Genomic DNA, 57,398 nt, shown 5'->3' with positions numbered 1-57,398 from the left:
GTTCTCCAGCGACAGGTCGCGCATCACGGTGCCCGACTCGATCATGCGCAGCACCAGGTCGGTGGCGCCGACCTTGAGCAGCATGGTGGTCTCGCTCATGTTGGAGTCGCCCACGATGACGTGCAGGCGGCGAAACCGCTCGGCGTCGGCGTGCGGCTCGTCACGGGTGTTGATGATGGGCCGGGACCGGGTGGTGGCGCTGGAGACGCCCTCCCAGATGTGCTCGGCCCGCTGCGACACGCAATAGACGGCGCCGCGGGGCGTCTGCAGCACCTTGCCCGCCCCGCACACGATCTGCCGCGTCACCAGGAACGGAATCAGCACGTCCGCCAGCCGCCCGAACTCCCCGTGCCTGCCGACCAGGTAGTTCTCGTGGCAGCCGTAGGAGTTGCCGGCCGAGTCCGTGTTGTTCTTGAACAGGTAGATGTCTCCCGCGATGCCCTCCTCGCGCAGCCGCTTCTCGGCGTCGACGAGGAGGCCCTCGAGGATGCGCTCGCCCGCCTTGTCGTGGGTGACGAGCTCGATGACGTTGTCACACTCGGGTGTTGCGTATTCAGGATGGCTGCCCACGTCCAGGTAGAGACGCGCGCCGTTGCGGAGGAAGACGTTGCTCGATCGGCCCCAGGACACGACCCGCCGGAACAAGTAGCGCGCCACCTCGTCCGGGGACAGCCTGCGCTGGCCCCTGAACGTGCAGGTCACGCCGTACTCGTTCTCCAGCCCGAAGATGCGACGATCCATCACCTCACACTATGCCCATGGATCGGCCAGCGGGAGAGATCTTCCCAGGTGTTTTCCCGTCGCGCCGTCGAAAATGCCTTCGTTCCCGCGCCCGCCCCCACGGGGCGCGGGTGTGCTCCTCCTGGTCAGGGGGTGTAAATTTCCTGAACCTTGACGATGTGTCCCTTGTAGACGGTGATGAGCGAGGGGTGCCCCTGCCGGCCGTGGCGCTTGATCAGCGTGGCCCTGGAGCACTTCTTGTTGCCCAGCCCCGTCTTGCCCGTCGTCACGTCCGACATCGACGCCTTGCACCCGTACGCCGACAGGAAGACCACGTCCTTGGCGATGGGCGACTTGTACGCCATGACGTCGCCCTTGGGCGGGCCGACGAAGTAGCCCTCGGTGTGGGTGTCCTTCTTCCACTTGATCGGCTCGTACTCGGCCGCGCCACCGCTGATGTGGGTGATCTGGCCGCGCAGGATGCCGTCGCGGCGGGAGTGGATGCCCTTGGTGAAGTCGTGCTTCGGGTCAGGCTGGAACGAGGTGCCGAAGATCTTCGGCGTCTTGTACTTCGGGTACGCGGCGGTGGCCGCATGGGCGGCCACACCGGAGGTCAGCATCACCGCGGCGGCCGCGCCGCCGGCCAGAAGGCTCCGCATGGAAGTGTTCACGGATTCTGAGATCCTCGATCTTGCCCCGCGGTTCGGGACCGGGCCGGTGATACAGATCACATCCCATGACCGGCTCGACGCGCCGACTCCATCGACCGGACACCGCACATGCCGCGCGTGGGGCGGCCTAGAGCGCCCCTACGGCACCGGACCAGGGCGCCTGCCGCCCTGATCCCGCACGGCGCTCAAAGCTCCTCCAGGGGGACCCTCGCAGCCCGCTGCTCACGACACAGGACTGGGCGGCCGAACCTCGCAGGCGCGCAATGTCGGATAACGCCACTGAGGCGTCAGTGACGCAAGTGAGGACCCCGTCGGCACCGGCCACCGCCCGACGCCGAGCGCCACCGGCCACCGCTCGACGCTGCGCGGCACTGGGGCGCTGGACGCCGAGCGGCACCGGACGGGGTCTGGCGACGCTAACGGTGAGCCGACCCGTGGGCGGCGGCGCGTGGCCGGGCGCAACGTGCGGCTCGCGGAGTGGGCGCCGCTCAGACGCTCCTTTGGCGTCCTCAGAGGCCCTTGGGACGTCCCCAGAACGCTCGTGAGACGTCCCAGGCGCTCCTGACGACGTCCCCAGACGCTCGTGAGACGTCCTCAAAGCCTCTTGGACGTCCTCGCCGCCCTTTGGACGCCGCGCCGCAGGCCGCACGCAGAAACGGACACCCGGCCGCGACCCCCGGCGCCCGGGCAGCGGCCCCGCCGCCGGAGCCGGGAAGGAGCCTTACAGCGGCGAGGAGCCGTCGTCCACCGGCCCCTCCGGGCCCGTGGGCGGCGGAGTGTCGCCGGAGCCGGACGACGCGGGAGGGCTGGCGGGCTGCGGGGTGGTGGTCTGGGCGAGCAGGCGCTCCAGGCGCGCTCCCGTCAGCCGCAGGAACTTGCGGTGCTCCCGGTTGCGGTCGAGCACCGCCACCTCCAGCTGCCCCACCGGCGGCCGCTCCCCGCCCGGCTCCGTGAGCGCCGTCAGCGCCACCTCCAACGCGTCGGCCAGCGACATCGACTCGCGGTAGCGCTCCTTGAGCCGGCCGGCCACGGCCTCCGCCTGGCCGCCCATCGCGGCGAAGCCGTGCTCGTCGAACACCGACCCGTCGAACGTCAGCCGGTAGATCGCGTCGCCGTCCTTGGTCTCGCCCACCTCGGCGACCACGACCTCCACCTCGAGCGACTTGATCGACTCGGTGAAGATGCGGCCCAGGTTGGAGGCGTAGAGGTTGGCCAGGCCCCGGCCGGTCACGTCGGAGCGGTCGTAGGTGTAGCCGTTGATGTCGGCGTAGCGGATGCCGCCGAGCCGCAGCTCCTCGAACTCGTTGTAGCGGCCCACGGCCGCGAACCCGATGCGGTCGTAGATCTCGCTGATCTTGTGCAGCGCCCGCGACGGGTTGGGCGCGACGAACAGGATGCCGTCGACGTACTGCAGCACGACGACGGACCGGCCCCGCGCGATGCCCTTGCGCGCGTAGTCGGCCTTGTCCCGCATGATCTGCTCAGGGGACGCATATCCGAAAGGCATGGACACAGGCGATGGTCCTTTCTAGCGCAGCGGGGCGATGGGGCCGTCAGGCGAGATCAGGCGGGCTTCCAGCATCTGGTTGACGTAGCCGGAGACCTGCTCGTCGGTCAGGCGGCGGAAGCCGTCGGCGTCGATGATCCCCACGATCGGCCAGATCTTCCTCGTCACGTCGGGACCGCCGGTCGCCGAGTCGTCGTCGGCCGCGTCGTAGAGCGCCTGGATCAGCGTCATCGCCATGTCGTCCGCCGACGCGCCGTCGCGGTAGAGCTTCTTCAGCGCCCCGCGGGCGAAGATCGAGCCAGAGCCGATCGCGTCGAACCTCTCCCGCTCGTACGGCCCGCCCGCCACGTCATAGCTGAAGATGCGCCCCTCGTCCTTGTCGGGGTCGTAGGCCGCGAACAGCGGCACCACCACCAGCCCCTGCATCGCCATGGCCAGATTGCCCCTGATCATGGTGGCCAGCCGGTTGGCCTTGCCCGCCACCGACATGGCCCGGCCTTCGAGCTTCTCGTAGTGCTCCAGCTCCACGCGGAACAGCCGGGCGAACTCGATGCCCGTGCTGGCCGTGCCCGCGATGCCCATGCACGAGTAGTCGTCGGCCCGGAACACCTTCTCCACGTCGCGCTGCGAGATGATGTTGCCGGAGGTCGCCCGCCGGTCGCCCGCCATGACCACGCCACCGTCGAAGGTGGCGGCCACGATCGTGGTCGCGTGCGGCACCTGGTCGCCGATGGGGGTGGCCAGAACCTCATCCCGCCGGGGGAGCAGCTCCGGCGCATACGAGCTCACAAACTCCGTGAACGAGGAGCTCCCGGTGTTACGGAAAAGCTGGTTCACCAAGCCGACGGGCAGATCCCTGTGCGATGCCACGCGACTCCCTCCCAATCGTCACTGTTCCTAGGGCGACCCTACTCATGTTGCGTTGCTGTCTGCACTTCCCTCGATCAGCTCACGGCGAACCCTCCCCCGCCTCACCCGCCGCCGTCCCCGTGTTCAGATCGTTTCTTTACGCCCGCCACCGGCCATGCGATTGTCGGTATGTCTGCACGTCCTGAACAGGAGGCCGACATGCGATTCCCCAGCCGACCTGCGGTGATCGCCGCCCCGACACTCTTACTCGCCGCCCTCGCCCTCACCTCCTGCGGATCCGGCTCCGGCACGGACTCCGGCGGGGGCAGCGTCACCCTGACCATCGCCGCCAACTCCATCCAGGGCGGCAAGAACTCCGAGTCGGCCACCTGGATCAAGCAGTGGGTGATCCCCGAGTTCGAGAAGACCCACCCGAACGTCAAGGTGCTGTTCCAGGGCAACGGCGTCGACGACGAGCAGTACAAGACGAAGATCGCGCTCGACCTCAAGTCGAGGACCGGCGCCGACGTCATCGACGTCGACGGCATCTGGGTCGGCGAGTTCGCCCAGGCCGGCTACATCCAGCCGCTGGCCGAGGTCGGCGGCGCCGCCGCCGACCAGTGGGAGGGCTGGTCGCAGATCCCGCAGGCCGTGCAGGGGCTCGGCATCTTCGACGGCAAGAAGTACGGCCTGCCGCAGGGCACCGACGGCCGCGTCCTGTTCTACAACAAGACCCTGTTCAAGAAGGCCGGGCTGCCGGAGCAGTGGCAGCCCAAGAGCTGGCAGGAGATCATCGACGCGGGCACCAAGCTGAAGGCCGCCGGCGTGCCCGTCCCCATCCAGATCAACGCCGGCACCGCCATGGGCGAGGCCACCACCATGCAGGGCGTGCTCCCGCTGCTCGCCGGCGCCGGCGCGGAGATCTACGCCGCCGGCAAGTGGACCGGCGCCTCCCAGCCCATGAAGGACGTGCTCGGCTTCTACCAGCAGATCTACGGCGGCAGCGGCCTCGGCGACCCCAAACTCCAGCAGGAGGCCAAGGGCCGCGACAAGTCCTTCGCCCAGTTCGCCGCCGGCAAGATCGGCATCCTGGCCGAGGGCGACTACTTCTGGCGCTCCGTCATCGAGCCCACCGCCGGCGTCGCCCCCATGAAAGACCGCGACCAGGCCGTCGGCTACGCCAGGATCCCCGCCAAGCAGCCCGGCGGCGGCATCCGCGGCCAGGACTTCGTCAGCATGTCCGGCGGCGCCGTACGCGTGCTGAACCCGTTCTCCAAGAACCCCAAGCTCGCCTGGGAGCTGCTGGCCTTCATGCACTCACCGGAGGCCATCAAGGCCGAGCAGGCCGGGCAGGTGCGCATCAGCGCCCGCACCGACGTCAACGACGAGGTGCTCACCGCCGACCCCATGCTGAAGTACATCGCCGACGAGGTGCTGCCCATCACCGCCTACCGCCCCGGCCTGGCCGTCTATCCGCAGGTGTCGGCCGCGCTCCAGGAGGCCACCGCAGCCGTCGTCGGCGGCAAGAGCGCCGACGAGGCGGCCGCCGCCTACCAGGCCAAACTGGAGGGACTGGTCGGTGGCGCGGCCAACGTCGGCGGCTGACGCCGCGGGACTGGGAAGGGGCAGGGCGGTCGCGTTCGTCCTGCCCGCCCTCGTCCTCATCGCCGTCTTCCTCGTCTTCCCCGCACTGTGGACCATCTACCTCGGGCTGACCGACTACCGGCTCACCGGCCTCGCCGCCGCCAACCCGCAGGTCGTCGGCCTCGACAACTACACCGGCGCGCTCGAGGACCCCCGCTTCCTCACCTCGCTGTGGCTGACGATCCTCTACGTCGGCGGCTCGGCCATCATCGGCCAGGCCGGGCTCGGCTTCGCCCTCGCCTGGATCCTGCGCAGCCGCACCGGCCCCCTGCGCCGCGTCGTCGAGGGCGTCGTGCTCCTGTCGTGGATCCTGCCCAGCACCGTCGTCGGATTCCTGTGGTTCGCCCTGCTCGACCGCGACGACGGCACACTCAACGCCCTCCTGCACACCCCCGGCTTCGCCTGGCTGCTCGACTACCCGCTGCTGTCGATCATCATCTTCAACGTGTGGCGCGGCACCGCGTTCTCGATGATGCTCTACTCCGCCGCGCTGGAGAACGTGCCGCCCTCCCACCTGGAGACCGCCCGCCTCGCCGGCGCCGGCGTCCCCCAGCAGCTGCGCGACGTGGTCTTCCCTCACCTCAGACGCCACATCCTGACGAACCTGCTACTCATCAGCCTGTGGACGTTCAACGACTTCACCCCGTTCGTCCTCACCGGCGGCGGCCCCGAGGGCCGCTCGGAGATCCTGCCCGTGTACGTCTACCGCGTCGCGCTCCGCGACGGCCAACTCGGCGTCGGCGCCGCCATCTCCTTCCTCATCCTGCTGATCAACCTCGTGTTCGCGCTCGCGTACCTGCGGCTGCTGCGCGGCCGGCGCCGCCAGCAGGAGGTCGCGGCCGCCGGAGGCCCGCCCGCATGATCCGCCACGTCCTCGGCAGGCTCGCCGCCACCGTGTTCATCGCCGTCGTCCTCGCCTTCTTCACACTGCCCATGCTCTGGCTGGCCAGCGCCCCCTTCGACGACACCCCGACGATCACCACCTCCATCCCCGACTTCACGCTGCGCAACTTCGCCGCCATCCTCGACAACCCGTACGCGCTCGGCTCCATCCGCAACTCCCTCATCCAGGGCGGCGGCGCGGCCGCGCTCGTCGTCGTCCTGGCCGCCCTCGCCGCCTACGCCCTGTCCAGAGTCCGCGTGCCGGGCCGCGACATCCTCCTCTACGTGCTCCTGCTGCTGTCGTCCGTCGTCACCGGCACCGCCGCCATGGTGCCGATCTTCGAGCTGGCCACCCGGCTCGACCTCATCGACACCCACCTCGGCGTCGTCCTCGTCGTCTCCGGCGGCCTCCTCCCGGCCGCGATCTTCATACTGAAGGACTTCATGGACGAGACGCCCACCTCGTACGAGGAGTCCGCCCGCGTCTTCGGCGCCTCACCCCTGCAGATCCTGCGCCACATCGTCATCCCGCTCGTCCGCCCCGGCCTCGCCACCATCGCCGTGTGGGCGCTGGCGAGCGTCTGGGGCGGCTTCCTGTTCCAGTTCATCCTGCTGCGCGACCCCGAGAAGGCCCCCGGCTCCGTCATCCTCTACACCCTCTACACCGAGGGCGGCGCGCCCAGGCTCGACCTCATCTCCACCTTCTCGCTGCTGTACTCGCTGCCCGTCGTGGCGATGTACCTGTTCGTCTCCCACCGGTACGGTTTCCGCTTCCACGGAGGAATCAAGCGGTGATCTCCCTGAACGGCCTGACCAAGGTGTTCCCCGGCGGCGTCCGCGCCCTCGACGGCATCGACCTCACCATGGCCGACGGCGAGTTCTTCGCCCTCCTCGGCCCCTCCGGCTGCGGCAAGACCACGCTCCTGCGCTCCATCGCCGGCCTGGAGACCCCCACCTCCGGCACCATCCGCATCGACGACAGAGACGTCACCAGGCTCCCGCCCGGCGACCGCGACCTCGCCATGGTCTTCCAGGACTACGCGGTCTTCCCCCACATGGACGTCACCGACAACATCGCCTACCCGCTGCGCATCAAGAAGGTCCCCCGCGCCCAGCGGAACACCACAGCCGCCGAGGTCGCCGCCCGGCTCAGCCTCACCGAACTCCTCCACCGCCGCCCCGGCGCCCTGTCCGGCGGCCAGCAGCAGCGCGTCGCCCTCGCCCGCGCCATCGCCTGCCACCCCGCCGCCTTCCTCTTCGACGAACCCCTCTCCAACCTCGACGCCCGGCTCCGCCTCGAAGCCCGCACCTTCCTCAAACGCCTGCAGCGCGAACTCGCCGTCACCACCGTCTTCGTCACCCACGACCAGGCCGAAGCCCTCGCACTCGCCGACCGCATCGCCGTCATGTCCCAAGGCCGCATGATCCAGATCGGCACCCCCGCCGAGATCTTCCACCGGCCCGCCACCACCTTCGTCGCCTCGTTCATCGGCTCCACCCCCATGAACCTCCTCCCCGCCCAGGTCACCCCCACCGCCCTGCACGTGGCCGGCGCCACCTTCCCCACCCCGCCCGGCCTCGCCCCCGGCGACCACGTCACCTACGGCGTACGCCCCGAGTACATGGACCTGTCCCCCACCGAACGGCCCGACGCCTTCCCCGGCCGGATCTCCGTCCTGGAGAACCTCGGCACCCACACCCTCGTCACCCTCGAATCCCCCGACACCCTCATCCAGCTCGTCGTCCCCGAAGGCGACGAACCCCCCATCGGCACACCCGCCTGGGCCGTGCCCCGCCGCTCCCTCCTCTACCGCAACGGCGACCTCCTCCCCACCCCCTGACCCGCCCGGGCGGGCCCGCCACGGGGCCCGTGGGCCGATGGACACCCAGCCCCCCAGAGAAGCGCCCTCGAGCGGCGACAAGCCCTTCAGCGGCCGCCTGGCGACCGAGAGCGGCACACAGCAGCCCAGCAGACCCCTCCGCCGCACCGCAGTCCACAGACCCCTCTCAGGCACCGCCGCGACCGACAGACCCACTTCACCGGCACCGCGCAGGCAGAGGATTCCACCGGCGACGCGCCCCGGCCGCAGCCGACACGAGCCCACCCGTACCGCCCGCACCGTCCCGGGCCGCTCACCGACACGTCACCGACCGGACCCATCGCCCACTCCGCCGACGCGAGACGGCCATACTGGTCACCATGTCCACCAGGGACTGGATCCTGCACGTCGACCTCGACCAGTTCATCGCCGCCGTCGAGCTCCTCCGCCACCCCGAACTCCGCGGCAAACCCGTCGTCGTCGGCGGCTCAGGAGACCCCACCCAGCCCCGAACCGTCGCCGCCACCGCCACCTACGAAGCCCGCGAACGCGGCATCCACTCCGGCATGCCGCTGCGCACCGCGCTCAGACGCTGCCCCGACGCCGTCTTCCTGCCCAGCGACCCGCCCGCCTACGAAGCCGCCTCCGAACGCGTCATGGCCGTACTCCGCGAATTCCCCGTCCAGGTCGAGGTCTGGGGCTGGGACGAAGCCTTCGTCGGCGCCACCACCGACGACCCCGAAGCCCTCGCCGCCGACCTCCGGCACGCCGTACGCACCCGTACCGACCTGTCCTGCTCCGTCGGCATCGGCGACAACAAACACCAGGCCAAACTCGCCTCCGGCTTCGCCAAACCAGGCGGAATCTACCGCCTCACCAGCGACAACTGGGCCGAGGTCATGTACGACCGCCCCACCGACGCCCTCTGGGGCATCGGCGCCAAGATCTCCAAAAAGCTCGCCGCCCTCGGCCTCCACACCGTCGCCGACCTCGCCGCCGCCGACCCCGCCCACCTGGCCGGCATCTTCGGCCCCACCAACGGCCCCTGGTACCGCTACCTCGCCCTCGGCAAAGGCGAAGCCGAAGTCGTCACCACACCCTGGATCGCCCGCGGCCACAGCCGCGAGACCACCTTCCCCACCGACCTCACCGACCCGGCCGAAATCGCCCGCCACGTCGCCGACCTCGCCCGACACGTCGCCCACGACGCCGCCGAAGCAGGCCGAGAAGCCATCCGCGTCTCCGTCAAGGTCCGCTTCACCCCGTTCCTGACCCGCACCCGCCAGACGAAACTCCCCGCCCCCACCAGCGACCCCGACACCCTCGCCCGCACAGCGGTCGCCATCCTCGACCGCTTCGACCTCAACCGCCCCGTCCGCCTCCTCGGCGTAGCGGTCGACTACACGATGCCCGGCAAATGAACCGGACACCGCAAAGACGAACCGGCCGGCTCAGCCCACCCTGACCGCCCGGGTGTAAAAGTCGGTGCGCAAACGCTCCTCGGCCTCGATGAGCGACCGCAACTCCTCGTCCGAAACCTCCGCCTCCGCATATTCCTCGAGGCCGGACCCCTCGACATACGAAAGCGCCCGCCACGCCACCCCCGGATCATCCCTGAACTGCCCGATCCCCGTATTGCACGGCAAGCACAACGCATACCGCACATCACCGGTCCGATGACAATGGTCCACGTGCTCCGGCGGCCGATCCCAGCACACCACGCACAACCCGTGCTGAGCCGACACCATCCGCTCGACATCCTCATGCCGCAGCCGATACCGCTGCGCCAGATGGTAATTCCGCGTGGGCGCAAGCGAATCGGCCCCACGCCGCCGCTCCGGGAGGATCACGAACTCCGGCCAGAGAATCTCCCCGTCCAGATAGAGGGCGGCCAACTCCAGCAGCACCAGATTGTCGCCGAAGTGGCCGAGCCCGTTGTTGCAGTTGAAGCAGAGCACGCCCCGGACCTGCCCGGTCCGGTGGCAGTGGTCGACGAAGGTGCCGGGGACGGCCCGGCAGATGGCGCAGAGCCCGCCCTGCTGGGCGAGCATGCGCTCGAAGTCGTCCTCGGTAATGCCGTAACGGCGTTTCAGGTGGTAATTGCGCGTGCTGCCATGATTCTTGATGCGGTTCTCCTGCATCACCCGGTTGTGACACGGCTTGCAGTAGTCGGTGAGCCCGTCCTTGTGCGACCTGTTCCTACCGAATTCGGCGACCGGCTTGATTTCCGCACAACGAGGACAATGTTTCTCCCCGTCAGGCACTTCGACGCGCTCACGCACGGATTTGCCTTGCTTTTCAACGCGCTTGCGGTAACTCTGCGTGTGACGCCGCCGGAAGCATGCCTTGCAATATCGCGCCAGCCCATCGGCCATGCGCCTATTGCGCCCGAACTCGGAGACGTCCTTGTCCTCCCCACAGTCCGGGCACCGCTTACTTCCCGCAGGCGTTTCCACCACTCCCCCTTTCTCTAGATGTCCGATTTATCCCCTACTGTCCGCCTTTCTGTACATACGACCTGACAAATTCCTCTGCGTTCTCTTCGAGAACTTCGTCGATTTCGTCCAGAATTGCATCGACATCGTCCGTGAGCTTCTCCTGCCGCTCCTGGACGTCCGGCGCCGCTGACGCCTCGGTCTCCTCGACCTCCGTCTCGCGCCGCCCGGTCTGCTTCTGACCGCCGGTGTCCTTGGTAGCCATGTCCTACCTCCACTTGGGGGACTGCCTCTACGGCATATCTTCCCCGAACCGGCCGACATTTCGCGCCGATCGACCGTCGATCTTGTGTCGGGTTGACTAGATAGCTGTCCTATCCAACAATGAAGCCCTACACACCAGGAGGTCCGAGATGTCCCCTTCGTCCCTGAGCACCGCAGGTGTGCTCCTCATCACAGTCCCGCTGGTCGCCTTCGGCGGCGTGACGCTGCTGTCGTTCCTCATGCGGAACGTCCCCGGCTACCTGGACAACCCGGTCCGCAGGAGCCTGTGGCGGGCCGGGCACGCGCATGCGGGTGTGCTGGTCCTGTTCAGCCTGGTGGCGATGCTGTACGTGGACCAGGCGAGCCTGCCGGAGGGCGTGAAGGCGTTGACGCGCACGCTGATCGTGGCGGCGCCGATCCTGATGCCGCTGGGTTTCTTCCTGTCGGTGGTGCGTCCGGGCGACACGAAGCCGAGCAGGCTGATCTGGCTGACGGTGGCGGGCGGGGTGTGCCTGGCGGTGGGCACGCTGACGCTGGGGGTGGGCCTGCTCTGAGGAAGGAGCGGGTCAGTCTCCGCCGGTGAGGGCGGCGACGAGGTCGGCGGCGGTGCGGCAGCGGTCGAAGAGTTCGCCGACGTGGGCCTTGGTGCCGCGCAGTGGTTCGAGGGTGGGCACGCGCTGGAGGGATTCGCGTCCGGGGATGTCGAAGATGACGGAGTCCCAGGAGGCGGCGGCGACGGATTCGCTGTATTGGCGCAGGCATCGGCCGCGGAAGTAGGCGCGGGTGTCGGTGGGCGGGTTTTCGACGGCGCGCTGGACTTCTTCCTCGGTGACGAGGCGTTGCATGCGGCCGCGGGCGACGAGCCGGTTGTAGAGGCCGCGGTCGGGCCGGATGTCGGAGTATTGGAGGTCGACGAGCTGGAGCCTGGGGTGGGACCAGGCGAGGCCGTCGCGGCTGCGGTAGCCCTCGAGGAGTTCGAGTTTGGCGACCCAGTCGAGCTCGCGGGAGAGCTGCATGGGGTCTTCGGCGAGGCGGGTGAGGACGGATTCCCAGCGGTCGAGGATGTCTTTGTTCATCTCGTCGTGGGCGGTGCCGCGCTCTTCGACGTACTTTCTCGCTTGTTCGAGGTATTCCATCTGGAGCTGGATGGCGGTGAGCTTGCGCCCGTCGCGCATGGGGATCTCGTAGCGGCAGCTGGGGTCGTGTGAGACGGCCCTGAGCGCCTGGACGGGGCTTTCGACGGCGAGGTCGCGGGTGAGGAAGCCGTCTTCGATCATCGCCAGCACGAGCGCGGTGGAGCCGAGCTTGAGGTAGGTGGAGATCTCGGACATGTTGGCGTCGCCGATGATCACGTGGAGGCGCCGGTATTTCTCGGGGTCGGCGTGGGGCTCGTCGCGGGTGTTGATGATGGGCCGCTTGAGCGTGGTCTCGAGGCCGACTTCGACTTCGAAGAAGTCGGCGCGCTGGCTGATCTGGAAGCCTTCGCCGCGGGAGTCCTGGCCGATGCCGACCTTGCCGGCGCCGACGACGACCTGGCGGGAGACGAAGAAGGGGGTGAGGTGGCGGACGATGTCGGCGAAGGGGGTGGCGCGCCGCATGAGGTAGTTCTCGTGGCAGCCGTAGGAGGCGCCTTTGGCGTCGGTGTTGTTCTTGTAGAGCTGGATGGGCGCGTTGGAGGGGATGGCGGAGGCGCGGGTGGCGGCGTCGTACATGACGCGTTCGCCGGCCTTGTCCCAGATGACCGCGGCCCGGGGGTTGGTGCATTCGGGCGAGGAGTATTCGGGGTGGGCGTGGTCGACGTAGAGCCGGGCGCCGTTGGTGAGGATGACGTTGGCCAGCCCGAGGTCTTCGTCGGTGAGCTGGGTGGGGTCGGCGACCTCGCGGGCGAGGTCGAAGCCGCGCGCGTCGCGTAGCGGGTTTTCCTCTTCGAAGTCCCAGCGTGCCCTGCGCGCGCGGGCCGCCGAGGCGGCCAGGTAGGCGTTCACGACCTGTGAGGAGGTCACCATCGCGTTGGCGCCTGGCTGGCCGGGTACGGAGATGCCGTACTCGGTCTCGATGCCCATCACCCGACGCACCGTCATGCAACACCCTCTGTTCGTCCGGATCTGTCTATCCGCCGTTTATATGCCCGAGCCTATGCCCTTCACAGTGCCCCAAGGCCACAAGGTTATGGCACCGACGCCTTTTCCACCTGTACGGCGGGAGCTGTTGGGGTTTGTGCCGGTCTGCGCGGCTTGAGTATCCGCTGGATGGGGCGTTCGGCAAAGGCGTACACCAGATACGACAGGAGGATCGCCGCGAGAGTGGTGGTGACGGCGGTGGCCCAGGGCGGCAGGTGGCCGGTGAGTGCGGGGATGAGGAGGGCCGCGACGAGGCCATGGAACAGGTAAAGCGGGTAGGTGATGCCGCCGAGCGCGGTGAGCGTCCTGGAGGGTTTGAGGCGGAGGATCCCGATCGCGGCGAGCGCCATGAGGGCGAAGATCACGGTGATGGTGATGACGACGCTGAGGTCGGTGACGGGCATGTTCTTGAACCCGGCGGCGTCGATGCGCCGGTGGACGCGGGCGAGCGCGGAGTCGATGGACATGCCGTAGCCGGCGGCGACGTAGAGCCAGGGCAGCCAGGCGTTGCCGTGTTTGTGGATGAGGTAGAGACCCATGCCGGCGACGAAGTACGGGGCGTAGTCGGGCATGACGATCTCGGTGACGACGGGGTTGTCGAACAGCTCGGCGTTCCGGAGCAACTTGACGGCCAGGGCGGCGGCCAGCCAGACGCCGGCGAAGGCGAGCACGCGGCCGTACGTGACGCCGACGATCACGAGGATGGCCATGAGCAGGTAGAAGCGGAGCTCTGCCCACAGCGACCAGTAGACGCCGCTGGCGTCGGTGACCTTGAACAGCCGCTGGAACATGGTGGCGTTCAGCAGGTATTCGCCTGGTGAAAGTTTTGGGTCGAGCACTTTGACGCCGGTGAGTCCGTAGAGTGCGGCGACGGCGCCGAGGCTGAGCCAGTAGGCGGGGTAGAGGCGGACGAAGCGGGACCTGGCGAACGCGCCGAGCCCGCGGCCCCAGACGGTCATGAGGATGACGAACCCGCTGATGATGAAGAACAGCTCCACACCCAGGATGCCGAGCCCGGCGAGGGGCGCCAGTGCCGGGAACAGCTCGGCGGGGCGGTCGCCCCACACGGACGCGTACGCGACCAGATAGTGGAAGGCGACGACGGCGAGCGCGGCGAGGAATCGCAGGAGGTCGAGTTCGGCCAACCGGCCGTCCTCCCGAGCATGTTTCGGCCGGTTGGGACGATGCACGCCCCTTTGACGTCACGTGCATCACTTCGGTTCCACTGGTCCCTCCGTTCCCAGCAGCAACACGCGCGAGGTGTCGTCGAGGCCGATCGCGGCGCGGGTGCCGTCGGTGAGGGCGAGCAGGCCGGCGGCTCCGGCGGCGCCGCAGTCGGACAGGGCGACGCCGTGGCCGGCGAGCAGGCGGGCGGCGTCGGCCGCCTGGTCGTCGGTGATGGTCGTGTACAGGTCGGCGAGGTGGCTCAGGAGGCGGTGGGCGATCAGCGAGGGCTCGCGGCAGTCGAGCCTGCCGAGAGTGGTGCGGGAGCCCTGGACGCGGACGGGGCGGCCGGCGCGGGCGCTTTCGATCAGGCAGGGGGCGCCTTCCGGCTCGACGACGACGATCTTCGGCTGCTCGCCCCAGCGGTCGCGTACGTATCCTGCGGCCGCGGCGGCCAGCCCGCCGACGCCGGCCTGCACGAACACGTGCGTGGGCGCCTCCAGGGCGCTCTCGGCGACTTCGTCGAACAGGAGGGTGTAGCCGCGCATCACCTCCAGCGGGACGTCCGTGTAGCCCTCCCAGGAGCTGTCGGCGACCAGGCGCCGGCCGGGCTCCCGCGCGGCCTGCTCCGCGGCGGCCATCGCGGCCTCGTAGTCGCCGCCGTCGCGCCGCACTTCGGCGCCCAGCCCGCGCAGCCGCCGGGCGAACGCCTCGGGCACGTCGTGGCTGAGGTAGACGACGCAGGCGGCGCCGGCTTCGCGTGCACCGGCGGCGACGGAGATGCCGTGGTTGCCGGCGCTGGCGCACACGAACGTGACGCCGGGGCCGTCACGCCGGGCGAGCAGGTGCACGGCGTACGCGCCGCCGAGGGCTTTGAAGCTGCCCAGGCCCATGCGGCCGCTCTCGTCCTTGACGTGCACGGCGCGCGTCCCCGCCAGGCCGGGCAGGGTGTGGACGGGCGTCGGCCGGTAGGCGGGGTGCGCGCGGAAGTGGGCGCGGGCCTGGCGGGCGTGTTCGGTTCCGATGAGCGCGCGGTCCTGGGCCGTGTAGGGGGCGCGGCCGGGGTTGAGGTATTCCATGATCGCCATGCTAGGAGCCGTCCGGACCTCGCGCCGCTGCGCCATGCGCCGGCGGCCGGGCGCGCGCGGCGGTGAGGCGCACTGCGGGCGGGCCGTGAGGGAGGGCCGTCAGGGGCGGGCGCGGGCGACGGCGACGGCAACGGCGGCCTGGCCGAGGCTGAGGCCGCCGTCGTGGGGCGGCACGCGGACGTGCCGGAGCACTCGGAACCCGGCCTCCCGCAGCCGCTCCACGGTGCGTTCCAGGAGCAGCGCGTTCTGGAAGACGCCGCCGGACAGGGCGACCGAGGACAGGCCAGTGGCGTCCCTGAGGGCCGCGCAGGCGCGGGCGACGGCGTCGGCGGCGCCGTTGTGGAAGCGGCCCGCGATGACGGGTGTGGGCACGCCTGCGGCCAGGTCCTCGGCGGCGGCGTGGACGAGGTCGGCGCCTTCGACGGCGAGCAGGTCGCCGGGCGTGACGCGGGCGTGGTAGGCGCCGGGTTCGGCGGGGTCGGCGTGCTGTTCGAGCTCGACGGCGGCCTGCCCGTCGCACGTGGCGGCCTCGCGGACGCCGAGCAGGGCGGAGACGGCGTCGAAGAGGCGGGCGGCGCTGGAGGTGAGGGGCGCGCCGGAGAGGGCGAGCACGTCGGCCCAGCGGCCCGCGTGGCGGCGGGCCACGTCGAGGCCGGGGTGGTCGTGGCGGAGGTAGGCGGCGGCCATGCGCCACGGCTGCCGGACGGCGGCGGCGCCGCCGGGCATGGGGACGGGGGCGAGGCGGCCGAGGCGTTCGTAGCCGGTGAGATCGGCGCGGAGGAACTCGCCGCCCCAGAGGGTGCCGTCGGTGCCGTGACCGAGACCGTCGAAGGCGACGCCGATGACGGGTCCGGGGTCGCCGTTGTCGGCGAGGCAGGAGGCGATGTGGGCGTGGTGGTGCTGGACGGCGACGTGTTCGACGCCGGGGATCTCCAGGGCGTGCCCGGTGGACAGGTATCCGGGGTGCGGGTCGTGGGCGACGATCTCGGGCCGGAGACCGAGCAGGCGGCAGTAGTGGTCGATGCCGTCGGCGAACGCGCGGAGGGTGTCGTGGTCGTCGAGGTCGCCGAAGGGGTGGGAGACGAAGGCGCGCTGCCCCCGGGCGAGGCAGAAGGTGCTCTTGAGCTGGGCGCCGCAGGCGAGCACGGGGCGGGGCGCGGGCCGGCGCAGCGGCAGGGGCTCGGGGGCGTAGCCGCGGGCCCGGCGCAGCACGGTGACCTCGTCGGCCATGGGCCGGACGACGGAGTCGTCGGTGCGGACGTGGATGGCGCGGTCGTGGGTGAGGAAGGCGTCGGCGATGCCGCTCAGGCGGGTGAGGGCGTCGGCGTCCTCGTACGCGATGGGCTCGCCGGAGACGGCGCCGCGGGCCAGCGCCAGGGGTTCGCCGAGTTCGGCGAGCAGGAGGTGGTGCAGCGGCGTGTACGGCAGCATCAGGCCGAGGCGGCGTTGAACGGTCACGCAAGCTACCGCTCTCGGGCCTGAGCGTTCGCCGCTCCGGCGGTGGCCGGGCGCGACGGCGGCGGCGACCGGGGCGCCGGGCAGTAGGGGCAGCAGCACGATGGGCCGGGCGCGGCTGGTGAGCAGGCCCTCCGCGGCGGCGTCGACGTCGCAGAGCCGCCGGGCCTGGGCGAGGTCGGCGGCCATGACGGCGAAGGGTTCGTCCTCGCGGTGCTTGCGGCCCCGCAGCGTGGCGGCGGCGTGCTCGCACGCGGCCGGCACGGCGAGGTGGAAGCCGCCGAGTCCTTTGACGGCGACGACGCGGCCGGCCCGCAGGAGGGCGGCCGCGCCGGCGACGGGGTCGTCGCTCAGTTCGGCGCCGCGGGCGTCGAGCAGCCGCAGCCGGGGCCCGCAGGCGGGGCAGCAGATGGCAGGGGCGCGGAAGCGGCGGTCGCCGGGGTCGTGGTATTCGGCGTCGCAGGCGGGGCACATGGCGAAGCCGGCCATGGTGGTCAGGAGGCGGTCGCGGGGTGCGTCGCGGACGATGGTGAAGCGGGGGCCGCAGGCGGCGCAGCTGATGAACGGGTAGCGGTGGCGGCGGTCGGCCGGGTCGGCCAGCTCGCGCAGGCAGTCGTCGCAGGTGGCGGTGTCGGCGGGGACGGGGGCGCGGCGCGGCCCGCAGGGGTCGCTGGCGGCGATGGTGAACTCGCGGTGGCCGGCGGGCTCGCCGCGGACGACCGTGACCCTTTCGATCGCGGACAGGGCGGGCGCGTCGCGTTCGAGGGCGGTCAGGAACTCCTCGACTCCGGCGCAGGCGCCTTCGATCTCGATGAAAACACCGTTGACGTCGTTGCGCACCCGTCCGGCGAGGCCGAGCCGGTTGGCGAGGGAGTGGACGAAGGGCCGGAAGCCGACGCCTTGGACGATGCCTTCGACGTGCACGTCCACTCGTTTGAGCGTGGTCACAGGGCCAGTGTGCGCCGGATCGGCGGGGCGCGCATGCGTATCGGCCGTGTCGCGGCCGCGTGTCCGGGTGCGTCCTTTCCGCCTGATCGTCTCCTCGGCTCCGAAGTCCGGCGCGTCATGCCCCTTGGCCGCCGCCGGTTTCGCAGCCAGAAGTGATCCTCAGCTCGGAAGAGCGTCTGCGTGATCGCGTGGCCGGGCCGGCGCAGGGCGTATTCGGTGTCGGAGGAGATGGACGGCGAGCGCCGGATGCCGGGTATGGCCGGCGGTTGCACCCGAAGATCGCTCTCGATGAGTGAGGGGCGGGAGACGGCGAAAGCGGGAGGGCCGCCCGGCCCTCCCGCTTTCGGGTGGTTGTTACAGGTATTGGCCGGTGTTGGCGACGGTGTCGATCGAACGGCCGGCCTCGGTGCCCTGCTTGCCGGAGACGAGCGTGCGGATGTAGACGATCCGCTCGCCCTTCTTGCCGGAGATGCGGGCCCAGTCGTCGGGGTTGGTGGTGTTGGGCAGGTCCTCGTTCTCGGAGAACTCGTCCACGCAGGCCGTGAGCAGGTGTTGCACCCGCAGGCCCTTCTGCCCGGTCTCGAGGAACTGCTTGATGGCCATCTTCTTGCCCCGGTCGACGATGTTCTGGATCATCGCACCGGAGTTGAAGTCCTTGAAGTAGAGGACTTCCTTGTCGCCGTTGGCGTAGGTCACCTCGAGGAAGCGGTTTTCCTCGCTCTCGGTGTACATCCGCTCGACCGTGCTCTGGATCATGCCCTGGATGGTGGCCTCACGGGAGCCGCCGTGCTCCGCCAGGTCGTCGGGGTGGAGCGGCAGGTCGGGGAGCAGGTACTTGGAGAAGATGTCCTTCGCCGCCTCGGCGTCCGGCCGCTCGATCTTGATCTTGACGTCCAGGCGGCCGGGCCGCAGGATCGCGGGGTCGATCATGTCTTCGCGGTTGGAGGCGCCGATGACGATGACGTTCTCCAGCCCCTCGACGCCGTCGATCTCCGACAGCAGCTGGGGGACGATGGTGTTCTCGACGTCGGAGGACACGCCGGAGCCGCGGGTGCGGAAGATCGAGTCCATCTCGTCGAAGAACACGATCACCGGGGTGCCTTCGGAGGCCTTCTCACGGGCCCGCTGGAAGACCAGGCGGATGTGCCGCTCGGTCTCGCCGACGTACTTGTTGAGGAGCTCGGGGCCCTTGATGTTGAGGAAGAAGCTCTTGCCGGACTGGCCGGTCTTCTCCGCGACCTGCTTGGCCAGGGAGTTGGCGACGGCCTTGGCGATGAGCGTCTTCCCGCAGCCGGGCGGGCCGTACAGCAGCACGCCCTTGGGGGGCCGCAGCTTGTGTTCCTTGAACAGGTCGGCGTGCAGGTAGGGCAGCTCGATGGCATCCCTGATCTGCTCGATCTGCCGCATGAGGCCGCCGATCTCCTCGTAGGAGATGTCGGGGACCTCTTCGAGGACGAGCTCTTCGACTTCGGACTTGGGTATGCGCTCGTAGACGTAGCCGGAGCGAGGTTCGAGCAGGAGCGAGTCGCCGGCCCTGATGGGCTGGCCGATCAGCGACTCGGCCAACCGCACGACGCGTTCTTCGTCGGCGTGCGAGATGACCAGGGCCCGCTTGCCCTCGTCGAGCAGTTCTTTGAGCATCACGATCTCGCCGACCTCTTCGTAGCCGAGTGCTTCGACCACGTTGAGCGCCTCGTTGAGCATGACCTCCTGGCCACGCCGCAGCGAGTCGATGTCGACGGCAGGGCTGACGTTCACCCGGAGCTTGCGGCCGCCGGTGAACACCTCGATCGTGCCGTCTTCTCTGGCCTCGAGGAAGGTGCCGAAGCCGGATGGCGGCTGCGCCAGCCGGTCGACCTCCTCCTTGAGAGCGACGATCTGGTCCCTGGCCTCCTTGAGTGTTGCCACCAGGCGCTCGTTCTGGCCGGTCACGGCCGCGAGGTTCGCCTGTGCCTCATGGAGACGCTCTTCGAGGACCCTGGCCTGACGGGGTGACTCGGCCAGCTTCCGCCTCAGCGCGGTGATCTCCTCCTGGAGGAAGGAGACCTGTGTTGAAAGATCAGCGACCTCCCGTTCGCGCTGCGCGGCTCGAGCCTCAGCATCATCGCGAGCTGCCACGCCCCGTCACCTCCTTCCCAGTCGAGGGCGACTACTAAGGACCTTACCTATCTCGGGCCCCTCCGTAACCTGGCCGGGCAGTGTTCGTAGAGTGACATTCAGTATTCGGTGAATAATCCCCAATAGTGCGTTTAATACTCCCAGCATATGAACACGGCGATCTGTTCCCGTGTCACGCACGAACGCACCCTTGTGGCCAAATTGTCATAGTTCTTCGGTGGTCCCCTTCGGTCGACGGCGTCTAGGCGGGGGCGTCACTCCGTCCGCCATGCGGCGGGCGGTGACGAGGAACCCCGTGTGGCCGATCATCCGATGATCCGGTCTCACCGCGAGTCCTTCGACATGCCAGTCGCGAACCAGGGTCTCCCACGCATGCGGCTCGGTGAAACACCCGTGATCGCGGATGACCTCGACGGTCTTGGACATCTGCGTGGTCGTGGCCACGTAGCAGCAGATCACGCCGCCGGGGGTGAGCGCCTTGGCGGCGGCGTCGACGCACTCCCACGGGGCGAGCATGTCGAGGATGACCCGGTCGACGTCGACCTCGTCGATGGAGTGGACCAGGTCGCCGACGACCAGGCGCCAGTTGTCGCCCATGGGGCCGCCGTAGAACTTCTCGACGTTCTTGCGCGCCACGTCGGCGAACTCCTCGCGCCGCTCGTAGGAGGTCACGTGCCCCTCGGGGCCGACGGCGCGCAGCAGGAAGCAGGTCAGCGCGCCGGAGCCGACCCCGGCCTCGATCACCCGGGCGCCCGGGAAGATGTCGGCCATGCCGACGATCATCGAGGCGTCCTTGGGGTAGATGACGGCCGCGCCGCGCGGCATGGCCAGGGTGTAGTCCTGCAGCAGGTGGCGGAAGGCGAGGTATTGGGTGCCGCCGGAGGAGCGCACCACGGAGCCCTCGGGCTGCCCGATCAGGTCGCTGTGGGGGATGGCGCCCTTATGGGTGTGGAAGACGCCGTCCTCTTTGAGCGTGATCGTGTGGCGTTTGTTCTTGGGGTCGGTGAGCTGCACCTGATCCCCCGCCTGGAAAGGCCCATGCCTGCGGAAACCCATGGCCGCAAGGTTATAGGGCTTTCGAGCCCGTCCGGACGCACGGTATCTATGGGGCATGCTCCCGCGCGATGTGATCTCCACCGGCTCCCTCATCCTGCGGCCCCCCGCGGACGGGGACGCCGAGGCGATCGTCAGGACCTGCAACGATCCGGTGACGGCCTGGTTCCTGGCGGCGCTGCCGTCGCCGTACCGGATGGCGGACGCGCGCGCCTTCCTCGCCAAGGCCGAGGACAAGTGGGAGGCCGGCGGCGCGGAGTTCGTGATCACCGAGAACGGCCAGTACGTCGGCTCCATCGGGCTCCGGCAGCCGGACCGCTGGGGCGCGGCCGAGATCGGCTACATGGTGGCCCCGTGGGCGCGGGGCAAGAACGTCGCGGCGACGGCCGCCCGGGCGGTCGCGGACTGGGCGTTCGACCACGGGCTGCGCCGGATCGAACTGCAGGCCGCGGTGGACAACGTGGCGAGCCTGCGGGTGGCGGGCAAGGCGGGCTTCCGCGAGGAGGGGCGCAGGCGGGACGCCAAGCGGCTGCGCGACGGCCGGCCCGTCGACATGGTGCTCTTCGGCCGGCTCCCCGGCGACACGGTGACCGGCAACGAGCCGTACCTGCCGTTCTTCGAGGCCGGGCACCTGTCCGACGGGGTGGTGCGGCTGACGCCGCTGGCCGTGGGGGACGCCCCCGATTACCACCGGATGATGGCCGACCCGATCGTCGCGGCCTATTCGGTGAGCCCGCCCGGCACGCTGGAGGACGACGAGCGGCGCTGCCGCTACACCGGCTACTGGTGGGTGTCGGGGCAGCGGATCGAGCTGGCCGTCAGGGACGCGGCGTCCGGGGCGTTCGCCGGGCATCTGCAGCTGACGCAGGTGGTGCCGGCGCTGGGGCAGGCGATGGTCGGCTATTCGCTGGTGCGCGAGTTCCGGGGCAGGGGCTTCATGACCCGGGCGGTCAACCTGCTGGTGGACTGGGCGTTCGCGAACACGGCGCTGCACCGGATCGTGGCCGGGACCGAGGCGGGCAACGCCGCCTCGCAGCGGGTGCTGGAGCGGGCCGGGTTCACCAGGGAGGGCGTGCACCGGCAACTGTTCCCCAAGGCCGACGGGGAGTGGGTCGACGACGTGGCGTGGGCGCGGCTGCGCGGGGAGCGGCCGCCGCGGTGACCCCGCGGCCCCTCGCCGCAGGCCATACGGCGGGGCCCGGCCGGTGGAGCGGAATGGGCAAAAATCCCGATTTCCTGTTGAGGGCTAGTCAAGCGCGGCGTCGAGAGTGATAGTCGGGACACCCGCACTCGAGAGTCGCGCGATCGGGCCGCGCGATCTCGCCGCCTCGGCCGAGGGATCATCACGATGCCACACAACCGGGTCGATGTCGCCATGCGTGAGCTCATCGCCGCGTTCTCCTGCCTGGAGGCGGCGGACGTGACCGATCGGCTGGCCCGCGCCGCCGCCGCGACCGCGGGCACCGCCTACGCGGGCTTCGTCCGCGTGGACGCGCTGCGGCGGGAGGCGATGTCGCTGCACGTGCACGCCCCGCCCGGGGACCCGCTGCGCGTGCGGCGCTGGCTGGCCGAATCGGGGGTGCTGAAGGAACTGGCGGCCTCCGCCGAGCCGGTGCTGCTGGCCCACGACACGACCGTGGGCGAGCCTGGTTTCCTGGCCACCCCCGTGCCGCTGGTGGCGCGGGAGCACACGTTCGTGTGGGTCGCGGGCCGCCGGTTCGGGGAGGGCGACGAGCATCTGCTCAGCCGCTTCGCGACGGCGGCCGGGCGGGCGCTGGAGGCCGCCAGCGGGCTGGAGGCGGCGGTGCGTCTGTTGCGGGGCGTACGGGCTTTCCGACCGGCCTAGGGCTCCGGGCCCTCGTTGGGGGCGTCCGGATCACCGGGAAAGGGGCAGCCGGTTGCCGGGCCGGGTTTCGCGGCGCGACGCCGTCGGCGGGCTTTCCATCGCCGTTCTTTTATCGGTTTCTTTGACATATTTAGCCGCTATTTCGACCGCTCATGACATTTACGCGGGCGGTGGGAATAAACCCAATGCCCGGCCCTTTTCCGGGGCGCTCCGGAGCCGCCCGGCCGGCCGCTCCCGGCGGCCCGGAGCCCCTGGATCCAGGGCCCTCCGGGGCGCGGCACCTCACGCCCACGCCCTTTTCGGTCATTCCCCGGAGACCCTGGTCGGGTATGTCGTTTGTGGGTCCTGATGGGCTGTGGAAACGGGACGTTCTGCCGGGGCGGCATTGACGTGGCCGGCGATTCGAGAAGATTTCGCCGCGCGCCGCAGAGGCTTTCCCGGACGCCGCAGAGGTTTTCCCGGACCGCGAACTCCCTGCGGTTTCACCCGCCGAAACGCGCGTCCCCGGGCACGAGGACGGCTCCTCGTGCCCGGGGACGCGATCACGCCAGACCCGGGAGGCCCTACCCCCGGTGCGCCTCGAAGCGGAGCGTGCGGGAGACGCCCACGCGGACCGTGGTGCCCGGGGCGATGGTGACGGGCTCGTTGGGCGGGATGTCGTAGAAGTTGGGGTCGCCCGGCGGCTGGATCTGGGTGCCGTTGACGGACCCCAGGTCCACCAGGTTGACGTCCCATCCGTCCAGCGCCACCCGCAGGTGCCGCCGCGAGACCGACCCGTCCGGGCTGGTCACCTTGGCGGGCCTGGCACTGCCGCCGGCCACTTCGGGCGCCCGCTCCGGGTCGCGCCCGAGCAGGTAGTCGGTCTCCAGCGGCAGCGCGGTGCCGTCGTCCAGGATGAGGACGCCGAGCGAGGGGCGCGGGCCCTTGTAGGGGACGAGGGTGCGCTGGACCAGGGCGATGCCGCAGACCGCGCAGTAGGGCACGCGCGGGTCGTTGAAGTGGTCGTTCTTGCAGTCGACGCCGTAGACCAGCGGGCGGTCGCCGTGGTCGGGCTGCTGCTGCTCCTGCGGCGGGGCCTGGTGGTCGAAGGGCTCGGGCTGGCCGATGACCGGGGGCGGGCCCTGGTCGAAGTGGTCCGGCGGGCCCATGTGCGGCTGGACCTGCTGCTCGCCGTTGCCGTTGCCAGAGGCGGGCTGCTCGTCGTACGGCGGGAACTGCGGCTGCTCCGGCAGGGGCGGCGGCTGCTCCTGATGCGGCTGGAAGGGCGGCGGCTCCTGCGGCGGGTGGAAGGGGGACGGCTGCTCCTGGTGCGGCCCGTACGGCGGCTGGTCCTGCGGCCCGTACGGCGGCTGATCCGGCGGCGTGTGGTAGGGCTGCTGGTCCGGCGGCGTGTGGTAGGACGGCTGCTCCACGACCGGAGGCGCCGGCTGAGGGCCCGAGGGCGGGCCCGACAGGACCGGCGGCTGGTCGGCCAGCGGGTACGGCGGCCGCTTCTCCTGCTGCTGCTGCGCGGGCGGCTGCGCCTGGACGAGGTCGGCCTCCATGTGGAAGGCCGTGGCGGGCATCTCGCTGGTCAGCGGCCTCGACGGGGCGTGGGAGGGCTCGTCGGTGAGGTCGCCGACGAGGCCGCCGCCGTGGACCACGCCGCCGTCGAAGCGTACGGCCGGGTGGGCGCTGCCGGCGCCGGGCAGGGTCAGCTCGACCCGCTCCACGGTGCCGGTGACGAGCCGGTCGGCCCAGGTCAGCGAGTCGCTGCCGGCCAGCCGCGTCTCGCCGGACGAGGTGCCGATGGTGGCCGAGGCCGAGCCGCTGACCAGCACGGCCACGCCGCCGTCGACGGGCCCCGCGACGGCGCAGGTGGCCGGGTCGCCGGCCATGTTGGCGGCCAGGACCTGCGCAGCGCGGCGGGCCAGCGCCCTGCCGTCGCCGCCGGAGGCGGCCGTCTCGCGCAGCGCGTCGAGCAGGCCGTCCGCGGTGGCCTCGCCCGGGTCGCACACCAGCAGCAGCCCGCCCACGTAGGCGACGAGTCCATCTCCAGGAAGCGGACGCACCACTCCGAAGCCTTGGTCGGTCATGCGTCCTCCCTCATGACCACCGTGCTGCGCTCATAGGTGCCCTCGCTGCGCTCGGTCACTCAACTCTCCTCCCCGGAAGCCGGCGATGTCACGGCACCCGCACTGCTGTGCTGGCCGATGCTGGCCACCAGCCATACGCATACCCAGACGACGAGGGCGTGTCGCGGCCCCGTCGTCTCGATTCGGTGAACCGGTGGACCGCAACAAACCCCTTAACTGTGCAAGTTTGGCCAAACAGAACACTATCGGCCAGTCGTCGCATCGCAGAAATCGCCGGAGTCCGATCCGGGCCACCCGAAACTGCTGGACATGACCCTAGCCGGGGGCCGCCGCTTAAACGAGTGGGACAAATCAGACGCCCGTGAAAACCCGGTTCACATCCGCCGTGGCGAGCACCCCGTACACCCCGCCACCGCGCTCGACCAGCAGGTATTCGCTGCCCGGGGCCTCGCGCATGGCCTCGATGAGCGGCTCGCCGGTCAGATCGGCGTCCAGGACCATGGTCGGCTCGAGGGACTTGGCGAGGGAGGCGACGTTGACCCAGGGGCGGCGGTGCTCGGGCGTGGCCTGCACGGCGGCCTCGTTGACGATCGCGAGGGGCCTGCCGTCGTGGTCGACCACCACGATGGCGCCCGCCCTCTTCTCGACGGCCTGCCGCAACGCCTCGGACAGCGGCGTCTCGGCGGTCACCGGGACCGCCCTGCGGGCCAGGGCGCGGGCGTTGAGCTGCGGGATCCTGGCCCGGATCTTGGCCACCCGCAGCGACTGGGAGGCGCCGGCCCAGATGAACCAGGCCAGCACCAGCGGCCACACCAGATCGGTGAAGTCGAGCTCCTGGCCGCCCGACAGGGACGTCGCCAGCGGCACGGCGACCAGCAGCACGGCCAGCACCCGGCCGCCCCAGGCGGCGACGATGGTGCCGGTGCCGGAGTTGCCGGCGACCTTCCACACCCCGGCGCGCAGCATCCGCCCGCCGTCGAGCGGCAGCCCGGGCAGCAGGTTGAACACGCCGACGATGAAGTTGGCCACCCACAGCTGCCAGATGAGCACCTCGGGGATGCCGCCGCTGTTGATCACGTAGACGTCGCCCAGCAGGCCGAGCCCGGCCAGCCCGAGCGAGAGCGCCGGCCCGGCCGCGGCCACCATGAACTCCTTGCCCGGCGTGGGCGGCTCCTTCTCGATCTCCGACACGCCGCCGAGGAGGTAGAGGGTGATCCTGCGCACCGGCAGGCCGTACCACTTGGCCAGGACGCTGTGCGCCAGCTCGTGCAGCAGCACCGAGACGTACAGAAGCACCGCGAACGCGAACGCCACCACGTAGGAGGCCACGCTGTCGAGCTCGGGCAGCATCTGCTGGAAGCGCGGCCCGAACATCAGGGTGATGAAGACCGCGACGACGAACCACGTCCACGAGACGTAGACGGGAATGCCGAACGGCTTTCCCATCCGAAGACCGGAGAACTCCTGCCGCGGGCTCTGCTCGCTCACCGCACTCCTTGCCGTCCTGCCGACGGGGACCTGCCGGCCCGTGGCCGTCCGTCTTCCCATTCGTCCGTGGTGTTGCTGCCTCGATGCTACGCGCCGCAGCACGTGATCCTCGATCTGCGGGGCGTTATTCTGTCGGGGTCTTGACCTAGAGTGCGGTGCATGACATTGACCGAGCCGGTGATCATCGGAGCTCTCTCCCCGTCCCGGGCGGGCGATTTCATGACCTGCCCGCTGCTCTATCGCTTCCGGGTGATCGACCAGCTGCCGGAGAGACCCTCGCAGGCGGCGGTCCGCGGCACGGTGGTCCATGCGGTCCTGGAGCGCCTCTACGACCTGCCGGCGCCGCGCCGGTCGGTGGAGTCGGCGCTGGCCTTACTGGAGCCGCAGTGGGAGCGGCTGCTGGCCGAAGATCCGCAATACGCCGGGATGTTCGCCGACGCCGCCGAGCAGTCCGAGTGGCTGGCGCAGGCGCGGGGCATGCTGGAGCGCTACTTCACGCTGGAGGACCCGACGCGGCTGGAGCCCGCCGAGCGCGAGCTCTACGTGGAGGCGGTCCTCGACGGAGGGCTGATGCTGCGGGGCTACGTCGACCGGCTCGACGTGGCGCCGACCGGCGAGGTCCGGGTGGTCGACTACAAGACGGGCAGCGCGCCGGGGCCCGACTTCGAGGCCAAGGCGCTGTTCCAGATGAAGTTCTACGCTCTGGTGCTGTGGCGGCTGCGCGGGCAGGTGCCGCGGCTGCTGCAGCTGGTCTATCTCGGGGGCGCGGGCGAGGTGCTGCGGTACGCGCCGGACGAGGCCGACCTGCTGGCCACCGAGCGCAAGGTGATGGCGTTGTGGGCGGCGATCGAGCGGTCGATGGAGACCGGCGAGTGGCGGGCCCGGCGCAGCCGGCTGTGCGACTGGTGCGACCACCAGGCGCTGTGCCCGGAGTTCGGGGGCACCCCTCCCCCGGTCCCCGACCGCCGGCCCGGCGACACCCTGCGCAGCAACCGCCGCTCGGCCACCGACGAGCTGTGACGGCGGGCCGGTCCCTTGACGGCCGGTCCCTTGACGGCCGGTCCCTTGACGGCCGGTCCCTTGACGGGCGCCCGCCGGTGCAAGCCCGCGCACGTCCGGGACACAGCAGGGGCACGGCAGGGGCACGGGATGATCAGGCGCTCGTGACGCGCGCGGAGCGGCGGAGCGGGGCCCGTGGGGCTGTGTCAGGGTCTCGGACGTAGGCGCGGCTAATCCTCCCGAGGGAGGAGGTTCGGGGCTCTCACCTGGACCTACAGTAAAGCGGTGCGCATCGACCGAACCAGGCTCCACGACGCGGTCCTAGCCGGCGTGGTGGCCGCAGTCTCGGCGATGTTGTTCGTGCTGTACGACCCCCGGCGCCTCGACCTGGACGAGGTCCTGTTGACCGGGAGCCTGCGCCCGCCGGACGCGCTGGGCACGTCGCTGCTGCTGCTGGCGGCCGTGCCGGTGGCGGCGCGCCGCAGGTGGCCGCTGGCGGCCCTGTGCGCGAGCCTGGCGACGGAGACGCTGCTGACGCTGCTCGGATACAGCTCAGGGGTGGTCGGCCTGGCCGGGATGGTGCTGCTGTATTCCGTGGCGTCCCATCGCGGTCTGGCGGTGGCGCTCTGCGGCCTGCTGATGTCGCTGGGCGCGTACGCCTTCGGGGCCATGGCCGGCCCCGTCAGGGCGGTGGGCTGGACCGACCACGTGATGGTCGTCGTGGTGCTGGGGGCGGTGTGGGGTGCGGGCCGGAGCCTGCGGCTGCGCCGGGCGTACCTGGAGGAGCTGAGGGACCGGGCGGCGCGGCTGGAGCGGGCGCATGCGGCGGACACGCGGGCGGCGCGGGCCGAGGAGCGCTCGAGGATCGCCCGTGAGCTGCACGACGTGGTCGCCCACCACGTCAGCGTGATGATCGTGCAGGCCGCGGCGGCGCGCCGGGTGCTGTCCTCCGACCCGGAGCTGGCCGGTGAGGCGCTGTCGGCGATCGAGCAGACGGGGCGCATGGCGATGGCGGAGATGCGCAACATCGTCGGCGTGCTGCGCACCGATTCCCGGGCCGAGCTGGGGCCGCAGCCGGGCGTGCAGGACCTGCCGGCGCTGGTGGAGCAGATGCGGGAGGCGGGGCTGCCGACGCGGCTGCTGGTGGAGGGCGAGCCGCGGCCGCTGCCCGCGGGGGTCGACCTGGCCGCCTACCGGCTGGTCCAGGAGGGGCTGACGAACAGCCTGCGGCACGCGGGGGCCGGGGCGGAGGCGGTGGTGACGGTCCGGCACAAGCCGCGCGAGCTGGACGTCCGGGTGGAGGATGACGGGGCCGGCGCCTCGGATCTGTACCTGCGGTCAGGGCATGGTTTGGTGGGCATTCGCGAACGGGTGGCACTCTATGGTGGAATCCTGAGCATCGGTCCGTTGCCGGGGGGCGGTTTCGAGGTGCGGGCGAGGTTCCCGTTGAAGGACGGCCAATGACGATCAGAGTGCTGCTGGTGGACGATCAGCCGCTGCTGCGCACGGGATTCCGCCTGATCCTGGAGGCCGAGCCCGACATCACGGTGGTGGGCCAGGCGGGCGACGGCAAGGACGCGATGGAGCAGACGCGGGCGCTGCTGCCCGACGTGGTGCTGATGGACATCCGGATGCCCGGGGTCGACGGCATCGAGGCGACGCGCAGAATCGTTCGGGAGGCGGCGCCGGCGGCGCACGTGCCGAAGGTGCTGGTGCTGACGACGTTCGACCTGGACGAGTACATCGTGGAGGCGCTGCGGTCGGGCGCGTCGGGGTTCCTGCTGAAGGACGTGCCGCCGGACGAGCTGGTGCAGGCGATCCGGGTGGTGGCGGCGGGCGACGCGATCGTGGCGCCGAGCGTGACGAGGCGGCTGCTGGACCGGTTCGCGACGCGGCTGCCGTCGGCGTACGAGCAGGCCGCGCCGGCCCGGCTGGACCGGCTGACCGAGCGCGAGCTCGAGGTGCTGCGGCTGATCGCCAAGGGCATGTCCAACGCGGAGATCGCGGCCAAGCTCGTGGTGAGCGAGACGACGGTCAAGACACACGTCGGCAACGTGCTGACGAAGCTGGGGCTGCGGGATCGCGTGCAGGCCGTGGTGCTGGCCTACGAGACGGGGCTGATCACGCCGGGCGCCTTATCGTGAACGGCTGACGCCGCGCCCGGGCGTTCGGCCCGGACGCGGCGGCGCGTCAGCCCGGGCGACCCGGCCCGGACGCGATGACGCCTCAGCCCGGGCGACCCGGCCGGGCGCGTCAGTCCTGGGAGGCGGGCGCGGCGGCCGCGGCTGGCACCTCGGGGGCGTTCTCCGGGAAGTGGCAGGCAACGCGGTGGCCGCTGGCCAGCTCCTCCAGCGGAGGCTCGACCGTGCGGCAGATCTCCTGCGCCTTCCAGCAGCGGGTGTGGAAGCGGCAGGCGGGCGGCGGGTTGAGCGGGCTCGGGACGTCGCCGGTGAGCCGGATGCGCTCGCGTTCCTTGCGGGACTTCGGGTCCGGCACGGGCACGGCCGACAGCAGGGCGTTCGTGTACGGGTGCATCGGCGAGGAGTAGAGCCGCTTGCGGTCGGCGATCTCGACGATCTTGCCCAGGTACATCACGGCGACCCGGTCGCTGATGTGGCGCACCACCGACAGGTCGTGGGCGATCACGACGTAGGTCAGGTCGAGCTCGTTCTGCAGGTCTTCCAGCAGGTTGACGACCTGGGCCTGGATGGACACGTCGAGGGCGGAGACCGGCTCGTCGGCGATGATGAGCTTGGGCTTGAGCGCGAGCGTCCGGGCGATGCCGATGCGCTGGCGCTGGCCGCCGGAGAACTCGTGCGGGTAGCGGTTGTAGTGCTCGGGGTTGAGCCCGACGAGCGCCAGGATGTCCTGGACGGCCTTCTTGATGCCCTGCTCGGTCTTGACGCCCTGGATGCGGAACGGGGCGCCGACGATGGCGCCGACCGTGTGGCGGGGGTTGAGCGACGAGTACGGGTCCTGGAAGATCATCTGCATGTCGCGCCGGAGCGGGCGGAGCCTGCCCTGGCTCATGTGCGTGATGTCCTGGCCCTCGAAGATCACCTTGCCGCCGGTGGGTTCGAGCAGCCGGGTGACCAGGCGTCCCGTCGTGGACTTGCCGCAGCCCGACTCGCCCACCAGGCCGAGCGTCTCGCCCTTGAACACGTCGAAGCTGATCCCGTCGACCGCCTTGACCGCGCCGACCTGCCTTTTGAGCAGGCCCTTCGTCACGGGGAAGTGCTTCTCCAGGTTCTGCACGGACAGAAGCAGCTCTGTTTCGCTCACTGGGTCTCCAGCACTGGCTTGATCTCGTTCTCCCACAGGTTCCGCCGCTCGGCCCTGCTCATGTGGCAGCGCACCAGGTGGCCGCCCTCGGTCTCGGCCAGCTCCGGCACGACGGTCGTGGCCTTGCCCTCGGTGCGCTCGGCGTACGGGCAGCGGGGGTTGAACGCGCAGCCGGACGGCACGTTGATCAGCGACGGCGGGGAGCCCTTGATCGGCAGCAGCCGCTCGGTGGGCTCGCGGTCGAGACGCGGCATGGAGCCCAGCAGACCCCAGGTGTAGGGGTGCTCGGGGCGGTAGAAGATGTCGTCGGCGGCGCCGTACTCGACGCACTTGCCGGCGTACATGACGAGGATGTCGTCGGACAGCTCGGCCACCACGCCCAGGTCGTGGGTGATGACGATGAGCGCCGAGTTGAACTCGCGCTGCAGGTCGCGCATCAGGTCGAGGATCTGGGCCTGGACGGTCACGTCGAGCGCGGTGGTGGGCTCGTCGGCGATGAGCAGCTCCGGGTCGCACGACAGCGCCATCGCGATCATGGCGCGCTGCCGCATGCCGCCGGAGAACTCGTGCGGGTAGCTGTCGACCCGCCTGGCCGGCTCGGGGATGCCGACGCGGCCGAGCATGTCGATGGCGTGCTTGCGGGCGACCTGCTTGGAGACGTCGTGATGGATGCGGTAGGCCTCGATGATCTGGTGGCCGACCGTGTAGTACGGGTGCATCGACGACAGCGGATCCTGGAAGATCATCGCCATCTTCTTGCCGCGCAGGGTGCGCACGTGCTCGGCGGTGGCGCCGACGAGCTCCTCACCGTCGAGCCAGATCTCGCCGGAGATCCTGGCGCGGCCGCCCTTGTGCAGGCCGAGCACGCCGAGGCTGGTCACGCTCTTGCCGGAGCCGGACTCACCGACGATGCCCAGGGTCTTGCCGCGCTCGACGCCGAACGACAGGCCGTCGACGGACTTGACCAGACCGTCGTCGGTCGGGAAGTGGATCTTCAGATCCTTGACGTCAAGGAAGCTCACGACAACCTCACCCTCGGGTCGACCACGGCGTAGAGCAGGTCGACGACCAGGCTCGCGATCACGACGAACAGCGCGGCGATCAGGACGACGCCCATGACCTGCGGCAGGTCCTGGTTTCTGATGGCCAGGATGGCGTACTGGCCCAGTCCTGGCAGAGTATAGGTCGTCTCGGTGAGCACGGCGCCGCCGATGAGCAGGCCGAAGTCGATGCCGAAGAGGGTGAGGATCGGCGTCAGCGCGGCGCGCAGGCCGTGCTTGACGATGACCTCCCGCTCGCGCAGGCCCTTGGCGCGGGCGGTGCGGATGTAGTCCTCCCCCATGGTCTCCAGCATGCCCGCCCGGGTGAGCCTGGCGTAGCCCGCCGCGAACAGGAACGCCAGCGTGATCCACGGCAGCAGCAGGTTGTAGGCCCATTGCGCCGGGTTGTCGAGGAACGCGGTGTACGCGCCGCCGGGCGCCGTCCAGCCCAGGCCGTAGCTGAAGATCACCAGCGTGATCATGCCGGTGAAGAAGATGGGCAGCGACACGCCGGCCAGCGCGGTGCCCATCGACAGCCGGTCGAAGAAGCTGCCGCGGCGCAGCGCGGACAGCACTCCCACGCCGATGCCGGCCAGCACCCAGATGATGGCGGCGCCGATGGCCAGGGAGAAGGTGACCGGCAGGCGGTCGAGGAGGTCGGGCCAGACGGGCTGGCCGCTGATGAAGGAGTAGCCGAAACACGGCGCCGGGCACTGCTCGACCCCCGCGCCGTAGTCGTACTCGGCACCGGCGACGAGGCCCTTGACGAACCGGCCGTACTGCACGACCACCGGGTCGTAGAAACCCAGCTTCTGTGCGACCAGGTGCACCGTCTCCGGTGTGGCCGCGCGCCCCACGTACCGCGAGGCGAGGGCCTCGGGCGTGGCCCCGGCCCACTGGGGCACGATGTAGAAGATGCCGAAGGTGACCATGCTGATCACGATGAGCATCGCGAGCGCGCCGATCAGACGCCTGATGATGTATGTGAGCACCGCTCCCGGCCGAGCGGCCCGGCCCGTCGCCGGGCCAGGCCGCTCCCGCCTTCACCTGCCTTCGTTAGATCCCCGAGCTTGGCCTGATCACTGGACGCCGAGCAGGATGTAGTCGTACGCCTGCTGGCCCTCGTTGTAGGCGAGGTTCGTCACGCCCTGGCCGCGCAGCAGCAGGGCCTTGGCCCAGACCACGGGAAGGATGGAGGCGTCCTCCATGACCTTCTTGTCCACGTCGACCCACAGCTTCTCACGGGCCGTCGCGTCGAGCTCCGCCGAGGCCTGGTCGATCAGCTTGTCGACCTCGGGGTTCTTGACGCTGAGGTTGTAGTTGCCGGCCGGGCGGATGGTGCGGCTGTCGACGATGGCCTGCAGGAAGCCGTAACCGTCGGGCCAGTCCGAACCCCAGCCGTGGGCGGCCAGGCCGATGCCGTTCTTCTTCACGTACTCGACGTTGCCGGCGTAGTCGGAGAAGTAGCTGGAGGCCGGGAAGCCCTTGAGCGTCAGCTTGATGCCGACCCGGGCCAGCGCCTGCTGCATCGCCTCGGCCAGCGCCTTCTCACGCGGACGGTCGGAGCGGAAGGACATCGTGGTGGAGAAGCCGTTGGGCTGGCCGCAGGCCGCCAGGGCCTCCTTGGCCTTGTTGACGTCGCCCTTGTTCTCCGGCGTCTGGTACAGGTCGAACTTCTGCTGGCCCTTGATGGGCGGCGGCATGACGTTCGTGGCGATGTCGCCGCCGGCGACGGGGCCGCCGAAGGCGGTCTGGTTGGCGACGCGGTCCGCGGCCCACATGACGGCCTTGCGGCAGTCGGGGTTGTCCAGCGGCTTGGTGTCGGGGATGACCGACACGAACCACAGACGCTGCAGGACCGGGTTGTCGGTCCGGGCCTTCAGCTGCGGGTCGGGCAGGACCTTGCCCAGCGCGGCCGGCTGCAGGCCGGTGCCCGGGACGTCCAGGTGGATGTTGCCGGCGATGAGCTGGTTGTCCAGGTCGTCGGCGTTGACGTTGAGCTGGACCTCGATGCGGTCGGGCAGCGCCGGCCGGTTGGGGTCGGTCGCCGGGTCCCACTGGTCGTTGCGCACGAGGGTCAGGCGCTTGCCGGCCTCGACGGTCTCGAACTTGTAGGGCCCCGTGGAGATCACGTGCTCGCGGTACTTGGCGCCGGTGTCCTTGTCCTTGGGCACCGGGGCGGTCATCGGCATCTGGACGATGTAGTCCATCGACGCGAACGGCTTCTTCAGGTGGAAGACGACCGTGGTGTCGTCGGTTGCCTCGACGGCCGACTTGTAGTCCACGTCGGGGGTCTTGTAGACGCCCTTGAAGTCCTTCGGCCAGTCCAGCAGCTCATTGAGGTAGGAGGGGCCGTGCGTGAAGGTCTCCTTGTCGAAGGACCTGGCCACCGCGTACGCCACGTCCTTGGCGGTGATCGGCGTGCCGTCCTCGAACTTCAGACCACTCTTGATCTTGTACGTCCACGTCTTGCCGTCGCTGCTCGGCTGGCCGAGCCCCTCGGCCAGGTCGGGCACCACGGTGGCGCCCTCGGGCCCCGGACCCGGCTTGTACATCGTCAGCGTCCGCCAGTAGAGGCGGCCGAAGTTGAACGAGTAGCCGTAGTAGGTGTCGGCCGGGTCAAGGCTGTCCCAGTCGGAGGAGTGCGCCGCCTTCAGCGTCCCCCCCTTCTTGGTGGAAGGGTTGAACACCTGGCTCAGCGCGACGTTCGCCGCGGGTTGCGCGGCGCCGCCGCTCGCCGACTGGGCGGGCTGCTGCGGCGTGCCGCCGCCTCCGCCACAGGCGGAGAGCACCAAGGCGAGCGCCGCTGTCGCGGCCGCCGCCAGTGCGGATTTCCTTCTCATTGACTAACCCCTTGTTAGTGAGATGGGGGATGGAGCGTTGGCGAAGGTCAGTGCGCGCGCGGGTCGAAGGCGTCCCTAAGCCCGTCGCCGAACAGGTTGAACGCCAGGACCGTGATGAAGATCGCCAGGCCCGGGAAGAGCACGAAGTGCGGCAGCGTGTAGAACCGCACCGCCTCCGAGAGCATGCCGCCCCAGGTCGGGGTGGGCGGGTTGATGCCGACTCCCAGGAACGAGAGCGCGGCCTCGAACAGGATGTTGGTCGGAATGAGCAAGGTCGCGTAGACCAGGATCGGCGCCATCAGGTTGGGCAGGACCTCGCGGAAGAGGATGTACCCGTGGCGTGCCCCGAGGCTGCGGGCGGCGTCGACGAACTCGCGCTCGCGCAGCGACAGCGTCTGCCCGCGAACGATGCGGCCGATGCTGGGCCAGCTGAAGAAGCCGATGATGAAGATCAGCATCGCCACCCGCAGCCCGTTGCCCTCCAGGCCGAACCCCTTGTCCGGGATGACGCCCGCCAGCGCGATCGCGAAGACCAGCAGCGGGAAGGCGAGGAAGACGTCCATGATGCGGCCGATCACCTGGTCGACCCAGCCGCCGAAGTAGCCGGCCAGAACGCCCATGACGGTGCCGATGAGGACGGATACGAGCGTGGCGAGGAAGCCGATCAGCAGCGAGATCCCGGCGCCGGCCACGATGCGGCTGAAGATGTCGCGGCCGTTGACGGGCTCGACGCCGAGCAGGTATTCGCTGCTCATGCCGCCGAACGTGCCTTTGGGCAGAAGCGTGTTCTGGTCGATCGCGTCCTGGTGGAACTCCAGGGGCGGGTGGCCGAAGGCGGCGATGATGGGCGACGAGAAGATCGACATGATGATCAGCAGCAGGACGACGACCCCGCCGGCCAGCGCGATCTTGTCTCGCCTCAGCCGCATCCAGGCGATCCTGGTGAGGGATCGGCCCTGGATGGCCTTGCCCGCTCCCGCGAGCACCGACTCCGGATGCGCTTCTGCCGCAGAACCGGAAACGTCTAGCGGCGCGGTCATGCGAAATTGCCCCCTGGATCCAGACGACGCTGTCTATTGGAACTGACTTTAGACCGCGAGTCGCGACCTCAGGAGGCAGAATCTATGGCCTGAGCTGCGCTGACCAGCCCCTCAGGCCGCTATGTGGCTAATCTGTGATTGATGCGAAACTCATTCGTGTTGATCTTGAGGGAAATGTCTTGAGCGCGTCCCGTTCAGGTCTCGGAACTGTGACAGAACTCGGATCCGGCGGTCGATTCAGCTGATGCCGCGGCGTTTGAGAAGCTCCTCGATGTCGGAAAAGTCATCGTCGCCGCCTGCTTTCTGAGCGGTCACGGCGGGCTTCGGCTTGCCTGCGGTGGCCGCCGGCTTGTTCGCGCCAGGCTGAACGGGCTGCTGCGCCGGCGTGTCCCCGCCGGTCTTCTTCCTGCCCATGGACAGCTTTCTGCCACGCATGACACCGGACACCACGAACAGCACGGCCGACAGTCCCGCCACGGCCACACCGGCCCACACCGTGGGGTTGAACACGAGGCTCGTCACGAAGGTCACGACGGCGGCGCCGATGTTCCACAACGTCTGCAGCGCCTTCGTCAAGTACGCGGCCAGGGGTAGCAGCGCCCACGCCGCGACCCGTATCCCCGAAGCCGCTCCCCTGCGGCGGAACGCCAGGAAGCTCAGCACCAGCCCCACCGCGGTGAGTCCGGCGCAAAGCGGGAACCACGCGATCTGGGTGAAATCCATGAGGGCACCCTCCGTCTCGGCTACTTCTTCCATCCTGGCACGCGACCTGCCAGTTGCCTCTCCTCCGTGAGAACCAGGCTTCCCCTAGGGGGACGTACATCCGCTTCTCGGGGTACGAGCGGCGCTCCTTGGGGGTACGAGCGGCCTTCCCCTGATACGGGCGCCACCGCTCGCCTGCGCGGGCACCGGCCTCACGGGACGAGCGGCGCTTCTCCGAACGGACGGCAACTCCGCGGAACGCACGGCGCCTCCCCTCAACGGACAGCCCCACGGCACGGGCGGCCCCACCGCACGGGGCGGCCCCACGGCACGGGCGGCACTCGGCGCGACCAGCGGCTCCACGGCGGCCCCACAAGCCCGGCGACGTCCCCTAGGACGAGCGATGCCGTGCGGCGCGGCTCTCGTTACGGCCCAGCAGCTCCTCTCAGCTACCAGACACGCGCCGGCCCAGGCTCCGGCCGCCGACCGCCGGCCCCAGGACGACGGACTGGCCGATGGACGGCCGCCTTGAGGTGCGGTGGCTCGGCATGGGCGGCCCCTCGGACGGCTCCGTGACCCCTGGGATCCGACCCGCGCGCTGCGGTCGGCCGGCGCGGCACTCGCGCCGACGGTGGCCAGGCCGCAGATCGTGGGAAGGCGGCGGGACGGCGAAGCACGATGCGGCAAGGCCGCGCGACGTGCCAACGCCCCGCGGCGCGGCAACGCAACGTGGCAAGGCGGCGCGGCGCGGCAACGCAACGTGGAAAGCGGTGCGCACGTGCACGGCGACGTGGCCTGGGAGAGCAGCGCGACGTCGGTGGGCCGTGGCGGGCTGCACGTTCGGCCCGGGGCCCGCTGCTGGAGTCGCTCGCGCAGCAGCGGCGGGTGCGGCTGCTCGCGATCAGCCGGCGGCCGGCCGCGGAGCCGGGGCGAAGAGGTCAGGAAGGCAGGAGGGCGCGGAGGTCCTGAACCGTGACGGCGGTGAGGGACGGGACGACCATGCGGCCGGGAGCCGGTTCGATGGGCAGGAGGCTGGGGACCGCGACGACCGCGCAGCCGGCGGCGGTCGCGGCCGCCACGCCGTTCGGCGAGTCCTCCAGCACCACGCACCGCACCGGCTCGACTCCCAGCAGCCCCGCGGCCGTGAGGTACGGCTCCGGATCCGGCTTGGTGTGCGAGACGTCGTCGGCGGTCACCACGACGTCGAAGCGGTCCCTGCCGACGCTCTTGAGCACCGCGTCGGCGATCTCCTTGAGCGACGAGGTGACGAGCCCGGAGGGCACCCCCTCGGCCCGGACGGCGTCGAGGAGCTCGACGGCGCCCGGCATCACGTGCACGCCCTCCGACAGCCGGGCGACCATGCCGTCCGTCATCCACTCCCGCACGGTGGCGGCGGGCACGCCGGAGCCCGACACGGCCAGCATGTAGTCGACCGTCCGCTCCATGGACCCGCCGACCAGGTGGACCTGGTGCTCGGGCGTCCACCGCGCGCCCAGCCTGGCCATCACCTCGGTCTCGATCTGCAGCCAGACCCGCTCGCTGTCGACCAGCAGCCCGTCCATGTCGAAGAAAACGGCTTCCATGCCTGCCCCGATCCGTAGTCACGTGCACGCCATTCTCGCCGCCCGCGGTGAACGGCGAGAGACCCGGCCGGGGTCAGACGTTGAAGTATTTGGCCTCGGGGTGGTGCGCGACCAGCGCGGATGTGGCCTGCTCGGGGTGGAGCTGGAACTCCTCCGACAGCGTGACGCCGATGCGCTCGGGGTCGAGCAGCTGGAAGAGCTGCACCTGGTCCTCGAGGTTGGGGCAGGCCGGGTAGCCGAAGGAGTAGCGGCAGCCCTGGATGTTGACCTTGAGCATGTCGTCGAGCGACTCGTCGCCGCCGATGCCCCACTCCGCGCGCACCCGGGCGTGCCAGTATTCGGCCAGCGCCTCGGTGAGCTGCACCGACAGGCCGTGCAGCTCGAGGTAGTCGCGGTAGGCGTCCTTGGCGAACAGCTCGGCCGTGGCCTGGGAGATCTTCGACCCCATGGTGACGACCTGGAAGCCGACCACGTCGACCTCGCCGGAGTCCTTGGCGCGGAAGAAGTCGGACAGGCACAGGTGGCGGTCGCGGCGCTGGCGCGGGAAAGTGAACCGGGTGCGCTCGTCGCCGCCCTCGTCGAGGATGATCAGCGAGTCGCCGTCGCTGACGCACGGGAAGTGCCCGTAGACGACGGCCGCCTCCAGCAGGCCCTCGGTCTGGATGCGCTCGAGCCACATGCGCAGGCGCGGCCGGCCCTCGGTCTCGACCAGCTCTTCGTAGCCGGGCCCGTCGCCGCCCCTGGTGGGCTTGAGCCCCCACTGGCCGAGGAACAGCGCCCGCTCGTCGAGGAAGGCGGAATAGTCGGCCAGCGAGACGCCCTTGACGACGCGGTCGCCGTAGAAGGGCGGCCTCGGCACCGGATTGTCGGCGGCCACGTCGGAGCGCGCCGGCAGCTCCTCGACCGGGGTGCGCTGGAGCACGGCGCCGGTCTTGACGCGCCGCTCGCGCAGCGGCGGCAGCGTCGCGCCGGCGACGCCGCGCTTGACGGCCATGAACGCGTCCATCAGCCGCAGCCCCTCGAACGCGTCGCGGGCGTAACGCACCTCGCCCTCGAACAGCTCGGCCAGGTCTTGCTCGACGTAGGCGCGGGTCAGGGCGGCGCCGCCGAGCAGCACGGGGTATTTCCCGGCCAGGCCCCTGGAGTTCATCTCCTCCAGGTTCTCCTTCATGATGACCGTCGACTTCACCAGCAGGCCCGACATGCCGATGACGTCGGCCTTCTGCTCGTCGGCGGCCTCCAGGATGGCCGAGACCGGCTGCTTGATGCCGAGGTTGACGACCTGGTAGCCGTTGTTGGACAGGATGATGTCGACGAGGTTTTTCCCGATGTCGTGGACGTCGCCCTTGACGGTGGCCAGCACGATGCGGCCCTTCGTCTCGCCCTCGACGCGCTCCATGTGGGGCTCGAGGTAGGCGACGGCGGCCTTCATGACCTCGGCCGACTGCAGCACGAACGGCAGCTGCATCTGGCCGGAGCCGAACAGCTCACCGACCGTCTTCATGCCGTCGAGCAGCACGTCGTTGATGATCTCGAGGGCGGGCCGCTGCTCCAGCGCGGTGTCGAGGTCGGCCTCCAGGCCCTTGCGCTCGCCGTCGATGATGCGCCGCTTGAGCCGCTCCCACAGCGGCAGCGAGGCCAGCTCCTCGGCCTTGCCGGCGCGCATGGCGGCGGCGTCGACGCCCTCGAACAGGTCCATGAAGCGCTGCAGCGGGTCGTAGCCGTCGCGGCGGCGGTCGTAGACCATGTCGAGCGCGACCTGGCGCTGCTCGTCGGGGATGCGGGCCATCGGCAGGATCTTGGAGGCGTGGACGATGGCGGAGTCGAGGCCGGCGTTGACGCACTCGTTGAGGAACACCGAGTTGAGCACCATGCGGGCGGCCGGGTTGAGGCCGAAGCTGATGTTGGACACGCCCAGCGTGGTCTGCACGCCCGGGTAGCGGCGCTTGAGTTCGCGGATGGCCTCGATCGTCTCCAGGCCGTCGCGCCTGGTCTCCTCCTGGCCGGTGGCGATGGGGAAGGTGAGGCAGTCGACGATGATGTCCTCGACCCGCATGCCCCAGTTGGTCGTCAGGTCCTCGATGAGTCGGGTGGCGACGCGCACCTTCCAGTCGGCGGTGCGGGCCTGGCCCTCCTCGTCGATGGTCAGCGCGACCACGGCCGAACCGTGCTCACGGACGAGCCGCATGATCTTCTGGAAGCGGGAGTCGGGGCCGTCGCCGTCCTCGTAGTTGACGGAGTTGACCGCCGCGCGGCCGCCGAGCATCTCCAGCCCTGCCTGCAGCACCGCCGGCTCGGTGGAGTCGAGCATGATCGGCAGGGTGGAGGCGGTGGCGAAGCGGAAGGCCAGCTCCTTCATGTCGGCCACGCCGTCGCGGCCGACGTAGTCGACGCACAGGTCGAGCATGTGGGCGCCGCCGCGGGCCTGGTCGCGGGCCATCTCCACGCAGTCGTCCCAGCGGCCCTCCAGCATGGCCTCGCGGAAGGCCTTGGAGCCGTTGGTGTTGCAGCGCTCGCCGATGGCCAGGTAGGAGGTGTCCTGGCGGAACGGCACGGTCTGGTAGAGCGAGGACGCGCCCGGCTCCGGGTGCGGGCGGCGGGGCGCGGGCTGCTTGCCGCGCACGCGCTCGACGACCTGGCGCAGGTGCTCGGGCGTGGTGCCGCAGCAGCCGCCGACCAGCGAAAGGCCGTAGTCGCGGGTGAAGGTGTCGTGGGCGTCGGCCAGCTCCTGCGCGCTGAGCGGATAGTAGGCGCCGTCGGCGGTCAGCACCGGCAGGCCCGCGTTGGGCATGCAGCTGAGCTTGAGCCGGGAGTGGCGGGCGAGATAGCGCAGGTGCTCGCTCATCTCGGCGGGGCCGGTCGCGCAGTTGAGCCCGACGACGTCGACGCCGAGCGGCTCGATCGCGGTCAGGGCGGCGCCGATCTCCGAGCCGAGCAGCATCGCGCCGTTGGTCTCGATCGTCACCTGCGCGATGATCGGGATGTCGCGGCCGGAGTCTTCGGCGGCGCGCTTGGCGCCGATGACGGCGGCCTTGACCTGGAGCAGGTCCTGGCAGGTCTCGATGATGAGCGCGTCGGCGCCGCCCGCGATGAGGCCGGCGGCGTTGTCGCGGTAGGCGTCGCGCAGGCTCGCGTACGGCAGGTGGCCCAGCGTGGGCAGCTTGGTGCCCGGTCCCATCGAGCCGAGCACGAAGCGCGGGTGGTCGGGCGTGGACCAGTGGTCGGCGGCCTCGCGGGCGATCCTGGCGCCGGCCTCGGAGAATTCGTAGACGCGCTCGGAGATGTCGTATTCGCCGAGCGCGGCGAGGTTGGCGCCGAAGGTGTTGGTCTCGACGCAGTCGACGCCGACGGCGAAGTAGGCGTCGTGGACGCCGCGCACGATGTCGGGGCGGGTGACGTTGAGCACCTCGTTGCAGCCCTCGTGGCCGTGGAAGTCGTCGAGCGTCGGGTCCTGGGCCTGGAGCATCGTGCCCATAGCGCCGTCGGCGACGATGACGCGTTGAGACAACACTTCTCGGAAGGACGCGGAGATGCTCATGGCGTAGAGCTTATCGGGTGCTCTTCAGGGGCCGTTCGAACCTACCTCGAGAGATCGTTTCGGGTCGTCGGGGTCCGGGCCGGGGATCGGGCCGTTCCGGGTCGAGCCGGATGGTTCGGGGGCCGGGCTCGGGCGATTCGGGCCGAAGCCCGGGTGGTTCCGCGTCCGGGTGGGTGGTGGTTCGGATGGTTCTCCGGTGGGGAGCTAGGCTCTGGAGAGTCAATTGAACTGCGCGTCCAATTGGGGTCTCCATGACCTACAGCACCGTCCTCGTGGGCACCGACGGCTCCGCCTCGTCCTTCCGCGCGGTCTCCGCCGCGGCGTCCCTGGCCGCGGCGACCGGCGCCACCCTCGTCCTGGCCTGCGCGTACCTGCCGATGCGGGAGAGCGAGCGGTCGGCGGCCGCCGACCGGCTCGGCGAGCTCGCGTACAAGGTGAGCGGCTCCACCCCGGCCGACGACGCGCTGCGCGCGGCGCGCGAGCACGCCGTGGCGGCGGGCGCCACCGACGTCGTCCTGGCCGCCGAGCAGGGTGAGGCCGTGGACGTGCTCATCTCGCTCGCCGCCAGGCACCGCGCCGACCTGCTGGTGGTGGGCAACCGCGGCCTCAACACCCTGGCCGGGCGGCTGCTCGGCTCCGTTCCCTCGGGCGTCTCGCACCGAGCCTCCTGCGACGTGCTGATCGTGCACACGACCGACGGCAAACGCTGACCCCCGGCCGCCCTCCTCTTCCGGACAACACTGCTTCCTCACGGGCAGCCGTCCCGCGCGGCTGATACCCGGCCGCCCTCCCCCACACTCCCCTCACGGACAGCCGTCCCGCGCGGAGGCGCCCTCGCGGACGCCGTCGACTCCTGGGCCCCTTCCGCCGAGCGCGAACGGTGGGAGCGGTCCCGCACCGGTGGCCAGGGCGGGCGCGGACAGTCGGGTGCGCGGGCACAGGGAGGGCGACACGCCGTGCCGGCAGGGGTTTCCGGGGTCGGCCGCGTGTCGTCGTGGCCGGGTCGGGACTCGGGGGGTAGAGGCGGCGCCCAGTGGGGGACGGTGTTCGGGGGGAGATCGGTACGGCGATGCCTCCTTTCCGCATAGGCTTAGCGGGACGGTGGAGAGAGGAGGCGACACGTGATAGAGCTCGAAGGGCTCCCCGAGCTCGTCGACCCGGTGCTCATAGCCGCGTTCGAGGGGTGGAACGACGCGGGTGAGGCCTCCAGCGGTGTGATCGCCCATCTCGAGTCCGCCTGGAAGGCCGAGCCGCTCATCGCGCTCGACCCCGACGACTATTACGACTTCCAGGTGACGCGGCCCGTGGTCGAGATGAACGACGGGCTCACCCAGTCGATCGTCTGGCCGACGACGCGGCTGCTGCGCGCCCGCCCGCCGGGCGTCGAGCGCGACGTCGTGTTGCTGCGCGGCATCGAGCCCAACATGCGCTGGCGCTCGTTCTGCGCCGACATCATCGAGATCTGCCGCGAGCTGGGCGTGGAGCTGGCCGTGATGCTGGGCGCGCTGCTCAACGACTCGCCCCACACCCGCCCGGTGCCCATCCTGGGCGGGGCGACCAACGCGGCGCTGGCCCGCTCGACCAATCTGGAGCTGAGCCGCTACGAGGGCCCGACGGGCATCGTCGGGGTCCTGCAGCACGCGTTCGGCCAGGCCGGTCTCGACGCCGTCTCGCTGTGGGCCTCGGTGCCGCACTACGTGGCCCAGCCGCCCAATCCGAAGGCCACGCTGGCGCTGCTGCGCCGCCTGGAGGACGTGCTGGAGATCCCCATGCCGCTCGGGGACCTCGACGAGGAGGCCCGCGCGTGGGAGCGCGGCGTCGACGAGCTGGCCTCACAGGACACCGAGGTGGCCGAATACGTCAAGGAGCTCGAGGAGCGCAAGGACGCCGCCGAGCTGCCAGAGGCCAGCGGCGACGCGATCGCCGCCGAGTTCGAGCGCTACCTGCGCCGACGCGACCGCGACACGGACACCTGACCCTCGCGCCACACGGACACCTGACCCTCGTGCGACACCGACACCCGGCGCGCGGGGCCGCGCGGCACCGGGAGGCACCCTTGTCACTGATTCATCGGCAGTATCTTCTGCCGCGACACTGTCAGCTAACCTTCAGGGATTAAAAGCGCCAATTTTCGCGCTTTCGGGTAATAATCGGGGACCATACAAGATTGCATGAAGTTGGGACCCCAGATCTCATCGCACATCAGCTCATAAAACGCGCAAACCTCGGCCTCGCGCCGTGATGCCTACCCACTGACCGCGCACGTTAGGCACGCCATGGCGACTTCCCATGTAGACCCGCACCAAAGGAGTCAGGACACAAGGCAGCGCGTCCTGGAGATGGCCGTCTCCCTCCGAGAGGACCGCACGGGCGGCTCCGTGGACCACTTCCTGGCCCTGCTGCAGGACCGCCTCCCGCTCTGGCTCAGCATTCTTCATGATCTGTCCCACCACATCGGGAAAGGATGTGTATCGGACAATCTTCTACCAATTGCGCGAGCGGGCATTGACTACTACATCGATATACAAAGCGCAGCGCTGCCGGCGTTCACCTCGCCCAGTGTGACGGTGCGCTTCCGGCAGGCCATCCGCAAGACCGGGCTCGGGCCCGGCAAGGAGACCACGCCGCTGGCCGCCTACCTGGCGGCCGAGCAGCGGCTGGGGCGAGTACGCGCCGACGTCGACCCGGAGGCGAGCGCACGGCTGCTGATCTCGGGCTGCTTCTACCGGGCCTACGTCGAGATGTTCGTCGGCGCCGACGCCCAGCCCCCGCGAGAGGCGAGCGCCCGGGAGATCGTCCGCGAGCTGCGGCTCGAGCCTCTCCCGTCGGCGCCCGCCGTCGCCTAGCGCGACGCCCTCGCGGCCTGCGGCACGCTGCGCCGGCCGCGCAGGGCCTCGTCGTAGCGGTGCCAGATCAGCGCCGCCACGTCCGGGTCGGCGCCCAGCGGATCGCTCACCAGCCCGGCGCCGGCCGCGGCCAGGCGGTCGTGGAAGAAACCGGGCGCGAGCACGTACGACGCGATCGCCACCCGGGCGGCCGGAGTGGACCCGAGCCGCTCCATGACCTCCTCCAGCGACGGCGAGCCCGCCGAGGCGAAGGCGGCCGTGACGGGGCGCGCCAGGCGCACCGCGAGCTGGTGGGCGGCGGCGCGCACGTCGGCGAGGGCGGCCGGGTCGGAGGAGCCGGCCGCGCCGAGCACGACGGCGTCCGTGGCGCGCAGCCCCGCCCGGGCGAGCTTGCGGGCCAGCACGGACGTCAGCAGCCGGTGCGGGCCGAGCCAGCCGGCGATCAGCGCGTCCGGCCGGTGCTCGGCGATCACGTTGGGCAGGTCGATGTGGACGTGGTAGCCGCCCGCCAGCAGCAGCGGGACCACGACCACCGGTCCGCGGACGGCCGGGAGCACGTCGCGCAGGAGCGGCGAGCTGATCTCCAGGTAGCTGAGCTCGACCCGCTGCCCGGGCCGGGCCCTCCTGACCGTCTCGGCCAGGGCCGAGAGCGTCTCCTCCCCCGCGGTGCTGCGTGTCCCGTGCGCTGCCAGGATCAGTGCGGGCATCACATCCCCGCCTCGTACTGGCAGGCCAGCCGGTAGCCGCGCTTGACCACCGTCTCGACGATCCCGCTCGGGCCGAGCGCTCGCCGCAGCCGCGTGATGGCCATCTCCACGGCGTGCTCGGCCGACTCGCGTGCGATGCTGCCCGGCAGCACGGTACGCAGGTCCGCGCGCGACACCACGTGCCCGGGCTTGTCGGCCAGCCGCTTGAGCACCGCCATCGGGGCGGGCGGCAGCGGCCGCAGCTCGCCGTCCACGACCACGGCGTGACCGCGGATCTCCAGCTGGTGGTCGCCGGCCACGAGCCTGGTGACGCCGTGCTCGGGCAGGTGCCGGGCCAGGGCGCGGGCCAGCGCGCCCAGCCGCGAGCGCTCCGGCTGCAGCGTCGGCACGCCGCGCGAGACCAGCGGATCGGCGGTGACGGGCCCCACGCAGGCGGCCACGACGGACCCGCTGAACGCCGCCAGCAGCGCCTCCTCCAGCCCTTCGGCCCGGGCCGCGCCCAGCATGGCGTGGACGGCGGGCGCGCTGGTGAACGCCACGGCGTCCACCGAGCCGGAGATCGTCTGACTGATGAGGCGGCGCAGCGGCGAGATGTCCCGGTACGGCAGCCACCGGTAGACCGGGATCTCGATCACCTCGGCGCCGGCCTGCCGCAGCTCGGCCACGAAGTCGCTGAGCGGCTCGCCGTGCTGCTGCACCGCGATGCGCCGGCCGTGCAGGTCCTGGGCGAGCAGGTATTCCTTGACCTCCTGGCACGACTCGGTGGCGGGGGTCCAGTGGTCGTTGAGCCCGGCCGCGCGCACCGCTCCCCTGGCCTTGGGGCCGCGGGTCAGCAGGCGGCTCCCGGTCAGGTGCTCGCTGAGGTCGGCCGACAGCCCCCAGCCCTCGGCGGCGGCCATCCAGCCGCGGAAGCCCACGCCCGTGGTCACGACCACGTCGTCGAGCGGCGCCTCGAGGGCGAGCCTGGTGGCGGCGAGCAGGTCGGTGTCCTCCGCCAAGGGGACCAGCCGGATCGCGGGCGCGCTGACGACGCGGGCGCCGCGGCGCTCCAGCAGCGCGCCGAACTCCTCACGCCGGCGTGTCGCGGTCACGCCTACGGTGAAGCCGGCCAGCGCGTCCGGCGCCGTTTCCGGGGGGGAGCCGCCCTCAAGGGGGAGCGCACTCATGCCGTTACCTCCAGCATGTCGAGGATGCCTGGCCGGGCCCCGAGCACCCGGCCAGGCATCACAGGCACGTGTGACGCAAGTGAGATCACCCTCCGATACTGCTTTCGGGTGGTTTCGCCCACGGGTCTCCTCTGTTACCGCTGTGCTACAAGGCAGAGCCCCCGCGGTTGCGCGGACGCGATCCCGGGAAACGTTCTCGGTGACGACGTGGCCTATCGGGGAGTGGCGGGTGACGGTCCGGCCTATTCGCACGTTCGACGATCCGGTGCTCCGTTCGGTCGCGGAGCCCATCCGCGACTTCGATCGGGAGCTGCGGCGGCTGGTGAAGGCGATGACCGCCACGATGCGGGCGGGCGCGGGGCGGGCGGGGCTCTCGGCCCCGCAGATCGGGGAGCCAGTGCGGGTGGTGGTCTACTCGTACGACGGCAGGTCGGGCCACCTGGTCAACCCGCGGCTGGAGCTGTCGGAGCGGCGGGTCACCGCCGACGAGGCGTGTCTGTCGGCGCCCGGCGTGTGGTGGCCGCTGGAACGCTCCTACATGGTCACGGCGCGTGGCCGGGACATGTTCGGCAAACCCGTGACGGTCCGGGCCCTGGGCGTGCTGGCGAGGGTGCTGCAGCACGAGGCCGACCATCTGGACGGCGTGCTGTTCAGCGACCACCTCGAAGCGGCCGAGCGGCAACGGTTTCTCGCGGCGGCTCTGCCGGCAGGCTGAGCTCCCGCCGCTGCAACGGGTCGGTGCCGCCCCAGACGCCGTACGCCTGGCGCGTCCTCAGCGCGTACTCCAGGCACGGCTCCCGCACGGGGCAGCCCCGGCACACCGCCTTGGCCCGTTCGACCTGCGACTGGCTCGGGCCTTCCATGGAGATCGGGAAGAACAGTTCGGGGTCCAGGTCGAGGCAGGCGGCCTTGCGTGTCCAGTCGAGCATCATCATGACGTTCGCGCCTACCCATGCCTTCCGGCGCTATACCTCTTCCAGCAACCGGTCCCAGTCGGACAGGAACCTGCCGAGCCCGTAACGCGCCAGGGCGGCCGCGCGGGCGGCCTTGCCGGCCTGGGCGGCGCTCTCCGGGTCCGCGGCGAAGGCGTGCAGGGCGTCGGCGAGCACGCTCACCTTCGTCGACAGCACGCCGGCCTCCGGCGGCACGGCCTCGATCGCCTCGGTGGCGGCCAGCGCCACCACCGGCATGCCCAGGGTCATGGCCTCGATGAGGGCCAGCCCGAGTGAGGTCCACCGGTACGGGTGCAGGTAGACGCGGCGCCTGGCCAGTTCGGCGTGCATGAGGTGCTGCGGCAGGTCCTCGTACGCGCGGAACGGCAGCCCGGTCACCTTCATGCCGAACACGTCCAGCGGGACCCGCTCGGCGAAGCGCGGCAGCAGGTCGGTCCCGGCGACCCTGGCGCGGCGCACCGGCTCGTTGACCACGACGCCGGCCCGGGGCAGCTCGCCCGTGTAGAGGGGGCCGGGGTCGGGGACGCCGTGCTCGATGACGCGCGTGGGCGCCTTGCCGTTGTCCCAGTAGAGCTCGTTGAAGTGGGTGACGTGGACGAGCGTGACGTCGGTGCGGCCGGCCAGCGGGTGACGGGTGTGCGGCACGTCGCCCTTGGGCGTGTTGTGCTCGACGTACACGCCGGGCACGGCGCGGCCGAGCCAGTCGCGGGCCAGGTCGAGCTCGTGCGGCCGCTGGTAGACGACCACGTCGACCGGCTCGTCGCGGAGCCGGTCGAACGGGACCTCGCGGGCGCTGTCCGGCCAGTCGTAGGTGGCCGCTCGTCCCCGCCCGTCGGGACCCCGGCCGGGGACGAGCGGCAGCAGGTACTCGTGCCCACCCCTGATGAAGGCGCTGGTCCACGAGCCGTGCACGTGCCAGAGGAGGATCCTCACCAGCGGCTCCAGCCCATCGCTCGGGCCCATGGGGCCGAGATGCGGGCTCCGGCGGGCACGGGATCCTCGGCGTCGGTGAGCACCCGGTCGACGACGTCGGTCAGGTCGTCGGCGACCTCGGGGGCCTGCTCGATCTCCTCTGGCCGCGTCAACTCGGTGGGAACCAGGATGCCCCTGGCGCCGGCGGCCCTGGCCGCCTCCATGTCCCTGCCGATGTCGCCCACGACCACGCAGTCACGAGGACTCACGTCGAGCACGGCGGCGGCCCTGATCACGAGACCGGGCGCGGGTTTGCGGCAGGTGCAGCCGTCGGCGTCGTCGTGGACGCAGATCGCCCACGCGTCGAACGGGCCGAGCAGCTCCTCCACCCTGGCGTTCACCTGGTCCATCTCGTCCGGGGACACCAGGCCCTTGGCCACGCCCGACTGATTGGTGACCACGGCCACCGGCACGTCGGCGCGGCGCAGCCGGGCCAGCGCCTCCAGCGCGCCCGGCATCGGTTCGACCCGGTTCGGATCGCCGTTGTAGGGCACGTCTCTGATCAAGGTCCCGTCCCGGTCGAACAGCACGGCTCCGGGACGTCGCTTTTCGAACACCTTTCACCTCCGTCGCGCTCTCGGTCGGCTACCCGGGGACTGTCCCGGCAAACAACTACGTATCGTGACCAACCGCTGGAGACCGCGCCCCTTTTGTGGCTATTTCCGCATCTCGCGGGCCTGCCGAATGTTTGAGAGCCGCTTCTCTCGGTAGCGGTTCTCGACATCCTGTGGGGGAGGAAGAATGAGATTTCTCGGCATCAACGCGATCTTCCACGACCCGGCCGCCGCCCTGGTGGCCGACGGGAGGATCGTCGCCGCGGCGGAGGAAGAGCGCTTCAACCGCCGTAAGCACGGCAAGCGGCCGCTGGCGTTCTCGGCGTGGGAACTGCCCGAGCTGGCCGCCGCCTGGTGCCTGCGCGAGGCGGGTCTCGCCCCCGAGGACATCGACGCGGTCGCGTACTCGTACGACCCGGCGCTGGTCGTCCAGCGCCCGGAGGGCGAGTGGGAGGACCTGCGCACGAAGTACGCGGTGCGCGCTCCCCTGTTCCTGGCGACCGCGCTGCCGGGGCTGGACCCCGGGCAGGTCACGTACGTGCCGCACCACGTGGCCCACGCCGCGTCGGCGGGGCTCGCGGCGCCCTGGCGGGACTGCGCCGTGCTGGTGTGCGACGGCCGCGGCGAGAACGTCTCCCACCTGGCCGGCCGCTACCGCGACGGCGAGCTGGAGGTGCTGGCCACGCAGGAGCTGCCGCACTCGCTGGGCCTGATGTACGAGGAGGTCACCCAGCACCTCGGCTTCCTGCGCTCCAGCGACGAGTACAAGGTCATGGCGATGGCCTCCTACGGCAGGCCCCGCCACCTGGAGGCGCTGCGCGAGGTGATCTACACCACCGGCGACGGCGGGTTCCGCGTGGAGCCGGTCGACTGGAACGTCTACGCCAAGGCCCTCCCCAAGGGCGCCGTCTGGACCTCCGACCACGCCGACCTGGCCGCCTCCGTGCAGGCCCGGCTGGAGGAAGTGCTCCTGGAGCTGGTGCGCTGGCTGCACGAGCGGACCGGCGAACGGCGGCTCGCACTGGCCGGCGGCGTCGCGCTGAACTGCGTGGCCAACACCCGGCTGCTGGACGAGGGGCCGTTCGACGAGGTGTGGGCGCAGCCCGCGGCCGGTGACTCCGGGACCGCGCTGGGCGGGGCGCTGCACCTGGCGCAGGCCTACGGCGAACGGGCCGCGCCCATGTGGACCGCTGCCCTCGGGCGCGGCTTCACCGACGAGGAGCTGGGGGCGTGGCTGGACGTGGCGCGCGTGCCGCACTCCCGGCCCGCCGACCTGGCCGCGGCGGTGGCCGCCGAGCTGGCCGCCGACCGGATCGTGGCCTGGTTCCAGGGGCGGGCCGAGTACGGGCCGCGTGCGCTCGGGCACCGGTCGCTGCTGGCCCATCCGGGGCACGCGCACAACACCGAGCGTCTGAACGACGTCAAGGGGCGCGAGCAGTTCCGGCCGATCGCGCCGATGGTGCTGGAGTCGCGGGCGGCCGAGATCTTCGGGCGGGGGCCGGTGCCGTCGCCGTACATGCTGTTCGTCCACGACGTGCACCCGGACTGGGCGGCGCGCATCCCGGCGGTCGTGCACGTGGACGGGACCGCGCGCATCCAGACCGTCTCGCCGGAGGCCCAGCCGCTGATGGCCCGGGTGCTGGCCGAGTTCGAGACCCGGACGGGGCTTCCGGTGATCGTCAACACGAGCCTGAACACCGCCGGGCGGCCCATGGTCGACGATCCGCGGGACGCGCTGGAGTGCTTCGGGTCCGCGCCGGTGGACGTGCTCGTCCTGGGACCGTACGTGGTGCGGCGCCGGGAGGTGTTCGCCTCGTGATCACCGTCGTGATCCCGACCATCGGGCGGCCCACGCTGCGTGACACGCTGGCCGCGTTGGGGCCCGGGACGCCGGTGATCGTCGTGGACGATCGGGTTACGGAGCGCGTTCGAGCGGGTACTGAAAGTCGTGGCGGTGGCAGCCGTCCGAAGGAGAGTGGTTTGACGCTGCCCGCCGTTTCTGATGTCGAGCACGTACGAGTAGTCCGGTCCGGTGGCAGAGGCCCCGCGGCCGCCCGCAACGCCGGGTGGCGGGCCGCGGACACGCCCTGGGTGGTGTTCCTCGACGACGACGTGATCCCGGGGCCGGGGTGGGCCGAGGCGGTCTGGAAGGACCTGGCCGGGCTGCCCGACGACGTGGCCGGGAGCCAGGGGCGGATCGTGGTGCCGCTGCCTGCCGACCGGCGGCCCACCGACGGTGAGCGGCACACGGCCGGGCTGGCGGACGCGCTGTGGGTGACGGCCGACATGGCCTACCGGCGCGACGTGCTGGAGGCGGTCGGCGGGTTCGACGAGCGCTTCCCGCGGGCCTACCGGGAGGACGCCGACCTGGCGCTGCGGGTCATGCGGGCCGGGCATCGCCTGGTGCGCGGCGATCGGGTGACGACGCATCCGGTCCGCCGGGACGGGTTCTGGGCCAGCGTCCGCTTCCAGCGGGGGAACGCCGACGACGCGCTGATGCGGCGCCTGCACGGGCCGGGATGGCGCGAGGCCATCGGCGGGACCCGCGGCCGGCTCCGTGTGCACGCCGTGACGACCGCGGCGGGCCTGACGGCGCTGACGCTGACGGCGATCGCGCTGCTACGCGCCCGCGGTGGCCGCACCCCCGCCCCGCGGCTCCCGGCCCCGCGCCCGGCAGCACCGCGCCGACGCCTCCCGACGGCTTCCGGACGGCTCCTCCCGGCGGCGCGTGCGAGGCGGGCTCCCGGCCGGCTCGCCGCGCTGACGGGACGTGACATGCAGGGCGAGCGCCTCGGCACCGGGTTCCGCGGCGGCTTTGCCGACCGTCTCCGGACGGGCATGAGACGCACGGGTGGCCGGCTCGCCGACTGGCTCAGCACGCAGGCCGGGGGCACCTCGCCGGCCGAGCGCGGGGCGCCGGCCGGCCGGCGGCTCCTCGCGCGAGTCGGCGGGCGGGCCGGCGGGCGGCGCGTGGGGCGGGCCGGTCGGCGGGCTCTTGGGTGGCTCGCCGCGCCGGTCGGACCGGGTACGTCAGCCCGGCGCGGGTCAAGGGCCGGGCACAGGCCATGGACCGGGGCTGGGCCTTCTTTCCCGGGCGGGCGTGGGGTGCCGTACGCGGCGGTGGTCGCCGGGCTCGTGTGGGCCGGGCTGACCGCGGAGTTCGCGTGGCGGCGGATCGGGCCCGGGCCGAGGACACCCGGAGAAGTGTGGCGGATGGTCGTCACCAGCGTGGTGATCCCGCCGGTCGCGTGCGCGCACCGGCTGCGGGGGGAATGGAGGGTGCGGCGATGAGCGGTCGCATGTCGGGAGCGGTCCTGTACGGGGCGACCTCGTGCGGGACGGCGGGCACCGCGAGACGCGGCCCCGCGGGCAGGCCCGCCGCCAAGCGGGAGACCGGCGAGAAGGCCGAGCAGGCCGCCGCCACGAGCACGGGGAGCCGGGGCCGGGTGCTGGTGGCGCGGCTCGACGACGCCGGCGACGTGCTGCTGACCGGCCCCGCCGTCAGGGCCGTGCGCACCCAGGCCGCCGAGGTCGTCTTCCTGGCCGGCCCGAACGGATCGGCGGCCGCCGGGCTGCTGCCCGGCGTCGACCGCGTCGTCGAGTGGCGGGCCCCGTGGATCGACCACCATCCGCCGCCCGTGAGCAAGGCGCAGGTCGCCGACCTTGTGGGGCGGGTGCACGGCGTCGACGAGGCGGTGATCCTCACGTCGTTCCACCAGTCGGCGCTCCCGCTCGCGCTCCTGCTCAGGCTGGCCGGCGTGCGCCGGATCACCGCGATCAGCAACGACTACCCGGGCTCCCTGCTCGACGTCCGCCACGTCGTGGACGAGGGCGTCGACGTGCCCGAGGCGGAGCGGATGCTGGCGGTGGCCCGGGCGGCGGGGTTCGAGTTGCCACCGGGCGATGACGGCAAACTCGCTGTTCAGCGGCCATTGCCGGATATAGGCGAACATCTGGGGCACCTGCTCAACGTCGGCGCCGATGCCGACAAAGGCACGTATGTCGTGGTGCACCCAGGGACATCGGCACCCGCGCGGACATGGCCGGCCGAGAAGCATCGGCAGGCCGTACGGGAGCTGGCGGAAGACGGGCATCGGGTCGTCGTGACCGGCACGGAACGTGACCTCACCGCCTACGTGGCCGGCGACGACGCGGCCGACCTCGGCGGCGCGACGACTTTCGCGGAACTGGCCGCCGTGATCGACAAGGCCAGCGTGCTGGTGGCGGGCAACACGGGCCCGGCGCACCTGGCGGCGGCGGTCGGCACGCCGGTCGTGAGCCTGTTCGCCCCCGTCGTCCCGGCGGCGCGGTGGGCCCCGTACGGCGTCCCCACGGTGCTGCTCGGCGACCAGCAGGCGCCCTGCAAGGACAGCAGGGCGCGCACCTGCCCGGTCCCCGGACACCCGTGCCTGTCCCAGGTGACAAGTGAGCAGGTGGTCAAGGCAGTGAGGGAGCTGACGCAGTGAAGGTCGATCTCATCTCCGAGCACGCGGACCCGCTGGCCGCGGTGGGCGGCGTGGACGCGGGCGGCCAGAACGTGTACGTGGCCGCGCTGGCCTCCGCGCTGGCCCGGCGCGGGCACAGGGTCGTCGTCCACACCCGCCGCACGTCGCCGTCGCAGCCCGCGTCGGTGCCCATGGCGCCGGGCGTCTCGGTCGAGTACGTCCCCGCCGGTCCCCCGGTGCCGATACCGAAGGACGAGCTGCCGACGTACATGCCGGAGTTCACCGACCATCTGGCCGACCGCTGGTCGATGGAGCCGCCGGACGTCGCGCACGCGCACTTCTGGATGAGCGGGCAGGCGGCGCTGCAGGCCGCCGACGGATTCCCCGTGGTGCAGACCTTTCACGCACTCGGCACGGTCAAGAGGCGCTGGCAGGGCGAGGCCGACACCAGCCCGGCACACCGGATCGACACCGAGCGCGAGATCGGCAAGCGGGCCGGCGCGGTGCTGGCCACCTGCAGCGACGAGGTGAGCGAGCTGTGCGCGATGGGCGTGCCCGAGCAGCGCATCGCGGTGGTGCCGTGCGGGGTGGACCTGACGGCGTTCTGCCCGGAGGGCCCCGTGGCGCCGCGCACGGCGCGCCGGCTCATCCTCAGCATCGGGCGGATGGTGCCGCGCAAGGGCGTGGACACGGTGATCGCGGCACTGCGCCAGCTGCCCGGCGCCGACCTGGTGATCGCCGGCGGCAGCCCGGACGACGAGGAGACCGTCAGGCTGCGCGACCTGGCCGCCGGATACGGCCTCGAGGAACGGGTGCACGTGATCGGCAGCGTGCCGCGCAACCAGGTGCCGGCGCTGATGCGCTCGGCCGACGTCGTGGTCACGGTGCCGTGGTACGAGCCGTTCGGCATGGTCCCGGTCGAGGCGATGGCGTGCGGGGTCCCCGTCGTGGCCTCGGCCGTCGGCGGGCACCTGGACACGGTCGCCGGCTGCGGCGTGCTGGTGCCGCCGCGCCGCCCCCGCGCCCTGGCCAGGGCGCTGAAGGAGTTGCTGGACGATCCCGACCGGAGGGCGCGGCTCGGCGCGGCGGGGGCCAGGCGCGTCCGGGAGAGATACGGCTGGCCGCACGTGGCCGAGCGCACCGAGACCGTGTACACGCAGGTGATCGAGGGCAAGCTGTGCGACCTGGCGGCCCTGGGGGGTTGATCGTGGACAGTCATCTGGAAAAGCTCTGGAACACCCTGGAGAAGGTCGACGGCCAGTCGGTCACGGTACGCGCGTGGGGCGCGAAGCTCGCGAGCGTGCTGGCCTCCGGCGGCCGGCTGCTGGCCTGCGGCAACGGCGGGTCGGCGGCCGAGGCGCAGCACCTGACGGCCGAGCTGGTCGGCAGGTTCACGGACGACCGGCGGCCGTACGCGGCGATCCCGCTGCACGCCGACGGCTCGTCGCTGACGGCCATCGCCAACGACTTCGGCGCCGAGGAGGTCTACGCCCGCCAGGTGCGCGCCCACGGCAGGCCCGGCGACGTGCTGATGTGCCTGTCCACCAGCGGCGCCAGCCCCAACGTGCTGGCCGCGGCCCGGGCCGCGCAGGAGGGCGGGATCCTCGCCTGGGCCATGACCGGGCCGGCGCCCAACCCGCTGGCCGCATTGTGCGACGACGCGGTGGCCGTGCCCGCGAAGGAGACGGCCACCGTACAGGAGGTGCACCTCGCCATGATCCATCTGCTCTGCCACGCCGTCGAAGAGGCATTGCCGTGACACATCCGCAGCGAAACGGCCACCCGAACGGCGCCCGCCGGTCGGAGGCGGCCACCGGTCCCCTCGTCGTGATCGGGGACACCCTGCTCGACGTGGACGTCGAGGGCGAGGCGGAGCGGCTCTGCCCGGACGCGCCGGTCCCGGTGGTGGACGTCACCGCCGAGCAGGCGCGCCCGGGCGGGGCCGGCCTGGCCGCGCTGCTGGCCGCCCGCGACGGCGCCGACGTCGTGCTGGTCACCGCGATCGGCGACGATCCCGACGGCCACCGCCTGTGCGGGCTGCTGTCGGAGGAGCTCGAGCTGGTGCGCCTGCCGCTGCGCGGCGGCACCGTACGCAAGACGAGGATCAGGTGCAGGGGCCAGACGCTGGTCAGGCTGGACACCGGCGACGGCACGGCCAGGTACGCGCCCAGCGAGGCGGCGGCCGAGGCGATCGCCCGGGCCGGCGCCGTGCTGGTGTCCGACTACGGCAGGGGCGTGGCCAGGATGGCACGCGACCTGCTGCGCGGGACCGACGTGCCGGTGGTGTGGGACCCGCACCCGAGGGGCGAGCAGCCGATACCCGGCTGCGCTCTGCTGACGCCGAGCGAGGCCGAGGCGCGGGTGCTGTGCCCGTCCGCCTACCGCGGCCCCGACCAGGCCGCCCGCCGGCTGGTGCGGGAGATGCGGGCCAGGGCGGTGGCCGTGACGACCGGGCCGCGAGGGGCCGCCCTTGCCATGGAGGGCGGCCCCCTCGTCCAGGTCCCGCCGCCCGTGCGGGCGGCCGGCCACGACGTCTGCGGCGCGGGCGACCGGCTGGCCGGCGCGGCGGCGCTGGCGCTGCGCGACGGCGCCGGCCTCAAGGAGGCCCTGATCATGGGTGTCGGCGAGGCGTCGCGCTTCGTCGAGCGCGGCGGCGCCGCCTCCGTGAGGGTCCAGGAGCAGCGGCTCGGCGACCGCCCGCGCACGGCGCTTGAGGTGGCCGAGCTGACCCGCGCCAACGGCGGCCGGCTGATCGCCACGGGCGGCTGCTTCGACCTGCTGCACGCCGGCCACGTGAGCCTGCTGCGGCGGGCCAGGGCGCTCGGCGACGCGCTCGTCGTCTGCGTCAACTCCGACGACTCGGTGCGCCGGCTGAAGGGCCCCGACCGTCCCATCGTGGACGCGCGCGACCGGGTCGAGGTGCTCAGGGCGCTGTCCTGCGTGGACGCCGTGCTGGTGTTCGAGGAGGACACCCCGGCCCGGGCCATCGAGCTGCTGCGCCCCGACGTGTGGGTGAAGGGCGGCGACTACGAGGGGGAGTTCCTGCCCGAATCCGAGGTCCTCGGCAGGCTCGGCGCGGAGACCGTCGTGCTGAGCACGCTGCCGGGGCGTTCGACAACGAATCTGATCAGGGAGATCCAGTGAACATCTTGATTACCGGGGGAGCCTCCGGACTCGGCCGGGCGACCGCCGAGGCCGTGGAGAAGGAGGGCTGGCGACCGCTCGTCGTCGACGTGCGCGACCCGGACCAGCGCTTCGACCACGTGACGGCCGATCTGGCCGACCGCGGCGAGGCCGAGCGGGCGGTGCGCGAGCTCGCCGAGCGGGCCGGCGGCCTGGACGGCGTGGTGACGGCCGCGGGCATCGACGCCTGCGGACGGCTGGAGGACGTGCCCGCCGACGACTGGGAGCGGGTCGTCAAGGTGAACCTGCTGGGCACCGCGTCCGTCATCCGGGCGGCGCTGCCGTACCTGAAGCACACCCGCGGCAAGGTCATCACCTGTGCCTCGACGCTGGGGCTGCGGCCGCTGAGCGACGCGTCGGCGTACTCGGCGTCGAAGTTCGGCGTCGTCGGCCTCACCCGGGCGCTCGCCGTCGAGCTGCGCGGCGAGGTGGGGGTGACCCTGCTGATCCCGGGCGGCATGCGCACGAGCTTCTTCGACGGGCGGCCCGAACAGTACAAGCCGGGCCCCGAGGCGGGGCTGAACGATCCCGCCGACGTCGCGCAGACCGTGGTGTTCGCGCTGCGGCAACCGGCTGGATGCGAGGTGAGAGAGCTCGTCGTCTGCCCCTCGACGGAGACGTCATGGCCCTAGAGCTCCTGGTGCTGCGCGGGCTCGGGCTGGGCGACCTGCTCACGACCGTGCCCGCGCTGCGGGCCCTGCGCCAGGCGTTCCCGCGGCACCGCATCACGCTGGCGGCGCCGCGGGCGCTGGACGCCCTGCTGCCGCTGATCGGCGCCGTGGATGACCAGGTGGACGTGTCGGGGCCGGGGCCGGTGCCGTTCCATCGGCCGGACATCGCGGTCAACCTGCACGGGAAGGGGCCGCAGAGCATCGAGGCGCTGCGCCGCACGGAACCGGGGCGGCTGATCAGCTTCGGCACCGGGCCGGCCTGGCAGGACGGCGTGCACGAGGTGCGGCGGTGGTGCGGGCTGCTGGAGTGGCACGGCATCCCCGCCGATCCCACGGACCTGACGCTCGGCATCTCCGACCGCACGGGGCCGGCGATCGTGCATCCGGGCGCCGCGTATCCGGCACGACGCTGGCCGCCCGAGCGGTTCGCGAAGGTCGCGGCCGCGCTGGAGGACGTGGTGGTCACCGGCAACGCGGAGGAGGTCCCCATCGCCAGGAAGGTCGCCGAGCTGGCCGGGCTGCCGCCGGAGCGGATGTTGGCCGGGCAGACCCGGATGGCCGACCTGATCGACCTGGTCAGCAGGGCCAAGCTGGTGGTCTGCGGCGACACCGGGGTCGCGCACCTGGCGACGGCGTTCTGCGTGCCGTCGGTGGTGCTGTTCGGGCCGGTTTCGCCCGCGTTGTGGGGTCCGCCGCCCGGGTGGCGGCACGTGGCGTTGTGGGCGGG

General features: G+C 71.2%; 50 protein-coding genes (2 of these 50 cut by a window edge). 23 read left to right on the top strand and 27 right to left on the bottom strand.

The features are described 5' to 3' along the window. From pafA to prcB, 4 genes are all read right to left on the bottom strand, one after another. On the bottom strand, window positions 1–741 hold the 5' portion of the coding sequence (gene pafA / locus ID574_RS39110; RefSeq protein ID WP_188194049.1) for a Pup--protein ligase. The gene continues 618 nt to the left of window position 1, outside the view; 741 of the gene's 1,359 nt are visible here — the first part of the coding sequence; its start codon is at window positions 739–741; the stop codon falls past the left edge of the window. A gap of 125 nt (window positions 742–866) precedes the next feature. Continuing rightward, window positions 867–1,379 carry a hypothetical protein gene (locus ID574_RS39105; protein WP_188194095.1) on the bottom strand — a complete coding sequence of 171 codons (513 nt, stop codon included), beginning with the start codon at window positions 1,377–1,379 and terminating at the stop codon, window positions 867–869. Window positions 1,380–2,112: 733 nt separating this feature from the next. Further along, window positions 2,113–2,898, bottom strand: coding sequence for a proteasome subunit alpha (gene prcA, locus ID574_RS39100; protein ID WP_188194048.1), 786 nt, complete (start codon window positions 2,896–2,898; stop codon window positions 2,113–2,115). Between the two features lie 21 nt (window positions 2,899–2,919). Continuing rightward, window positions 2,920–3,768: a proteasome subunit beta gene (gene prcB, locus ID574_RS39095; RefSeq protein ID WP_188194047.1), complete on the bottom strand. Its 849-nt coding sequence runs from the start codon at window positions 3,766–3,768 to the stop codon at window positions 2,920–2,922. Between the two features lie 198 nt (window positions 3,769–3,966). On the opposite strand from prcB, the gene ID574_RS39090 reads away from it, so the two are divergent. From ID574_RS39090 to ID574_RS39070, 5 genes are all read left to right on the top strand, one after another. Then, entirely contained in the window at window positions 3,967–5,352 is a 1,386-nt protein-coding gene (locus ID574_RS39090) for an extracellular solute-binding protein (protein ID WP_188194046.1), read from the top strand. Continuing rightward, window positions 5,327–6,253: a carbohydrate ABC transporter permease gene (locus ID574_RS39085; RefSeq protein WP_188194045.1), complete on the top strand. Its 927-nt coding sequence runs from the start codon at window positions 5,327–5,329 to the stop codon at window positions 6,251–6,253. Before ID574_RS39090 ends, ID574_RS39085 begins: the two co-directional genes overlap by 26 nt. Next, entirely contained in the window at window positions 6,250–7,068 is an 819-nt protein-coding gene (locus ID574_RS39080) for a carbohydrate ABC transporter permease (protein WP_188194044.1), read from the top strand. Before ID574_RS39085 ends, ID574_RS39080 begins: the two co-directional genes overlap by 4 nt. Continuing rightward, window positions 7,065–8,114 (top strand): ABC transporter ATP-binding protein, encoded by a 1,050-nt coding sequence (locus tag ID574_RS39075; protein WP_188194043.1) that lies wholly within the window; start codon window positions 7,065–7,067, stop codon window positions 8,112–8,114. Before ID574_RS39080 ends, ID574_RS39075 begins: the two co-directional genes overlap by 4 nt. A gap of 359 nt (window positions 8,115–8,473) precedes the next feature. After that, window positions 8,474–9,514 carry a DNA polymerase IV gene (locus ID574_RS39070; RefSeq protein ID WP_188194042.1) on the top strand — a complete coding sequence of 347 codons (1,041 nt, stop codon included), beginning with the start codon at window positions 8,474–8,476 and terminating at the stop codon, window positions 9,512–9,514. Between the two features lie 30 nt (window positions 9,515–9,544). Here ID574_RS39070 and ID574_RS39065 read toward each other — a convergent pair whose 3' ends face one another. Both ID574_RS39065 and ID574_RS39060 read right to left on the bottom strand, forming a co-directional pair. Beyond that, on the bottom strand, window positions 9,545–10,468 hold the full coding sequence (locus ID574_RS39065; protein WP_188194041.1) for an endonuclease domain-containing protein: 924 nt from the start codon (window positions 10,466–10,468) through the stop codon (window positions 9,545–9,547). Window positions 10,469–10,583: 115 nt separating this feature from the next. After that, on the bottom strand, window positions 10,584–10,793 hold the full coding sequence (locus tag ID574_RS39060) for a ubiquitin-like protein Pup (protein ID WP_188194040.1): 210 nt from the start codon (window positions 10,791–10,793) through the stop codon (window positions 10,584–10,586). Window positions 10,794–10,941: 148 nt separating this feature from the next. On the opposite strand from ID574_RS39060, the gene ID574_RS39055 reads away from it, so the two are divergent. Further along, window positions 10,942–11,346: a hypothetical protein gene (locus ID574_RS39055; protein ID WP_188194039.1), complete on the top strand. Its 405-nt coding sequence runs from the start codon at window positions 10,942–10,944 to the stop codon at window positions 11,344–11,346. A gap of 12 nt (window positions 11,347–11,358) precedes the next feature. Here ID574_RS39055 and dop read toward each other — a convergent pair whose 3' ends face one another. From dop to ID574_RS39025, 6 genes are all read right to left on the bottom strand, one after another. Beyond that, complete coding sequence (gene dop, locus ID574_RS39050) at window positions 11,359–12,873, bottom strand: depupylase/deamidase Dop (RefSeq protein WP_270094317.1); 1,515 nt, start codon at window positions 12,871–12,873, stop codon at window positions 11,359–11,361. Between the two features lie 86 nt (window positions 12,874–12,959). Then, a complete protein-coding gene (locus ID574_RS39045; protein ID WP_223167535.1) occupies window positions 12,960–14,057 on the bottom strand; it encodes an acyltransferase family protein in 1,098 nt (365 codons plus the stop codon). A 66-nt stretch (window positions 14,058–14,123) separates the two neighbouring features. After that, on the bottom strand, window positions 14,124–15,155 hold the full coding sequence (locus tag ID574_RS39040) for a pyridoxal-phosphate dependent enzyme (protein ID WP_188194037.1): 1,032 nt from the start codon (window positions 15,153–15,155) through the stop codon (window positions 14,124–14,126). A gap of 108 nt (window positions 15,156–15,263) precedes the next feature. Continuing rightward, entirely contained in the window at window positions 15,264–17,567 is a 2,304-nt protein-coding gene (gene hypF, locus ID574_RS39035; protein WP_223167534.1) for a carbamoyltransferase HypF, read from the bottom strand. A gap of 354 nt (window positions 17,568–17,921) precedes the next feature. Continuing rightward, window positions 17,922–19,685: a proteasome ATPase gene (gene arc, locus ID574_RS39030; protein WP_188194036.1), complete on the bottom strand. Its 1,764-nt coding sequence runs from the start codon at window positions 19,683–19,685 to the stop codon at window positions 17,922–17,924. A gap of 204 nt (window positions 19,686–19,889) precedes the next feature. Then, window positions 19,890–20,741, bottom strand: a complete 852-nt coding sequence (locus ID574_RS39025) for a tRNA (adenine-N1)-methyltransferase (protein WP_188194035.1) — start codon at window positions 20,739–20,741, stop codon at window positions 19,890–19,892. A 55-nt stretch (window positions 20,742–20,796) separates the two neighbouring features. On the opposite strand from ID574_RS39025, the gene ID574_RS39020 reads away from it, so the two are divergent. Beyond that, window positions 20,797–21,900, top strand: a complete 1,104-nt coding sequence (locus ID574_RS39020) for a GNAT family N-acetyltransferase (protein WP_188194034.1) — start codon at window positions 20,797–20,799, stop codon at window positions 21,898–21,900. A 186-nt stretch (window positions 21,901–22,086) separates the two neighbouring features. Beyond that, entirely contained in the window at window positions 22,087–22,584 is a 498-nt protein-coding gene (locus ID574_RS39015) for a hypothetical protein (protein WP_188194033.1), read from the top strand. A gap of 563 nt (window positions 22,585–23,147) precedes the next feature. Here ID574_RS39015 and ID574_RS39010 read toward each other — a convergent pair. Then, window positions 23,148–24,659: an FHA domain-containing protein gene (locus ID574_RS39010; protein ID WP_188194032.1), complete on the bottom strand. Its 1,512-nt coding sequence runs from the start codon at window positions 24,657–24,659 to the stop codon at window positions 23,148–23,150. A 351-nt stretch (window positions 24,660–25,010) separates the two neighbouring features. Next, complete coding sequence (locus tag ID574_RS39005; RefSeq protein ID WP_223167533.1) at window positions 25,011–26,147, bottom strand: site-2 protease family protein; 1,137 nt, start codon at window positions 26,145–26,147, stop codon at window positions 25,011–25,013. A gap of 159 nt (window positions 26,148–26,306) precedes the next feature. Between ID574_RS39005 and ID574_RS39000 the strand changes: the two genes are divergently transcribed. The 3 genes from ID574_RS39000 (at window position 26,307) to ID574_RS38990 (ending at window position 29,290) form a co-directional block, all read left to right on the top strand. Next, window positions 26,307–27,167 carry a RecB family exonuclease gene (locus tag ID574_RS39000; protein ID WP_188194031.1) on the top strand — a complete coding sequence of 287 codons (861 nt, stop codon included), beginning with the start codon at window positions 26,307–26,309 and terminating at the stop codon, window positions 27,165–27,167. A 264-nt stretch (window positions 27,168–27,431) separates the two neighbouring features. Next, a complete protein-coding gene (locus ID574_RS61945) occupies window positions 27,432–28,610 on the top strand; it encodes a sensor histidine kinase (protein ID WP_188194030.1) in 1,179 nt (392 codons plus the stop codon). Then, window positions 28,607–29,290 carry a response regulator gene (locus ID574_RS38990; RefSeq protein ID WP_188194029.1) on the top strand — a complete coding sequence of 228 codons (684 nt, stop codon included), beginning with the start codon at window positions 28,607–28,609 and terminating at the stop codon, window positions 29,288–29,290. The genes ID574_RS61945 and ID574_RS38990 overlap by 4 nt, the downstream gene beginning before the upstream one ends. Window positions 29,291–29,399: 109 nt before the next feature. On the opposite strand, the gene ID574_RS38985 is transcribed toward ID574_RS38990, so the two are convergent. The 8 genes from ID574_RS38985 to metH form a co-directional block, all read right to left on the bottom strand. Continuing rightward, window positions 29,400–30,428, bottom strand: a complete 1,029-nt coding sequence (locus tag ID574_RS38985; protein ID WP_188194028.1) for an ABC transporter ATP-binding protein — start codon at window positions 30,426–30,428, stop codon at window positions 29,400–29,402. Continuing rightward, window positions 30,425–31,450: an ABC transporter ATP-binding protein gene (locus ID574_RS38980; protein ID WP_188194027.1), complete on the bottom strand. Its 1,026-nt coding sequence runs from the start codon at window positions 31,448–31,450 to the stop codon at window positions 30,425–30,427. Before ID574_RS38980 ends, ID574_RS38985 begins: the two co-directional genes overlap by 4 nt. Further along, complete coding sequence (locus ID574_RS38975) at window positions 31,447–32,460, bottom strand: ABC transporter permease (RefSeq protein ID WP_188194026.1); 1,014 nt, start codon at window positions 32,458–32,460, stop codon at window positions 31,447–31,449. The genes ID574_RS38980 and ID574_RS38975 overlap by 4 nt, the downstream gene beginning before the upstream one ends. 87 nt (window positions 32,461–32,547) lie before the next feature. After that, window positions 32,548–34,311, bottom strand: coding sequence for an ABC transporter substrate-binding protein (locus ID574_RS38970; protein WP_188194025.1), 1,764 nt, complete (start codon window positions 34,309–34,311; stop codon window positions 32,548–32,550). A 47-nt stretch (window positions 34,312–34,358) separates the two neighbouring features. Beyond that, window positions 34,359–35,351: an ABC transporter permease gene (locus tag ID574_RS38965; RefSeq protein ID WP_188194024.1), complete on the bottom strand. Its 993-nt coding sequence runs from the start codon at window positions 35,349–35,351 to the stop codon at window positions 34,359–34,361. 237 nt (window positions 35,352–35,588) lie between these two features. Next, a complete protein-coding gene (locus ID574_RS38960) occupies window positions 35,589–36,074 on the bottom strand; it encodes a cellulose synthase (RefSeq protein WP_188194023.1) in 486 nt (161 codons plus the stop codon). 917 nt (window positions 36,075–36,991) lie between these two features. Then, window positions 36,992–37,636, bottom strand: coding sequence for an HAD family hydrolase (locus ID574_RS38955; protein ID WP_188194022.1), 645 nt, complete (start codon window positions 37,634–37,636; stop codon window positions 36,992–36,994). A gap of 73 nt (window positions 37,637–37,709) precedes the next feature. Continuing rightward, window positions 37,710–41,174 carry a methionine synthase gene (metH, locus tag ID574_RS38950; RefSeq protein WP_188194021.1) on the bottom strand — a complete coding sequence of 1,155 codons (3,465 nt, stop codon included), beginning with the start codon at window positions 41,172–41,174 and terminating at the stop codon, window positions 37,710–37,712. A gap of 251 nt (window positions 41,175–41,425) precedes the next feature. Here metH and ID574_RS38945 point away from each other — a divergent pair, with 251 nt between their 5' ends. The 3 genes from ID574_RS38945 (at window position 41,426) to ID574_RS60540 (ending at window position 44,020) form a co-directional block, all read left to right on the top strand. Further along, window positions 41,426–41,884 carry a universal stress protein gene (locus ID574_RS38945; protein ID WP_188194020.1) on the top strand — a complete coding sequence of 153 codons (459 nt, stop codon included), beginning with the start codon at window positions 41,426–41,428 and terminating at the stop codon, window positions 41,882–41,884. 411 nt (window positions 41,885–42,295) lie between these two features. After that, entirely contained in the window at window positions 42,296–43,150 is an 855-nt protein-coding gene (locus ID574_RS38940) for a PAC2 family protein (protein ID WP_188194019.1), read from the top strand. A gap of 585 nt (window positions 43,151–43,735) precedes the next feature. Further along, window positions 43,736–44,020 carry a TetR/AcrR family transcriptional regulator C-terminal domain-containing protein gene (locus ID574_RS60540; RefSeq protein WP_223167532.1) on the top strand — a complete coding sequence of 95 codons (285 nt, stop codon included), beginning with the start codon at window positions 43,736–43,738 and terminating at the stop codon, window positions 44,018–44,020. Here ID574_RS60540 and ID574_RS38930 read toward each other — a convergent pair. Together ID574_RS38930 and ID574_RS38925 are read right to left on the bottom strand one after the other, a co-directional pair. After that, complete coding sequence (locus ID574_RS38930) at window positions 44,017–44,727, bottom strand: sirohydrochlorin chelatase (RefSeq protein ID WP_188194017.1); 711 nt, start codon at window positions 44,725–44,727, stop codon at window positions 44,017–44,019. The genes ID574_RS60540 and ID574_RS38930 overlap by 4 nt on opposite strands. Continuing rightward, window positions 44,727–45,893, bottom strand: coding sequence for a uroporphyrinogen-III synthase (locus ID574_RS38925; RefSeq protein ID WP_188194016.1), 1,167 nt, complete (start codon window positions 45,891–45,893; stop codon window positions 44,727–44,729). The genes ID574_RS38930 and ID574_RS38925 overlap by 1 nt, the downstream gene beginning before the upstream one ends. A 229-nt stretch (window positions 45,894–46,122) precedes the next feature. Here ID574_RS38925 and ID574_RS38920 point away from each other — a divergent pair, with 229 nt between their 5' ends. Further along, complete coding sequence (locus ID574_RS38920) at window positions 46,123–46,608, top strand: peptide deformylase (RefSeq protein WP_188194015.1); 486 nt, start codon at window positions 46,123–46,125, stop codon at window positions 46,606–46,608. Here ID574_RS38920 and ID574_RS38915 read toward each other — a convergent pair. Genes ID574_RS38915 through ID574_RS38905 form a run of 3 tightly spaced genes read right to left on the bottom strand, consistent with a single transcriptional unit; the run spans window position 46,544 to window position 48,375 of the window. Next, window positions 46,544–46,828, bottom strand: coding sequence for a WhiB family transcriptional regulator (locus tag ID574_RS38915; RefSeq protein ID WP_223167531.1), 285 nt, complete (start codon window positions 46,826–46,828; stop codon window positions 46,544–46,546). The two genes, ID574_RS38920 and ID574_RS38915, sit on opposite strands and share 65 nt — an antisense overlap. 30 nt (window positions 46,829–46,858) lie before the next feature. Beyond that, complete coding sequence (locus ID574_RS38910; RefSeq protein ID WP_223167530.1) at window positions 46,859–47,779, bottom strand: glycosyltransferase; 921 nt, start codon at window positions 47,777–47,779, stop codon at window positions 46,859–46,861. After that, complete coding sequence (locus tag ID574_RS38905) at window positions 47,776–48,375, bottom strand: D-glycero-alpha-D-manno-heptose-1,7-bisphosphate 7-phosphatase (protein ID WP_223167529.1); 600 nt, start codon at window positions 48,373–48,375, stop codon at window positions 47,776–47,778. Before ID574_RS38905 ends, ID574_RS38910 begins: the two co-directional genes overlap by 4 nt. A gap of 184 nt (window positions 48,376–48,559) precedes the next feature. Here ID574_RS38905 and ID574_RS38900 point away from each other — a divergent pair, with 184 nt between their 5' ends. The 8 genes in view from ID574_RS38900 to ID574_RS38860 are tightly spaced (at most 2 nt apart) and all read left to right on the top strand, a layout consistent with a single transcriptional unit that may run on beyond the window. Continuing rightward, the gene (locus tag ID574_RS38900; protein WP_188194013.1) at window positions 48,560–50,191 is read left to right on the top strand and encodes a carbamoyltransferase family protein; all 1,632 of its coding nucleotides are present in this window, start codon (window positions 48,560–48,562) and stop codon (window positions 50,189–50,191) included. Next, window positions 50,188–51,663: a glycosyltransferase family 2 protein gene (locus ID574_RS60535; RefSeq protein WP_223167528.1), complete on the top strand. Its 1,476-nt coding sequence runs from the start codon at window positions 50,188–50,190 to the stop codon at window positions 51,661–51,663. The genes ID574_RS38900 and ID574_RS60535 overlap by 4 nt, the downstream gene beginning before the upstream one ends. Continuing rightward, entirely contained in the window at window positions 51,660–52,838 is a 1,179-nt protein-coding gene (locus ID574_RS38885; RefSeq protein ID WP_223167527.1) for a glycosyltransferase family 9 protein, read from the top strand. Before ID574_RS60535 ends, ID574_RS38885 begins: the two co-directional genes overlap by 4 nt. Further along, window positions 52,835–54,022 (top strand): glycosyltransferase, encoded by a 1,188-nt coding sequence (locus ID574_RS38880; RefSeq protein WP_188194012.1) that lies wholly within the window; start codon window positions 52,835–52,837, stop codon window positions 54,020–54,022. Before ID574_RS38885 ends, ID574_RS38880 begins: the two co-directional genes overlap by 4 nt. A gap of 2 nt (window positions 54,023–54,024) precedes the next feature. Next, window positions 54,025–54,576 (top strand): D-sedoheptulose-7-phosphate isomerase, encoded by a 552-nt coding sequence (locus tag ID574_RS38875; RefSeq protein WP_188194011.1) that lies wholly within the window; start codon window positions 54,025–54,027, stop codon window positions 54,574–54,576. Then, the gene (locus ID574_RS38870) at window positions 54,573–55,961 is read left to right on the top strand and encodes a PfkB family carbohydrate kinase (RefSeq protein ID WP_188194010.1); all 1,389 of its coding nucleotides are present in this window, start codon (window positions 54,573–54,575) and stop codon (window positions 55,959–55,961) included. Before ID574_RS38875 ends, ID574_RS38870 begins: the two co-directional genes overlap by 4 nt. After that, window positions 55,958–56,632, top strand: coding sequence for an SDR family oxidoreductase (locus ID574_RS38865; RefSeq protein ID WP_188194009.1), 675 nt, complete (start codon window positions 55,958–55,960; stop codon window positions 56,630–56,632). Before ID574_RS38870 ends, ID574_RS38865 begins: the two co-directional genes overlap by 4 nt. Then, a protein-coding gene (locus ID574_RS38860; protein ID WP_188194008.1) for a glycosyltransferase family 9 protein crosses the window boundary here: on the top strand, window positions 56,623–57,398 show its 5' portion. It continues 97 nt past the right edge of the window; only the first 776 of its 873 coding nucleotides appear in the window; it begins with the start codon at window positions 56,623–56,625; its stop codon lies beyond the right edge, outside the window. Before ID574_RS38865 ends, ID574_RS38860 begins: the two co-directional genes overlap by 10 nt.

It is taken from the genome of Nonomuraea sp. SYSU D8015 (genome assembly GCF_008065375.1).
Classification (GTDB): domain Bacteria; phylum Actinomycetota; class Actinomycetes; order Streptosporangiales; family Streptosporangiaceae; genus Nonomuraea.
The sequence above is the reverse complement of the archived record's forward strand: the minus strand, read 5'-3'. Positions and strand labels throughout refer to the sequence as shown.

Coding starts and splice junctions, on each gene's coding strand:
- ID574_RS39090 (WP_188194046.1), top strand. CDS start 3,967: ATGCGATTCCCCAGCCGACCTGCGGTGATCGCCGCCCCGACACTCTTA.
- ID574_RS38945 (WP_188194020.1), top strand. CDS start 41,426: ATGACCTACAGCACCGTCCTCGTGGGCACCGACGGCTCCGCCTCGTCC.
- ID574_RS39055 (WP_188194039.1), top strand. CDS start 10,942: ATGTCCCCTTCGTCCCTGAGCACCGCAGGTGTGCTCCTCATCACAGTC.
- ID574_RS39040 (WP_188194037.1), bottom strand. CDS start 15,155: ATGGAATACCTCAACCCCGGCCGCGCCCCCTACACGGCCCAGGACCGC.
- ID574_RS38965 (WP_188194024.1), bottom strand. CDS start 35,351: ATGACCGCGCCGCTAGACGTTTCCGGTTCTGCGGCAGAAGCGCATCCG.
- ID574_RS38885 (WP_223167527.1), top strand. CDS start 51,660: ATGAGCGGTCGCATGTCGGGAGCGGTCCTGTACGGGGCGACCTCGTGC.
- ID574_RS39020 (WP_188194034.1), top strand. CDS start 20,797: ATGCTCCCGCGCGATGTGATCTCCACCGGCTCCCTCATCCTGCGGCCC.
- ID574_RS39065 (WP_188194041.1), bottom strand. CDS start 10,468: ATGGCCGATGGGCTGGCGCGATATTGCAAGGCATGCTTCCGGCGGCGT.
- ID574_RS38930 (WP_188194017.1), bottom strand. CDS start 44,727: ATGCCCGCACTGATCCTGGCAGCGCACGGGACACGCAGCACCGCGGGG.
- metH (WP_188194021.1), bottom strand. CDS start 41,174: ATGAGCATCTCCGCGTCCTTCCGAGAAGTGTTGTCTCAACGCGTCATC.
- ID574_RS39105 (WP_188194095.1), bottom strand. CDS start 1,379: ATGCGGAGCCTTCTGGCCGGCGGCGCGGCCGCCGCGGTGATGCTGACC.
- ID574_RS38925 (WP_188194016.1), bottom strand. CDS start 45,893: ATGAGTGCGCTCCCCCTTGAGGGCGGCTCCCCCCCGGAAACGGCGCCG.
- ID574_RS39010 (WP_188194032.1), bottom strand. CDS start 24,659: ATGACCGACCAAGGCTTCGGAGTGGTGCGTCCGCTTCCTGGAGATGGA.
- ID574_RS38990 (WP_188194029.1), top strand. CDS start 28,607: ATGACGATCAGAGTGCTGCTGGTGGACGATCAGCCGCTGCTGCGCACG.
- ID574_RS39025 (WP_188194035.1), bottom strand. CDS start 20,741: ATGGGTTTCCGCAGGCATGGGCCTTTCCAGGCGGGGGATCAGGTGCAG.
- ID574_RS38900 (WP_188194013.1), top strand. CDS start 48,560: ATGAGATTTCTCGGCATCAACGCGATCTTCCACGACCCGGCCGCCGCC.
- ID574_RS39000 (WP_188194031.1), top strand. CDS start 26,307: ATGACATTGACCGAGCCGGTGATCATCGGAGCTCTCTCCCCGTCCCGG.
- ID574_RS38915 (WP_223167531.1), bottom strand. CDS start 46,828: ATGATGATGCTCGACTGGACACGCAAGGCCGCCTGCCTCGACCTGGAC.
- dop (WP_270094317.1), bottom strand. CDS start 12,873: ATGACGGTGCGTCGGGTGATGGGCATCGAGACCGAGTACGGCATCTCC.
- ID574_RS39070 (WP_188194042.1), top strand. CDS start 8,474: ATGTCCACCAGGGACTGGATCCTGCACGTCGACCTCGACCAGTTCATC.
- prcA (WP_188194048.1), bottom strand. CDS start 2,898: ATGCCTTTCGGATATGCGTCCCCTGAGCAGATCATGCGGGACAAGGCC.
- ID574_RS39060 (WP_188194040.1), bottom strand. CDS start 10,793: ATGGCTACCAAGGACACCGGCGGTCAGAAGCAGACCGGGCGGCGCGAG.
- ID574_RS39015 (WP_188194033.1), top strand. CDS start 22,087: ATGCCACACAACCGGGTCGATGTCGCCATGCGTGAGCTCATCGCCGCG.
- ID574_RS38960 (WP_188194023.1), bottom strand. CDS start 36,074: ATGGATTTCACCCAGATCGCGTGGTTCCCGCTTTGCGCCGGACTCACC.
- ID574_RS39080 (WP_188194044.1), top strand. CDS start 6,250: ATGATCCGCCACGTCCTCGGCAGGCTCGCCGCCACCGTGTTCATCGCC.
- ID574_RS38970 (WP_188194025.1), bottom strand. CDS start 34,311: ATGAGAAGGAAATCCGCACTGGCGGCGGCCGCGACAGCGGCGCTCGCC.
- ID574_RS38955 (WP_188194022.1), bottom strand. CDS start 37,636: ATGGAAGCCGTTTTCTTCGACATGGACGGGCTGCTGGTCGACAGCGAG.